The following is a 56,289-nucleotide window of genomic DNA, read 5'->3' as shown; positions in this document are numbered from 1 at the left end:
GCTTAGCATCCGCTTTCGGCGCTGGCTTGATGTCCAGCAGCTCTACGTCGAATACCAGCGTGGAGTTAGCGGGGATACCCGGGACGCCAGTTTTGCCATAAGCCAGATCCGGTGGGATGACCAGCTTGATTTTACCGCCTTTCTTGATGTTCTTCAGGCCTTCAGTCCAGCCAGGAATAACCCCATCCAGACGGAAGGAGAGCGGCTCACCACGGGTGTAAGAGTTATCGAACTCTTTACCGTCGGTCAGCGTACCTTTGTAGTTAACAACAACGGTATCGCTGTCCTTCGGTGCGTCGCCGGTACCTTCTTTCTCTACTTTGTAGACCAGGCCAGTAGGAGAGGTTTTCGCGCCTTTCTCTTTAGCGAAAGCGTCACGGTAGGTTTTGCCTTTCGTTTCGTTCTCAGACGCGTCTTTCTCCATCTTCTCTTGCGCTGCGCCTTTCACGCGCGCTTCGAAAGCCTGCAGAGTCTGCTCGATTTCCTGGTCAGACAGTTTGCTCTTGTCCGCAAACGCATCCTGAACGCCCGCGATCAGCTGAGCCTGGTCCAGTTTGATGCCCAGTTTTTCCTGCTCTTTCAGAGAGTTTTCCATGTAACGGCCCAGAGATGCGCCCAGTGCGTAGGCTGATTTCTGGTCGTCATTTTTGAACGCCGCATTGCTGTCAGCAGTCGCAGCAGGTTTCGCAGCAGTATCAGCAGCGAAAGTCAGCGGCGCATGCAGAGCGACAGCCATCGTGGTCGCCAGCAGCGTTACTTTAAACAGTGATTTCATCCATTTCTCCAGGGCCGGGGACTCTCACCCCGTGTTAAGCGTAAATGAGTAGCGTACTATAAAACGTTGAGGAACAAATCTACAGGTAGACACCCCTGATTAGCACCACATTTCAGACTATTTTTGTTTAAATTAGTTTCGCAGCAATGGGATGTTTACTGCGCGCGGGGATAATCTCGGGTAATATTCGCCGCCGCCAGCCCCGGTCGGGGTTAAAGAGACAAACGAGGTGAATCATGCAGAATACAGAAATGGAAGCGCGTCTGGCTGAGCTTGAAAGCCGTCTGGCTTTTCAGGAGATCACCATCGATGAGCTGAATCAGACCGTCACCGCACACGAACTGGAAATGGCCAAGCTGCGGGATCTGCTGCGTCTGTTAACCGAAAAAGTGAAAGCGTCGCAGGCCTCGCACATCGCGTCGCAGTCAGAAGAGACGCCGCCACCCCACTATTGAGACGTAAAAAAAGCGGGAATATCCCGCTTTTTGCGCTTAAGGCGTAACGATTAGTGGCAACCGCAGCCGCCGTTACCGCCGCAACCGCCTTTACCGTGGTCGTGACCATGGTCGTGATCGTGGCCGTGACCGCCGCAGCAGCCGTCGTGACCGTGATCGTGGTCATGACCGTGCGCGCCGTGAACGTGGCCGTGTGCCAGCTCTTCTTCAGTGGCTTCGCGGATGGCAACCACTTCAACGTTGAACTTCAGGTTCTGGCCAGCCAGCATGTGGTTGCCGTCAACCACAACGTGGTCGTCTTCAACTTCAGTGATTTCTACTGGAACCGGACCCTGGTCAGTTTCAGCCAGGAAACGCATGCCAACCTGCAGCTCGTCAACGCCCATGAAGACGTCTTTAGGAACACGCTGCACCAGGTTTTCATCGTACTGACCGTAAGCATCGTTAGACGCAACTTCTACGTCAAATTTGTCGCCAACTTCATGACCGTTCAACGCGTTTTCCAGACCGGAAATCAGGGAACCGTGACCGTGCAGGTAGTCCAGCGGCGCACTCACCGGAGACTCATCAACCAACACACCGTCTTCTGTACGTACCTGATAGGCCAGGCTGACCACCAGGTCTTTTGCTACTTTCATGATATCTCCTGAGCGTGGGAAAATTGCTGGCGCAGATTGTAGCCGAATTCTGCACCCGTGTACCCTTTAGCTTAAAAAAACTCGGGACATATCGCTAGTCCGGATGAAAAATGCCGATCACTTGTTCTTCTTTGCGAACGTGCTCGCGCGCCTCTTTATCGGCCTCACGCATCTGGTGCCCGCACTTAACACACTCAACAATATCGATATTGTTCTCACGCCACATGGCCAGTGAATCCTGAGCCTGACAGGCCGGGCATTTCGCGCCGGCGATAAAACGTTTACGTACCGCCATTCTCTACCTCGTTATTCAAACTCATCCCAGCCATCCAGCTGCCGACGCTCCTGCTGCATCTCTCGCTGGAAAATCTCTTCCAGCTCACGACGCGCCTCCCGTACGCGAGAGATCTGCACCGTATCGGTATGCACCGGCATCAGCTCGCGCAGCATGCGCATATCCAGACGACGAAAATGTAACTGCGCGCGCTGGGCCTGATGCGGATGCATCCCCAGCGTCACTAATGTTTTACGCCCCAGCTCCAGCGCACTGGAGAAGGTCTCGCGGGTAAAATACTTTACCCCGGCCTGGAGCAGCTCGTGTGCCTCAACACGTCCTCGCGCACGGGCAAGAATATGCAGATGCGGAAAATGCTGCTGGCAGATCTCCACCAGCTTCATGGTGTCTTCAGGATCGTTACAGGTGATGACGATCGACTCTGCCGCCTCTGCCCCTGCGGAGCGCAGCAGTTCGACCTGAGTGGCGTCACCGTAATAGACCTTGTAACCGTATTTGCGCATCAGGTTGACCGCGCTGATGTCGCGCTCCAGCACCGTCACGCGCTTTTTATTCGCCATCAGCAGACGCCCGATGACCTGCCCAAAACGTCCGAAGCCCACTACAATCACCTGGGGTTTATCATCTTCCACCCACGGGGCTTCATGCTCATCTTCCGGGGCATTGATGCGGCGGGATAACTGCTTATCGATAAGCTTCATCAACAGCGGCGTAGTCATCATCGACAGCGTAACGGTCACCAGCAGCAAGGCCATCTGATCATGCTGGAACAATCTCTGGGATGATGCTGTGGAGAAGAGCACAAAAGCAAACTCTCCCCCCTGGCTCAACACCCCGGCAAGCTGTGCCCGCTCCGTCTGACGCAAGCCGTAAACCCGCGCCAGTACGTAGAGCACCAGCATTTTGACCGCCACCAGCACGACAACACTCATCACGACCCACAGGATATGGGTGTAGAGCACGCCAAGATTCAGCGCCATACCGACAGAGATAAAGAACAGCCCTAACAGCAACCCTTTAAAGGGATCGATGGCAATTTCCAGTTCGTGCCGGTACTCACTCTCCGCCAGCAGCACCCCTGCAATGAAGGTGCCCAGCGCCATCGACAGCCCCAGCGCGTCCATAAACAGCGCCGAGCCCAGCACCAGCAGCAGCGTCGCGGCGGTAAACACTTCCCGCACCCCGGACGCCGCAATAAAGCGGAACACCGGACGGAGCAGATAGCGCCCGCCCACCAGCATGCCGGCAAAGGCCAGCACCTTCATGCCGATCTTCATCCAGTCGAAATGTTCATCTCCCGACCCCGCCAGCAGCGGAACCAGGGCCAGCGCCGGGATCACCGCCAGATCCTGGAACAGCAGGATCGAGAAGCCCAGCTGTCCCGCCTCGCTGCGGTTCATGCCCTTATCGCGCATCAGCTGTAACGCCATCGCCGTGGAGGACATCGCCAGACCAATCCCGCCGACCACCGCGGCCTGCCATGAGAACTGGGTCAGCATCAGGAGTCCGCCGAGGATCACCGCGCTGCACAACACCTGCGCGGCGCCGACGCCGAAGATAGAGCGCCGCAGCTGCCAGAGCTTCGCCGGGTTCAGCTCGAGGCCGATGATAAACATCAGAAAGACGACGCCCAGCTCCGAGAAATGCAGGATTTCGTCCACGTCGCTGATAAACCCCAGCCCCCACGGGCCGATGGCAATACCCGCCAGCAGATAACCGAGCACCGCGCCAATCCCCAGACGCGACGCCAGCGGCACCGCCACCACCGCGGCGAGCAGGAACAACACCCCTGCCAGCAAAAGATCCGAGCCTTCCATCAGTGGCCTCCCGTCAGCGTTGGCGCTGCCAGCCAGTCGCCGTACGCTCTGGCATGGCTGGCGAGCTCATCCTGAGGCTGACGACGAGCCCAGTAAACGACGATTGGGCTCAGCCAGTGCATGCGGCACATGGCCGCCGTCAGCTCGAACGGGCGTAAAATATCGTTCATTGAATAGCGGTTAAGCCCATCGTGGCGGTAAGCACTCTCCGGCTCGCCGGTGGTAATGACGTTCCGCCAGTACTTTCCCGCCAGCTGGTTTCCTCCCGGGCCACTGGAAAACCCGCGGCTCAGCACGCGATCCAGCCACTCCTTCAGCAGCGCCGGGCAGCTGTAGGTATAGAGCGGATGCTGGAACACGATAACGTCGTGCTGGCGCAGCAGCTCCTGTTCACGAGGGATATCGATAAAAAATCGGGGTAGTGCGCGTAGAGATCGTGCACCGTCACATTACTGAGCTGTAATGCCGGTTGTAGCAAAACCCGGTTGGCGACCGAGTCCTGAGACTCCGGATGGGCATACAGCAGCAGCACTTTTGCTGTCTGGGACATCATTCCTCTCCCGGGTCGTCATCACTGTTATTTTGGGCTACCATGGCACACCCACGCGGCGCGTGGCGGCACATTTAACCTGATTATAATGACAACTTAACATAGTCGGAACATACGGCGCTCTATGATTGTTTTCTCCTCATTACAAATTCGTCGCGGCGTACGTGTCCTGCTGGACAACGCTACAGCCACCATCAACCCGGGCCAGAAAGTGGGCCTGGTGGGCAAAAACGGCTGTGGTAAATCCACGTTACTGTCATTGCTGAAAAACGAAATCACTGCCGACGGCGGTAACTTCACCTACCCTGGTAACTGGCAACTGGCCTGGGTAAACCAGGAGACGCCAGCCCTGAGCGTCCCGGCGATGGACTATGTTATCGACGGCGACCGGGAGTACCGCAAACTCGAAGCCGAACTGCACGCCGCCAACGAACGTAATGACGGTCATGCGATTGCCACCGTACACGGCAAACTCGACGCCATTGATGCCTGGACCATCCGCTCCCGCGCCGCCAGCCTTCTGCACGGTCTGGGGTTCAGCAACGAGCAGCTGGAGCGTCCGGTAAGTGATTTCTCCGGTGGCTGGCGCATGCGCCTTAACCTGGCCCAGGCGCTGATCTGCCGCTCTGACCTGCTGCTGCTTGATGAACCGACTAACCACCTCGATCTGGATGCGGTCATCTGGCTGGAAAAGTGGCTGAAGAGCTATCAGGGCACGCTGATCCTGATCTCCCACGACCGCGACTTCCTCGATCCGGTGGTGGACAAAATTATTCATATCGAACAGGAAACCATGTTCGAGTACACCGGCAACTACAGCTCGTTTGAGCGTCAGCGTGCGGTCCGTCTCTCCCAGCAGCAGGCGATGTACGAAAGCCAGCAGCAGCGCGTGGCGCACCTGCAGAGCTTTGTCGATCGCTTCAAGGCGAAAGCGTCAAAAGCGAAACAGGCCCAGAGCCGTATCAAGATGCTGGAACGCATGGAGATGATAGCCCCGGCGCACGTCGATAACCCGTTCCACTTTAGCTTCCGGGCCCCGGAAAGCCTGCCCAACCCACTGCTGAAAATGGAAAAGGTCAGCGCCGGCTATGGCGATCGCATTATCCTCGATTCTATCAAGCTCAACCTGGTGCCGGGTTCCCGTATCGGTCTGCTCGGGCGCAATGGCGCCGGTAAATCGACGCTGATTAAGCTGCTGGCGGGCGAGCTTGCGCCTGTGCGTGGCGACATCGGTCTGGCGAAGGGTATTAAGCTCGGCTACTTCGCCCAGCATCAGCTGGAATTTTTACGCGCTGATGAATCACCGCTGCAGCACCTGGCGCGTCTGGCCCCGCAGGAGCTGGAGCAGAAGCTGCGTGATTATCTGGGCGGCTTCGGTTTCCAGGGCGATAAAGTCAGCGAGAATACCGAACGCTTCTCCGGCGGCGAAAAAGCCCGTCTGGTGCTGGCGCTGATCGTCTGGCAGCGCCCTAACCTGCTCCTGCTCGATGAACCGACTAACCACCTCGATCTCGACATGCGTCAGGCGCTGACCGAAGCGTTAATCGAATTCGAAGGCGCGCTGGTGGTCGTTTCGCACGACCGTCACCTGCTGCGCTCCACCACCGACGATCTCTATCTGGTGCATGACGGCAAAGTCGAGCCGTTCGATGGCGATCTGGAAGATTATCAGCAGTGGCTGAGCGACATTCAGAAGCAGGAAATCCAGCCTGTGGAAGGGGCTAAAGAGAACGTCAACAGCGCCCAGGCCCGTAAGGATCAGAAGCGTCGCGAAGCAGAGCTGCGCACCCAAACCCAGCCGCTGCGTAAAGAGATTACCCGTCTGGAAAAAGAGATGGAGAAGCTCAACGCCACGCTTGCCACCGTGGAAGAGAAGCTCGGTGACAGCGGCCTGTACGACCAGAGCCGCAAAGCCGAACTGACAGAGTGTCTGCAGGTTCAGGCAAAAGCCAAATCCAGCCTCGAAGAGTGTGAAATGGCCTGGCTCGACGCGCAGGAGCAGCTTGAGGACATGCTCGCATCCCTATGACACAAACAATCCCATCTGATTTCAATTTTCCCCACGACGAGAGCGCGACATTTGTCACCATGCGCGGCGTGGCGAACCCGCATCTGCAAACCATGCTCCCGCGCCTGCTGCGCCGGAAGTTACAGTTCACGCCCTACTGGCAGCGGCTCGACCTGCCTGATGATGACTTCGTGGATCTCGCCTGGAGTGAAGATCCCTCTCAGGCGCAGCATAAACCGCGACTGGTGGTGTTTCATGGTCTGGAGGGGAGCCTGCACAGCCCTTATGCCCACGGTCTGATCCACGCCGCGAAAGAGCGCGGCTGGCTTGGCGTGGTGATGCATTTTCGCGGCTGCAGCGGCGAACCGAACCGGCAAAAACGGATCTACCACTCCGGCGAGATCGAAGATGGTCGCTGGTTCCTGAACTGGCTGGTGCAGACCCACGGCCCGGCACCCACCGCGGCGGTAGGCTATTCACTGGGCGGCAATATGCTCGCCTGCCTGCTGGCAAAAGAGGGCGATAACGTCCCGCTCGACGCGGCGGTCATTGTCTCTGCGCCGTTCATGCTTGAGCAGTGTAGTTATCATATGGAGAAGGGGTTTTCGCGCGTTTATCAGCGCTATCTGCTGAACTTACTGAAAGCCAACGCCGCCCGTAAGCTAAAGGCCTACCCGGACACGCTGCCTGTCAGCCTTCAGCAGTTGAAACGGGTGCGTCGCCTGCGCGAATTTGACGATCTGATCACCGCGAAAATCCACGGTTTTGCCGATGCTATCGACTACTATCGCCAGTGCAGCGCCATGCCGTTGCTGAATCAAATCACCCGGCCTACGCTGATTATTCATGCGAAAGACGATCCCTTTATGGATCATCACTCGATCCGGCGCCGGACCATTTACCGGCCAACGTGCAGTATCAACTAACCGAACATGGCGGACACGTGGGCTTTATCGGCGGCACGCTGCGTCGACCGCAGATGTGGCTGGAGACACGTATCCCGGACTGGCTGACCACATATCTGGAAAAGTAAACATGATCATTCCCTGGCAGGATCTGGCTCCCGAAACGCTGGATAATCTGATTGAAAGCTTTGTATTGCGTGAGGGCACAGATTATGGTGAACATGAACGCACGCTTGAAATGAAAGTCGCCGATGTTAAACAGCAGCTTAAAAGCGGTGAAGCCGTTCTGGTGTGGTCCGAACTGCACGAGACGGTGAATATCATGCCCCGTGGTCAGTTTCGCGACTGATCGCACACTCTTTCCACTCAGGGAGTTGCTATGTCCGCCAGACATCCGGTTATTGCCGTTACAGGGTCGAGTGGTGCAGGCACCACCACCACCAGCCTCGCCTTCCGTAAGATCTTCTCGCAACTGCATCTGCGTGCTGCAGAGGTAGAGGGCGACAGCTTTCACCGCTACACCCGCCCCGAGATGGATATGGCAATCCGCAAAGCGCGCGATTTAGGCAAACATATCAGCTACTTTGGCCCCGATGCCAATGACTTTGGCCTGCTGGAGCAGACCTTCGCGGAATACGGACGCAGCGGGACCGGCCAGTCGCGCAAATACCTGCATACCTATGACGAAGCGGTGCCGTGGAACCAGGTGCCGGGTACCTTTACTCCCTGGCAGCCGCTGCCGGAACCCACCGACGTGCTGTTTTATGAAGGTCTGCACGGCGGGGTCGTCACGCCGCAACACGACGTGGCGCGCCATGTCGATCTGCTGGTGGGCGTGGTGCCTATCGTTAACCTGGAGTGGATCCAGAAGCTGACGCGGGATACCAGCGAGCGCGGCCACTCCCGTGAAGCGGTGATGGATTCCGTGGTTCGCTCCATGGAGGATTACATTAACTTCCTCACGCCGCAGTTTTCCCGCACCCATATTAACTTCCAGCGCGTCCCGACCGTGGACACCTCGAACCCGTTTGCGGCAAAAGCCATCCCTTCGCTGGACGAGAGCTTTGTGGTGATCCATTTCCGCAATCTGGACGAGATCGATTACCCCTGGCTGCTGGCGATGCTGCAGGGCTCGTTTATTTCGCACATGAATACGCTGGTGGTGCCGGGCGGCAAGATGGGGCTGGCGATGGAGTTAATCATGACGCCGCTGGTGCAGCGGCTGATGGAAGGCAAGAAGATCGCTTAATCTGTTCTCCCTCTCCCTGTGGGAGAGGGTCGGGGTGAGGGCATCAGACCGCACGATGCCCCACAAGCTTACGCCTCGATCACTTCATACGAATGGGTAATTTTGACCGCTTTTTCCAGCATCAGCGCCACGGAGCAGTACTTCTCCGCAGAGAGATCCACCGCGCGGGAGACCGCAGCGTCTTTCAGCTCTTTGCCGGTCACCACGAAGTGAAGATTGATATGGGTAAACAGGCGCGGCGCTTCATCCCGGCGTTCTGAGGTCAGCTTTACTTCGCAGTCAGTCACGTCGTGACGGCCTTTTTGCAGAATCGATACCACGTCGATTGCGCTGCATCCACCCGCCGCCATCAGAACCACTTCCATCGGACTTGGCGCTTTGTCACCGGAGTTGCCATCCATCAGTATCTGGTGGCCCGAGGCAGACTCACCGAGAAAGGTTAACCCTTCAACCCATTTCACACGTGCTTGCATTTTTATTAACTCCAGGATTGCATTTTTCCTGTCAGATTACGCGCCAGTAACAATTCTGGCAACGGAAGTCGACCTGCATCAAGCTGAAGCGAGACACCAGGAGACACGCGGCAAAACCTATGCTAAAACAGTCGAGATGCTACAGTAATACATTGACGTTACACATGTATGCAGAGGACATCACACATTACAGGCTGCTAATTATTGTGACAGCCGCTCCCCAGGCAGGGGGAAGAATTCGATTGCAACCCCCAGAGTACAGGTACACAGCCAGACTCTGGAGACAGCTTATAACAGAGGATAACAGCGCATGGTGCTTGGCAAACCGCAAACAGACCCGACTCTCGAATGGTTCTTGTCTCATTGCCATATTCATAAGTACCCATCGAAGAGCACGCTGATTCACCAGGGTGAAAAAGCGGAAACGTTGTATTACATCGTCAAAGGCTCAGTAGCAGTGCTGATCAAAGATGAAGAAGGCAAAGAGATGATCCTCTCTTACCTGAATCAGGGAGACTTTATCGGTGAACTGGGCCTGTTTGAAGAAGGTCAGGAGCGTAGCGCCTGGGTCCGTGCGAAAACCGCGTGTGAAGTGGCTGAGATCTCTTATAAGAAATTCCGCCAGCTGATCCAGGTTAACCCGGATATCCTGATGCGCCTCTCTTCGCAGATGGCTCGCCGTCTGCAGGTCACTTCCGAGAAAGTGGGCAACCTCGCCTTCCTGGACGTGACGGGCCGTATCGCTCAGACTCTGCTGAACCTGGCGAAACAGCCAGACGCCATGACCCACCCGGACGGTATGCAAATTAAAATCACCCGTCAGGAAATTGGTCAGATCGTCGGATGTTCTCGTGAGACGGTGGGTCGTATTCTGAAAATGCTGGAAGATCAGAACCTGATTTCCGCCCACGGTAAAACCATCGTGGTTTACGGAACACGTTAATTCCACTCAGACGGCGTGGCATCGCACGATGACACGCCGTTTTTGTCTCTCTCACCCATGTGGCGCAGGCTCATCTATCACCCGGAAGTTAACTACGCACTGCGGCAAACCCTGGTGTTGTGTCTCCCTGTGGCTGTGGGTTTAGTTCTCGGTTATCTGCAATACGGTCTGCTGTTCTCCCTCGTCCCCGCCTGCTGCAACATTGCTGGCCTCGACACGCCTCATAAACGCTTTTTTAAACGCCTGATTATTGGCGGCTCGCTGTTTGCCGGCTGTAGCCTGGCCGTGCAGCTGTTGCTGGCGCGCGATATTCCGCTGCCCCTCATTCTGACGGTGCTGGCGATGACGTTAGGGGTCACGGCAGAGATCAGCGCCCTGCATGCACGCCTGCTGCCCGCCTCGCTGATTGCCGCCATCTTTACCCTGAGCCTGGCGGGAAATATGCCGATCTGGGCGCCGCTGCTCATCTACGCGCTGGGCACCCTGTGGTACGGGCTGTTCAACTGGTTCTGGTTCTGGATGTGGCGCGAGCAGCCGCTGCGTGAATCCCTGAGCGTGCTCTACCGCCAGCTGGCCGATTACTGCGAAGCCAAATACACCCTGCTGACCCAGCATACCGACCCTGAAAAATCGTTACCGCCGCTGCTGGCCCGCCAGCAGAAGGTGGTCGACCTGATTAGCCAGTGTTATCAGCAGTTGCACATGCTTGCCGCGAACAAAAATCATGAATACAAGCGGCTGCTGCGTACCTTCCAGGTGGGTCTGGATCTGCAGGAGCACATCTCCGTCAGCCTGCATCATCCGAAGGAGGTGCAAACGCTGGTGGAGCGCAGCCACGCCGAAGCGGTGATCCGCTGGAACGCCCTGACCGTCGCCGCCCGTCTGCGCGTGCTGGCGGATGACATTCTCTATCATCGCTATCCCACCCGCTTCAACATGGACAAGCAGCTTGGCGCGCTGGAAAAAATCGCCCGCCAGCACCCGGATAACCCGGTGGGCCAGTTCTGCGCATGGCACTTCAGCCGTATTGCCCGCGTGCTCCGCACCCAGCGTCCGCTCTATCCGCGCGATCTGATGGCGGACAAGCAGAAGCGCCTGCCGCTGATCCCCGCCCTGAGAAGCTATCTGTCGCTTAAATCTGCCGCTCTGCGTAACGCGGCCCGCATCAGCGTGATGCTGAGTATCGCCAGCCTGATGGGCATGGCGCTGCATCTGCCTAAGCCTTACTGGATCTTAATGACCGTCCTGCTGGTGACGCAAAACGGCTACAGCGCCACGCGGGTACGCATTCTCCACCGGGCGGCCGGTACCCTGGCGGGGCTGGTTATTGCCGGCGTTACCCTGCACTTCCACGTTCCGGAAGGCTACACCCTGGCGGGGATGCTGATGGTCACCCTGGTAAGTTATTTGTTCATTCGTAAGAACTACGGCTGGGCGACGGTGGGCTTCACGGTGACCGCCGTGTACACCCTTCAGCTGATCACGCTGAACGGGGAGCAGTTTATTATCGCCCGACTGGCCGACACCCTGATTGGCTGTTTAATCGCTTTCGGCGGGATGGTATGGCTGTGGCCGCAATGGCAAAGCGGGCTGCTGCGCCAGAACGCCCACGACGCGCTGGAGGCCGATCAGGAGGCCATCCGCCTGATCCTCAGCGACGATCCGCAACCCACACCGCTGGCGTGGCAGCGCATGAAGGTTAACCAGGCGCACAACGCGCTGTTCAACTCCCTGAATCAGGCGATGCAGGAGCCGGGCTTCAATTCAGCCTATCTGGCGGATATGCGGCTGTGGATGACGCACAGCCAGTTTATCGTCGAACATATCAATGCGATGACGACGCTGGCGCGGGAGCATACGATGCTGACGCCCGATCTGGCGCAGCGGTATCTGCAGTCGTGTGAAATTGCGCTTCAGCGCTGTCAGCAGCGTCTGGAGTATGACGCGCCGGGGGAGAGCGGAGACAGTAATATTCTGGAAGCGCCAGAGACCCTGACGCACGGCCCCATGAGCACGCTGGAACAGCATCTGCAGCGCATTCTGGGGCACCTGAACACCATGCACACCATTTCGTCGGTGGCGTGGCGCCAGCGCCCGCATCACGGTATCTGGTTGATCCGGCGGCTGAAACGCACGCCGTATTAATTGCCGGGTGGCGCTGCGCTTACCCGGCCTACAAATCCGTAGGCCCGTGCAAGCGCAGCGCCGCCGGGCAACACAACTACGCCTGAACCACCCGCTTCACCGCGTTCGCAAAGCGGTTCATCCCTTCGTCGATATCCGCGCTTTCCACCAGCAGCGACGGCGCAAAGCGCATCACGTCAGGTCCGGCGTTGAGCACCATCGCCCCTTCGCTGGCGGCGGCATAGAGGAAATCACGCGCCCGCCCTTTGTACTGCGGCTTCAGCTCGGCGCCAATCAGCAGCCCCATGCCACGAATATCGCTGAAGACATCGTACTGGGCGTCGATCTGCTGGAGATGCTTCACGAACTGCTCGCGCTTCGTATTGACGCCGCTCAGCACTTCCGGAGTATTGATGATATCGAACGCCGCCCCTGCGACCGCGCACGCCAGCGGGTTGCCGCCGTAGGTGGAGCCGTGAGAGCCCACGTGGAACGCCGAGGCGATATCCTGGGTGGTGAGCACCGCGCTGACCGGGAAACCGCCGCCGAGCGCCTTGGCGCTGGTCAGGATGTCCGGCGTCACGCCGTAGTGCATATAGGCAAACAGATCTCCGGTGCGCCCCATGCCGCTCTGCACTTCATCAAAGACCAGCAGCGCCTGGTGCTGGTCGCACAGATCGCGCAGTCCCTGCAGGAATTCTGGCGTTGCCGCCATCACGCCGCCTTCGCCCTGGATGGGCTCGACAACTACCGCGCAGGTGTGATCGTCCATCACCGCTTTTACCGCATGCAGATCGTTAAACGGCACGTGGATGATGTCGGCCGGTTTCGGGCCAAAGCCGTCGGAATATTTTGGCTGACCGCCCACGGTCACGGTAAACAGCGAACGACCGTGGAACGCGTTATGGAAAGCGATGATTTTGCTTTTAAACGGGCTGTGGCGGGTGGACGCGTAATACCGGGCCAGCTTAAAGGCGGTTTCGTTGGCTTCGGTGCCGGAGTTCATAAACAGCACGCGTTCGGCAAAGGTGGCGTCGATGATTTTGCGACCCAGACGTAACGCGGGTTCGTTGGTAAAGACGTTGCTGGTGTGCCACAGGGTTTCGCCCTGGCTTTTCAGCGCCTCGACCAGCGCCGGGTGACAGTGACCTAACGCCGTCACTGCAATGCCGCCCGCAAAATCAATGTACTCTTTGCCCTGTTGATCCCAGACGCGGCTGCCTTTCCCTTTCACCGGGATAAACTCAGCCGGTGCATAAATTGGCAGAATCACCTCATCGAATGTCGCGCGCGTAATTGCAGATTGTTCAGTTGCCATGTAACCCCACCCTTTTTTAAGCAAAAAGCAGAAGTGAAAATATAATCACGAAATATGCTTAAAAAATCACTTCATGGCAACTAAAAATCAACGATTGAGGAAATTAGCCAGCAGCTGGTGGCCCTGCTCGCTGAGAATGCTTTCCGGGTGGAACTGCACCCCCTCCAGATCCCATTCCCGGTGGCGGATACCCATGATCTCCTGCGTTTCGCTCCAGGCGGTGACCTCAAAGCAGTCGGGTAAGGTAGGCGGATCGATGACCAGGGAGTGGTAGCGGGTGACGGTAAGCGGGTTATTAAGGCCAAGGAACACCCCCGTGCCGGTGTGCGTTACCGGGGAGGTTTTGCCGTGCATTACTTTAGCGGCCCGCACAATGGTGGCACCAAAGACCTGGGCGATAGCCTGATGTCCGAGGCAGACGCCCAGAATCGGCAATTTACCGGCATAGTGGCGGATCACCGCCAGCGAAATGCCGGACTCATCTGGCGTGCAGGGCCCGGGAGAGATCACGATTTTCTGCGGATTGAGCGCCGCGACATCCTCCAGAGAGAGCACGTCATTGCGCCGGACCTCCACCTCCGCCCCCAGTTCGCAAAAATACTGGTACAGGTTCCAGGTGAAGGAATCGTAGTTATCAATCAGCAGAATCATGGCGGCTCCCGAAAAAATGGCCGCCCTATTCTACTCAGTTTCCCGGGCTTCGCTTACCACTTTACTGAAGATTGCGTTCAACGCGCTCAGATCTCCCATCGCCCCGCTCTGGTTGGCCTGCGCCCACGCCTCAGGATCGATATCGCGCCAGTCGAGCTGATAGCCCGCATGGATCGCCAGCTGCTCAAAGAAGATGCGCTGAACAATGCCGTTGCCGATGCGGAACGGATGCAGGACGTTGATTTCGCAATAGTAGTGGCTGAGACGGTTAATGAAGTCCGCTTTCTCAAGCCCGACGAGATACCCCTCCTCTTCCAGATCCTGCATCAGGGCGTTGCCCTCTTTTTCGATGTAGGCGAAGTGGCAGAAGCGGGTATCGCCCTGGTAGATATCCATTTCACGAATATCACCTGCCCAGTCGAAGATATCCTGATAGATATGCTGATGAATGGCGCACAGATGCGGCAGTCCGCGCAGCAGCGGCCCCAGGCCGAGGGTAGCCGCGCGCAGGGCAGTGAGTTCATACGCCGCCTGCGCAAGACGCTCCGCCTGGCGGATGCCCAGCCGGTTACGCATCACATTCAGTCCGGGATAGAGATAGGGATCGCGATCGTTGCCGTATTTATCGCTCATAGTGCCTCCTGAGTTCCTCAAGACGCAGCTGTGCCTCGTCGGCGCTGAGCGTGACTAGCGGACCGTCGACCCCTTCAAGACGGCGACTGGCCTGAAAATTCGCGTTTCGCTGTTGTTCCCAGAGACGGGATTTTTGTTTCTCAGTGAGTTTTTTCACCTGTTACCTCCCTGCTTGTGCCCGTGTTGCCACAAGTATAAGCAGCAAACTGCGGTTTCGCAGGGAGGTAAAGGCAACGCGGGCAAAGACTGCCCGCGCCATCAGAGATTAAGGCAGGACTTTCGCAGAGAGGATAACTACCGGTTTTGTCGGCACATTCTGGTAAGGGCCCACGTCGTGCGTCTGCACCTGAGAAATTTTATCGGCCACATCCATGCCTTTCACAACTTTACCAAATACCGCATAGCCAAAATCACGCTGGCCGTGGTCGAGGAAGGCGTTGTCCGCCACGTTGAGGAAGAACTGGCTGGTGGCGCTGTCTTTATCGGCGGTACGCGCCATCGAAATGGTGCCGCGGCTGTTGCGCAGGCCGTTATCCGCTTCGTTCTTGATGGGCGGGTTCGGCTGCTTCTGCTGCATCTGCTCGTTGAAGCCGCCGCCCTGCAGCATAAAGCCTGGGATCACACGGTGGAAAGTGGTGCCGTTATAGAAACCGCTGTTCACGTAATCGAGGAAGTTTTTCACAGAAATTGGGGCTTTCTGACTGTTCAGTTCCAGCTCAATGTTGCCGGCAGAGGTGGTCAACAGAACGTGCGGGTCTCCTTTCGCTGCCAGCGCAGCAGGAGAGAGGGCTGAGAGAGCAAGTACAGCCGCGACAGCCGCCAGGGTTGATTTGAGCATGAGAATTCCTTAACAAAGCGCAGTAAAGAAAGCGAATGGCTTGATTCTAAAGAGCAGTATGAACCTAGGCCAGCCATTTACCTAATTTTACCAATTTGAAACAGATGTAACCGCCGGGCAAACTCAGGCCAGCGAAGTTAACGTGATTAATATCACTCTTTTCTATGCAATTGATGAATAATTTATCTTAAAAGATTTAATTAGATCACATTCACGATTAAAATCTGGCCGCCCGCAGCGCAGTCAACGCGCTTTACATCTCTATTCACAGGCCAGTCATGACTAACAGCAATCGTATCAAGCTCACATGGATCAGCTTCTTCTCCTACGCCCTCACCGGTGCGTTGGTAATTGTCACCGGGATGGTGATGGGAAATATCGCAGACTATTTCAACCTGCCCGTTTCCAGCATGAGTAACACCTTTACCTTCCTTAACGCCGGGATCCTGATCTCCATTTTCCTCAATGCCTGGCTGATGGAAATCGTCCCGCTGAAAACCCAGCTGCGTTTTGGCTTTGTGCTGATGGTGCTTGCCGTGGCGGGTCTGATGCTCAGCCACAGCATCGCCCTCTTCTCCGCCGCCATGTTTGTGCTGGGTCTGGTCAGCGGGATCACCATGTCCATCGGGACATTCCTCATCACCCACATGTATGAAGGTCGCCAGCGCGGCGCACGTCTGCTGTTCACCGACTCCTTCTTCAGCATGGCCGGGATGATCTTCCCGATGGTGGCCGCCGCGCTGCTGGCCCGCAGCATCGAGTGGTACTGGGTCTATGCCTGCATCGGTGTGGTCTACGTGGCGATCTTTATTCTGACCTTCGGCTGTGACTTCCCGGTTCTGGGCAAAAAAGCGCAGACCACCAGCGAGCCGGTTGTGAAAGAAAAATGGGGTATTGGCGTCCTGTTCCTCTCCGTTGCCGCCCTGTGCTACATCCTGGGCCAGCTGGGCTTTATCTCCTGGGTGCCGGAGTACGCCAAAGGTCTGGGGATGAGCCTGAACGATGCCGGCAAGCTGGTCAGTGACTTCTGGATGTCGTACATGTTCGGCATGTGGGCGTTCAGCTTTATCCTGCGCTTCTTCGATCTGCAGCGCATCCTCACCGTGCTGGCAGGCGCCGCCACCGTGCTGATGTACCTGTTCATCAACGGTTCCCCGGAGCAGATGCCGTGGTTCATTCTGACGCTCGGCTTCTTCTCCAGCGCCATTTACACCTCGATCATCACCCTGGGCTCCCTGCAGACCAAAGTGGCTTCGCCGAAGCTGGTTAACTTCGTGCTGACCTGCGGCACCATCGGCACCATGCTGACCTTCGTGGTTACCGGCCCGATTGTGGCCCACAGCGGCCCGCTGGCGGCGTTACACACCGCGAACGGCCTCTATGCTGTGGTGTTTGTGATGTGTCTGGTGCTGGGCTTTGTGACCCGCCACCGCCAGCACAACGCGGCAGCAGCGGCACACTAACCCTTAAGCCCCTTTGCGCTCGGTAAAGGGGCTGTTTTTAGTAAAGAACACCTCTTCCCCGCCGCTGTCCGTCTGTACCCAGGTCTGCGCCAGCTGGGTCGTCGCAATCACCCTGCCCTGACGAATCGACCAGCGCACCGGCACCTGACAACGCACCGCTTCAAAGCCGCTTTCCGCTGGCAAGATAATTAAGTTTGCCGGGTTCCCCGTTTCGATACCGTAATCGCTCAGCCCAAACGTGCGCGCACTGTTGTGGGTGATGAGGTTGAGTCCGCTATCAATTTGCTGATAGCCCATCATCTGACAGACGTGCAGCCCCATGTGCAGAACCTGCAGCATATTGCCGGTACCCAGCGGATACCAGGGGTCAAACACGTCGTCATGGCCGAAGCAGACGTTAATCCCCGCCTCCAGCAACTCTTTCACCCGGGTAATGCCGCGCCGCTTCGGATAGTCGTCAAAGCGCCCCTGCAGATGGATATTCACCAGCGGATTGGCGACAAAGTTAATCCCGGAGAGCTTCAGCAGACGAAACAGCCGCGAGGTATAAGCCCCGTTATAGGAGTGCATCGCGGTGGTATGGCTGGCGGTAACGCGCGGGCCGATCCCCGCCTCATACGCCAGCGCGGCAACCGTTTCGACAAACCGCGACTGCTCGTCGTCGATCTCATCGCAGTGAATATCCAGCGGACGGTCGTACTTCTTCGCCAGTTCAAAGGCGATATGCAGCGACTGCACGCCATATTCCCGGGTGAACTCAAAGTGCGGGATAGCGCCTACCACGTCAGCCCCCAGCCGTAACGCCTCCTCCAGCAGTGCGGCGCCGTTGGGATAGGAGAGGATCCCCTCCTGCGGGAACGCGACGATTTGCAGGTCGACCCAGGGGGCGACCTCCTGCTTCACCTTCAGCATCGCCTTCAGGGCGGTGAGGGTCGGATCCGAGACATCCACATGGGTGCGCACAAACTGGATGCCGTTGGCGATCTGCCACTTCAGGGTCTTCCAGGCCCGGGCTTTAACATCCTCGTGGCTGAGCAGCGCCTTGCGCTCCGCCCATCTTTCGATGCCCTCAAACAGCGTCCCGGACTGGTTCCAGTTCGGCTCACCCGCGGTCTGGGTGGTATCCAGGTGGATATGCGGCTCGATAAAGGGCGGAATGGCCAGCCCGCCGCGAGCGTTTAACACCTCATAGCTCTCGCTCTGCTTCTCGCCCGTTGGGGTGATTTCGCCAAAACGACCGTTCTCAATAGCCAGTTGCCATAAGCCATCCCGTCCCGGTAAGCGGACGTTCTGGATAAGCCAAAGCGGTGCTGTAGACATCATGTTCTCCCTAAAATGAGGGCTGAAATTCAGGAGTAGCTGAAATTAAAAATTAGCCTCCTATTTTGTACACAAAATCATCGATTACGAAAAGCCTGAGATTTCCAGTACTTATAAAAAACCTGACAAATCAACAAACTACCCACTAATGAGTAGTTGAAGGCGTATTTGATTTGCATCAATAAGCGGCTTTGCTGAATCGTTAAGGTAGGCAGTAATAGAAAAGAAATCGAGGCAAAAATGAGCAAAGTCAGACTCGCTATCATCGGTAACGGCATGGTCGGCCACCGCTTTATTGAGGATCTCCTTGATAAAGCCGATGCTGCCCAGTTCGACATTACCGTGTTCTGTGAAGAACCCCGTAAGGCGTACGACCGCGTGCACCTCTCCTCCTATTTCTCTCACCACACCGCCGAAGAGCTCTCTTTAGTGCGCGAAGGTTTTTACGAGAAACATGGCGTGAAGGTTCTGGTGGGCGAGCGCGCTATCACCATCAACCGTCAGGAAAAAGTGATTCATTCCAGTGCGGGACGCACGGTTTTTTACGACAAGCTGATCATGGCGACTGGCTCATACCCGTGGATCCCGCCGATCAAAGGGTCTGAAACTCAGGATTGCTTCGTCTATCGCACCATTGAAGATCTGAACGCCATTGAATCCTGCGCCCGTCGCAGCAAACGCGGCGCGGTTGTCGGCGGCGGCCTGCTCGGCCTCGAAGCCGCTGGCGCGCTAAAAAACTTAGGTGTTGAAACCCACGTCATCGAATTTGCCCCGATGCTGATGGCAGAGCAGCTCGACCACATGGGTGGCGAGCAGCTGAAACGCAAAATTGAAAGCATGGGTGTGAAAGTTCACACCAGCAAAAATACCAAAGAGATCGTGCAGGAAGGCACCGAGGCGCGTAAAACCATGCGCTTCGCCGACGGCAGCGAGCTGGAAGTCGACTTTATCGTCTTCTCCACCGGTATTCGCCCGCGCGACAAGCTGGCCACCCAGTGCGGTCTGGCCGTTGCCCAGCGCGGCGGGATCATGATCAACTCCACCTGCCAGACCTCCGATCCGGATATCTACGCCATCGGTGAATGCGCCAGCTGGGAAAATCACGTCTACGGTCTGGTTGCCCCGGGCTACAAGATGGCGCAGGTGACTGCCGACCATATCCTCGGCAATGAAAACGCCTTCACCGGCGCGGACATGAGCGCCAAGCTGAAGCTGCTGGGCGTGGACGTAGGCGGTATCGGCGATGCGCACGGTCGCACGCCGAACTCCCGCAGCTACGTCTACCTCGACGAAAGCAAAGAAGTTTATAAACGTCTTATCGTCAGCCCGGATAACAAAACCCTGCTCGGCGCGGTGCTGGTGGGTGATACCAGCGATTTCGGCAACCTGCTGCAGCTGGTGCTGAACGCCATTGAGCTGCCGGAGAATCCGGACGCGCTGATCCTGCCAGCCCACGCGGCCAGCGGCAAGCCGTCCATCGGGGTTGATAAGCTGCCGGACAGCGCGCAGATTTGCTCCTGCTTCGACGTCACTAAAGGCATGCTGGTTGCCGCCATCAACAAAGGCTGCCACACCGTTGCGGCGCTGAAAGCTGAAACCAAAGCCGGTACCGGCTGCGGCGGCTGTATCCCGCTGGTGACCCAGGTGCTGAACGCCGAGCTGGCGAAACAGGGCATCGAAGTCAACAACAACCTGTGCGAGCACTTCGCTTACTCTCGCCAGGAGCTGTACCACCTGATCCGCGTTGAAGGCATCAAATCTTTCGACGAGCTGCTGCAAAAACACGGCCAGGGCTATGGCTGTGAAGTCTGTAAACCGACCGTCGGTTCTCTGCTGGCCTCGTGCTGGAATGAGTACGTGCTCAAGCCGCAGCACACCCCGCTGCAGGACACCAACGACAACTTCCTGGCGAACATTCAGAAAGACGGTACCTACTCCGTCATTCCACGTTCTGCCGGCGGTGAAATCACCCCGGAAGGGCTGGTGGCTGTCGGTCGCATCGCACGCGAGTTTAACCTCTACACCAAAATCACCGGCTCCCAGCGTATCGGTCTGTTCGGTGCGCAGAAAGACGACCTGCCGGAAATCTGGCGTCAGCTGATTGAAGCGGGCTTCGAAACCGGTCACGCCTATGCCAAAGCGCTGCGCATGGCGAAAACCTGCGTTGGCAGCACCTGGTGCCGCTACGGCGTAGGCGACAGCGTCGGCTTCGGCGTCGAACTGGAAAACCGCTACAAAGGCATCCGCACTCCGCACAAAATGAAGTTCGGCGTCTCTGGCTGTACCCGTGAATGTGCTGAAGCGCAGGGTAAAGACGTGGGGATCATCGCCACTGAGAAAGGCTGGAACCTGTATGTCTGTGGTAACGGCGGGATGAAACCGCGTCACGCGGACCTGCTGGCGGCGGATATCGACCGTGAAACGCTGATTAAGTACCTCGACCGCTTCATGATGTTCTACATCCGTACCGCGGACAAACTGACCCGTACCGCGCCGTGGCTGGATAACCTGGAAGGCGGCATTGACTACCTGAAGTCCGTTATCATCGACGACAAGCTGGGCCTGAACGCGACGCTGGAAGAAGAGATGGCTCGCCTGCGCGATGCCGTGATTTGCGAATGGACCGAAACCGTCAACACCCCGTCGGCGCAGGTTCGCTTCAAACACTTTATCAACAGCAACCAGCGCGACCCGAGCGTGCAGGTCGTGCCTGAGCGCGAACAGCATCGTCCGGCGACGCCGTATGAACGCATTCCGGTGACTCTGGTGGAGGAAAACGCATGAGCCAGTGGGTAAACATCTGCAAAATCGACGAGATTCTGCCAGCCACCGGCGTGTGTGCGCTGTTGGGTCATGAGCAGGTTGCCATTTTCCGTCCACGTCACGACGAACAGGTTTTTGCCATCAGCAATATCGACCCGTTCTTTGAGGCCAGCGTGCTTTCCCGCGGGATCATCGCGGAACATCAGGGCGAGCTATGGGTTGCCAGCCCGCTGAAAAAGCAGCGTTTCCGCCTGAGCGACGGCCACTGCATGGAAGATGAGAGCCACTCCGTGAAGCACTATGACGTCCGCGTCAAAGACGGCAAGGTGCAGCTGAGAGGCTGATTGATACGGGGGCGCAATGCCCCCGCTTTTAAATGTTCTCCCGTTCGGGAGCTTTTCAACTTTTTACACGAAATCATTTGTGCTGCATCGCGGCGGCAACTGAACGAATCCCCAGGAGCATAGTTCACTATGTGACTGGGGTGAGTGAAGGCAGCCAACAAAGAGGCAGCGCGAAGGATAAAGTGTAATGGATAATCAAATGTTTACAGACACTATTAATAAGTGTGCGGTTAACGCTGCGCGTATCGCACGCCTCAGCAAAAATAGTCCTCTCGGATTCTGGATCAGTTCCGCGATGGCCGGTGCCTATGTGGGCCTGGGGATCATTTTAATTTTCACCCTCGGTAATCTCGTCGACCCATCCGTTCGTCCGCTGGTGATGGGCGCTACCTTCGGGATCGCGCTGACCCTGGTCATCATCGCAGGTTCTGAGCTTTTCACCGGTCACACCATGTTCCTGACGCTGGGCGTGAAAGCCGGCACCATCACCCAGGGCCAGATGTGGGGCATTCTGCCGCAGACCTGGCTCGGTAACCTGGTGGGCTCCGTGTTTGTCGCGCTGCTTTACAGCTGGGGTGGCGGTAGCCTGCTGCCGGTGGATACCAGCCTCGTTCACACCGTCGCCCTGGCGAAAACCACCGCCCCGGCGATGGTCCTGTTCTTTAAAGGCGCGCTCTGTAACTGGCTGGTGTGTCTTGCGATCTGGATGGCAATCCGTACTGAAGGTGCCGCGAAGTTCATCGCGATCTGGTGGTGCCTGCTGGCCTTTATCGCCTCCGGTTACGAACACTCCGTTGCCAACATGACGCTGTTTGCCCTCTCCTGGTTTGGTCACCACAGCGAAGCCTATACGCTGTCAGGCATCGGTCATAACCTGTTGTGGGTAACGCTAGGCAATACCCTTTCTGGGGTTGTATTTATGGGTTGGGGTTACTGGTATGCTACCCCTAAAGCGGAGCGTCCGACTCCTGCCACCATCGCAACCGTTCAGGCGAAAGCCAACCAGTAAGAGGTAATGTCGTGGATCACCTGCCAATATTCTGTCAATTACGCAATCGTGACTGCCTGCTCGTGGGCGGTGGCGATGTGGCTGAACGTAAAGCCCGCCTGCTGTTAGACGCAGGTGCCCGACTCACCGTAAACGCCCTCGACTTCGCCCCGCAGTTTACCGTGTGGGCGCAGGAAGGGATGCTCACCCTGGTTGAGGGTGAGTTCAACGAATCTCTGCTCGATACCTGCTGGCTGACCATCGCCGCTACCGACGACGATGTGGTTAACCAGCGCGTCAGCGACGCCTGTGAAACCCGGCGGATCTTCTGCAACGTGGTGGATGCGCCGAAAGAGGCGAGTTTCATCATGCCGTCGATTATCGACCGCTCGCCGCTGATGGTCGCCGTCTCCTCCGGCGGTACCTCGCCGGTGCTGGCGCGCCTGCTGCGCGAAAAACTCGAAGCCATTCTGCCGCAGCACCTGGGCCAGGTTGCCCACTATGCGGGGCAATTGCGCGCCCGGGTGAAAAAGCAGTACGCCACCGTCGGCGAACGCCGCCGCTTCTGGGAAAAATTCTTTGTCAACGACCGGCTGGCGCAGTCGCTGGCTAACCAGGATCGCAAAGCCGTGGATGACACCACCGAGCAGCTGCTGAGTGCACCGCTCGATCACCGTGGCGAGGTGGTGCTGGTGGGCGCAGGTCCGGGCGATGCCGGCCTGTTAACCCTGAAAGGGCTGCAGCAGATCCAGCAGGCGGATATCGTGGTTTATGACCGTCTGGTCTCTGATGACATCATGAACCTGGTGCGCCGGGATGCCGACCGGGTGTTTGTCGGCAAGCGCGCCGGATATCACTGCGTACCGCAGGAAGAGATTAACCAGATCCTGCTGCGTGAAGCGCAAAAGGGGAAACGCGTGGTGCGTCTGAAAGGCGGCGATCCCTTTATCTTCGGGCGCGGCGGCGAAGAGCTGGAGACGCTGTGTGACGCAGGCATTCCGTTCTCGGTGGTGCCGGGCATTACCGCCGCCTCAGGCTGCTCGGCCTATTCCGGTATCCCACTGACCCACCGTGATTACGCCCAAAGCGTGCGTCTGGTTACCGGCCACCTGAAAACCGGCTGCGAACTGGACTGGCATAACCTGGCCGCGGAAAAACAGACCCTGGTGTTCTATATGGGGCTGAACCAGGCGGCGACCATTCAGGCGAAACTGCTTGAACACGGCATGGATGCAGAAATGCCGGTTGCGCTGGTGGAGAACGGCACGTCGATCAAACAGCGTGTGGTCAGCGGCGTGTTAACCCAGTTGGGCGAGCTTGCCCAACTGGTTGAAAGCCCGGCGTTGATCGTGGTAGGCCGCGTGGTGGCGTTGCGTGACAGACTAAACTGGTTCTCCAACCACTGAGCCAGACTGAACATATTCCCCGCTCAATGAGTAGTCCTGTTATGGACTACTCCTCTCTTACCCCTGTCGATAACATACCTTCCGCGAAAGCATATTTTCATATATTCCCTCATGTTACAGACAAGGAAGCGTTATGTTCAAACTGGCAAAGATTGCCCTGGTTGCAGGCATCTTAACGACTCTTACGGCATGTACCGGCCGTGTTGAAAACACCAAAAATAACTGCAGCTACGATTACCTGCTGCACCCGGCGATCTCTATCTCCAAGATCATCGGCGGCTGTGGCCCGGCAGCGAGTCAGTAAGCGTTTTTCAGGCATAAAAAAACCGGGGAGTTCCCGGTTTTTTCGCAGGGTGGCGCTATTACACTACCCCGTAGGCCGGGTAAGGCGAAGCCGCCACCCGGCAAACAAGCTTAAGGTTTCGCCACAAACCCAATCGCTTCGTACACCGCTTTCAGCGTTTCAGAGGCGCGTGCGCTGGCCTTCTCGGCCCCCTCTTTCATCACTTTCTGCAGGAAGGCTTCGTCATTACGGAACTGGTGATAACGCGCCTGCAGTTCGGTCAACATGCCGGAAACCGCGTCAGCCACTTCGCCTTTCAGATGACCATACATTTTGCCTTCGAAGTGCTGCTCCAGCTCAGGAATGCTGCGCCCCGTCACGGCGGAGAGAATATCCAGCAGGTTAGAGACGCCCGCTTTGTTCTGCACGTCGTAACGCACCACAGGCGGCTCGTCCGAGTCGGTAACCGCACGCTTGAGCTTCTTGACCACCGCTTTCGGATCTTCCAGCAGGCCGATAACGTTGTTGCGGTTATCGTCTGACTTGGACATCTTCTTGGTTGGTTCCAGCAGGGACATCACGCGAGCGCCGGACTTCGGAATAAACGGCTCTGGCACCTTGAAGATATCGCCGTAGATCGCATTGAAGCGCTGGGCGACATCGCGGCTCAGCTCCAGGTGCTGCTTCTGGTCTTCACCCACCGGAACCTGGTTGGTCTGGTACAGCAGGATGTCAGCGGCCATCAGCACCGGATAGTCGAACAGACCGGCGTTGATGTTTTCGGCGTAACGGGAAGATTTATCCTTGAACTGGGTCATACGGCTCAGTTCGCCGAAATAGGTGTAGCAGTTCAGGGCCCAACCCAGCTGCGCGTGTTCCGGCACATGGGACTGAACGAAAATGGTGCTTTTCTCAGGATCGATACCGCAGGCCAGATAGAGCGCAAGGGTGTCGAGCGTCGCTTTACGCAACTGCTGCGGATCCTGGCGCACGGTAATGGCGTGCTGGTCAACGATGCAGTAGATACAGTGATACTCGTCCTGCATGTTCACCCACTGACGCAGCGCACCCATATAGTTGCCAATGGTCAGTTCACCTGAGGGCTGTGCGCCACTAAATACGATGGGCTTAGTCATTTTTCAATTCCTGATTTTCACTGTGCGAAAGCCCGAGCACGGGCAGTAAATCTTTGAAGTGGTCGAAGACAAAATCCGGCTCACTCAGCGTAATGGATTCACCGTAGTTATAACCATAGGTGAGGCCAACGGACGGGCAGCCTGCGGCCCTGGCAGCCAGAATATCATTGCGCGAATCACCTACAAAGAGCAGTGCTTCAGGCGATAAAGATAATTTTCCTGCCACCAGCAGTAGCGGTTCGGGATGCGGCTTCTTGTTCTGCACGTCATCGCCACCGACAATCACCGAGAAATAGTGGGCAATATCCAGCGCTTCCAGCAACGGCGCGACGAACGCTGTCGGCTTATTGGTCACCAGCGCCAGCGGCATACCCTTAGCATGCAGCGCGCCCAGCGTACCGGCCACATCCGGGAACAGGAAGCTGCCCTCTTCCACCGTCTCTTCATAAAAACGGTTAAACAGCTTACGCAGGACACGAACCTGCTCTTCCTGCGGGATATCCGCATGATCGACACCCGGCTTGCCCTGCGCCGCACGTTGGATCGCCCGTTCCTGACGCGCCCAGGTCAGCGCGCGTTCCATCAGCACGTCCGCCCCGTTACCGATCCACGTCACCACGCGCTCTTCGCCCGCGACCGGCAGTTCCAGCGCGTACAGCGCCTGATCCACTGCCGCTGTTAAACCCGGCGCGCTGTCCACCAGCGTACCGTCGAGGTCAAATGCAACGCCCCGAATTGCCTGCAAATTATCCATGACTTACCTTCGCCAGTTCACTGCGCATTTCATCAATGACTTTTTTGTAGTCCGGCTGATCGAAAATAGCCGAACCCGCGACAAACATATCCGCGCCCGCCGCAGCGATTTCGCCGATGTTGTTGACCTTCACGCCACCGTCCACTTCGAGGCGGATATCAAAGCCAGATTCGTCGATACGGCGGCGCACTTCACGCAGCTTATCCAGCGTTTGTGGAATGAAGGACTGCCCGCCAAAGCCCGGGTTCACGGACATCAGCAGGATCACGTCCAGCTTGTCCATCACGTAATCAAGGTAGCTCAACGGTGTGGCCGGGTTAAAGACCAGGCCCGCCTTACAACCGTGCTCTTTGATCAGCTGCAGCGTGCGGTCAACGTGTTCGGAGGCTTCAGGATGGAAGGTGATGATGCTGGCGCCCGCGGCGGCAAAATCCGGCACGATGCGATCAACCGGTTTCACCATCAGATGCACGTCAATGGGTGCGGTGACGCCATAGTTGCGCAGCGCCTTCAGGACCATCGGGCCGATGGTCAGGTTAGGCACGTAGTGGTTATCCATAACGTCGAAATGAACGACATCCGCACCGGCAGCCAGGGCTTTCGCGGTGTCTTCGCCCAGCCGGGCAAAATCAGCCGAAAGAATTGAGGGTGCAATCAAATACTGTTTCATCCGCATCTCCTTGAACTTTGTTTAACGGCGGGCGAAACGGCTCAGGGCAGATAGAGAGCCAGCAGTTCGTCCACCTTTTTACGTGTACCGCCGTTGCTGCTGATGCTGCGCCGGACCTTGACCTGAAAATGCTCAGCGGCCTTGTACCATTCGCGCGTATCGGGCGTGTCGTGATTCGAAATTAACACCGGGATACTTTTGCTGACCAGTTTTTCCGCCATCTCCGCCAGACGCGCCTGCTCGGCGGGACTGAAGCTGTTGGTATGATAGGCGGTGAAGTTCGCTGTTGCCGACAGTGGAGCGTATGGCGGATCGCAGTAGACCACCGAGTTGGCGTCAGCTTTATCCATACACTCTTCATACGAGAGGCAATGGAACTCCGCATTCTGCGCTTTTTCAGCAAAGTGATACAGCTCGGCCTGCGGGAAGTACGGGCGCTTGTAGCGACCAAAGGGCACGTTGAATTCACCACGCAGGTTGTACCGGCACAGGCCGTTGTAGCCATGGCGGTTAAGATAGAGGAACAACAGCGCACGGCGGAACTTGTCCTGGCTCTGATTAAACTCAGCGCGATGCTGATAGTAAACGTCCGGGTTGTTGTTCTCTGGCGTAAACAGCTTGCGCGCCTCATCGACGTACTCATCGGTACGCTCTTTTACGATGGTATAGAGGCTGATCAGATCGCTGTTGATATCCGCAAGGATATAGCGGGAGTAGTGGGTATTGAGAAATACCGAGCCCGCGCCAACAAAGGGTTCGACAAGACACTCGCCGTCTGGCAGGTGTTTTTGAATATCATCGAGCAGGGGGTATTTCCCCCCTGCCCATTTCAGAAAAGCGCGATTTTTTTTCATGCTGACTAACTGATTACACCTTCTCCGGCTGTGGAGAAAGCTCCGACAGCATCCTGCGCTTCACAGATTACTTCAAATCGGACTGAACCTGACGGATCGGCTTCGCCCACGGATTTTTCGCCTGAACGTCGGCTGGCAGCGTGGCAACCGCGCGTTTTGCTTCATCTTTAGAAGAGTACACACCGCTCACCAGCACATACCATGGCTGACCGTTACGGGTGGTCTCGTAAACAACGAAGTTTTTCAGGTTTGATTTTTTCGCCCAGCCGTTGAGGTTGTCATAGCTGGAAGAGCTGCTCAGCTGCAACGTGTAGTTGCTGGACGGCGCAGACTTCAGTGAACTCACATTCCCTGTAGATTTACCGGTGCTGGCAGAAGCCGCAGGCGCGGTTGCAGCTGGCGTCGAGGCGGTTGCCGTCGGCGCTGGCGTAGCCGTCGCTTTCGGCGCCGTCGCGGTTGCCGCTGGCGCTTTGGCCGGGGCGCTGGTTGCCGTTTCAGTGTGCTTCGGCTGCGCGGCGGCTTTCGGCGTTTCGGCTTTGGCAACTGGCTGTGGCTTCACTTCACGCTTCGGCTCGATGACCGTCTGCTTACGTTCCTGATGCTGTACAGGTTTAGTCTGACGTGGCGCAGTTTCTGTAGCCGCCGTCTGCTGCTGCCCGGTGGCACCACGAACTGGCGCGACGGTCGCAGGCTCGGTCGGCAGCGTGGAGTTAACCACCACGTTGTTGACCTGCTGCTGGCTCTGCGGCTGCGTCAGGGCATTATTCAGATCGCCCTGCACTTCAACACGCTGCTGGCCTTCCGGGGTCGCCGGAGACTGGCCCTGAGTTGGCGTGGAGGCCACTGGCGGCAGAGAGATCTCCTGCTGGGTATTCCCGGCAGTATTCTCTGCAGAAGTGGTGCCTGGCGCAGGCTGGGTGCCATTCGCCTGATCGGCAGCACTGCCGGAAAGATCGATGCTCTTCTCGCCGGACGCGGTTTGTTCAGCAGGCGTGGTTGACGGGGCTTTGAGTGCCGAGCCGACGCCGATAATCAGCAGCAGCAGGACCAGCACGCCCAGGCCCATCATAATGTACTGGCGGGAAGCGGGCTTCGCCGGAGCGGCTTTACGCTTACGCGGGCGACGCTCTACGGGCTCTTCGTCCATTGAATCTTCTTCGGACTCATAATCCTCTTCTTCACGCTCGTCGCGGGCGGCGCGGCCACGCGAAGGACGAGGATCGTCATTGTCCAGATCGACCTCATCAAAGTTAATTTGCGGATCGTTATCACGTTCTGAAGACTGGCGAGTACGACCAGTACGACGATCGCTGGGATCGGGTTTCAGCTCGTCTTCTGGTTTGAATTCATCCATTTAACACCCCACTAAAAGGCTTATGCCTACAACTTTGCACATCACCTGAAGCAAACTGGCTACGTGTTACCGCAGCCGGACCTTTCTAATAGTTACGCTTGCTGGCAATCAGCAATAGCGCCAAGAACGACATCGTGCGGCACACCGCCACGAACTTCACTCTTTCCGATGGCAAGCGGGAGTACCAGACGCATCTCGCCTGCTAATACTTTTTTATCACGCATCATGTGCGGCAAGTAGGCCTGCGCTGACATTTCTCGCGGCCCCGTCACCGGCAAACCGGCGCGCTCAAGCAGCGTGATAATGCGTTGTGTATCCGCCTTGCTGAACTGACCCAGACGCTCCGAGGTGCGTGCGGCCATTACCATTCCCGCCGCCACGGCCTCGCCATGCAGCCAGTTACCGTAGCCCATTTCGGCTTCGATAGCATGACCGTAGGTGTGCCCCAGATTCAGTAAAGCACGTAAGCCTGTTTCGCGCTCGTCTGCGGCAACCACTTCTGCTTTCAGCTCACAACAACGGCGAATACAGTACGCCATCGCCTGACCATCCAGGCGCAACAGGGCGTCCATATTCTCTTCAAGCCAGCTAAAGAACTCGCCGTCCAGAATAATGCCGTACTTGATCACTTCCGCCAGGCCAGAGGCCAGCTCGCGCTGAGGCAGCGTTTGCAGACAGTCGAGATCCACCACCACCGAAGCGGGCTGATAGAACGCGCCAATCATGTTTTTGCCAAGCGGATGGTTAACGGCGGTTTTGCCACCAACGGAAGAGTCGACCTGCGACAACAGCGTGGTAGGAATTTGAATAAAACGGACACCGCGCTGATAGCTTGCCGCAGCAAACCCCGTCAGATCGCCAACGACACCGCCGCCTAAAGCCAGCAGTGTAGTGTCGCGACCGTGCGGTTTTTGCAGTAATGCGGTGAAGACGGTATCGAGTACCGTCAGGCTTTTATACTGCTCGCCATCAGGCAGAATCACACTGTCGACCTTCACGCCAGCCTGTTCGAGCAGCTGACGTACGCGGTCGAGATAAAGCGGAGCCAGAGTCTCATTGGTGACCAGCATTGCCTGATCACCCGCTTTCAGTGGTAAGAAGGAAGCTGGGTCGTTAAACAAACCAGCCGCGATAGTGATAGGGTAACTCCGTTCACCGAGAGTGACTGTAATCCTCTCCATAACGCGACATCCACCTTAAATGCTTTTACCCGCAGGCGAGTGTATATAAAGCCAGAATCAGTTGCTTTCCAGCATATGAATAATCTGGTTTGCGACCACTTTTGCGCTCTGGTCGTCTGTGCGAATGGTGACGTCAGCAATCTCTTCGTACAGCGGATTGCGTTCACCAGCCAGTGCTTCCAGAACTTCGCGTGGAGGCGTCTCAACCTGTAGCAACGGGCGTTTTTTATCACGCTGCGTACGCGCCAGTTGTTTTTCGATGGTCGTTTCGAGATAGACCACGACACCGCGGGCGGAGAGACGGTTGCGAGTTTCGCGAGATTTTACAGAGCCGCCGCCGGTAGCCAGCACAATGCCCTGCTTTTCCGTAAGTTCATTGATGACTTTTTCTTCACGGTCACGGAAACCCTCTTCGCCTTCTACGTCGAAGACCCAGCCCACATCAGCTCCGGTTCGTTTCTCAATCTCTTGATCAGAATCGTAAAATTCCATATTGAGTTGTTGAGCTAACTGGCGCCCAATAGTGCTTTTGCCGGCACCCATAGGCCCAACCAGAAAGATATTGCGTTTCTCTGCCATTTTTTCGGTACTACTAAGACTATTCGTTAATGGTAAACCCGCTTCGCCGATACCTGGCGTAACAGGACATGAACTGAAACCTCATATGCGATAGAGCGAGAGTCAGACTAAAAATTATCTCAGTACTCCAGCTTGTTTGGCAACAGAATAAATCACCAGGCTTGCCGCTTAAGTTATTAAGGGGTGAGATTGTGTAAGCTGATTCTCAAATCGGTACTCCTTGTATGCTAATTCATGCCCCACGTCAAACATCTGCAACAAACAGAATGCAAAATCACGCCGGGCATTGCTGCCCATTATGGCGTTGCAACCAGACGTGGGGTGATAAAAACCACTAATTCCCGGCGCTCGTTGTCTTTACCCTGATGGCGGAAAAGGTGCCCCAGGAGAGGAATACGGCTCAAGCCTGGCACATTTTCGCTGCCGCTTTTATGCCTCTGAGAAAAAATTCCCCCTAAGGCCAGCGTTTCACCACTTTTAACTTCAACCTGGGTTTCAATCTCCTGCTTATCGATGGTCAGGGTTTCACTGTCGGCCTGCTGCAACACCTGGCCCGGGCTGTTCTCGCTGATACGCAGCTTCAGGCGTACCCGACCGTTGGCCAGCACCACCGGCGTCACCTCCATGCCCAGCACCGCCTCTTTAAACTCCACCGACGTCGCCCCGCTCTCTCCGCTGGAGACCTGATAAGGGATCTCGCTCCCCTGTTTGATGCTGGCGGGCTGCATGTGCGATGCCAGCAGCCGCGGGCTGGCGATGATATCTACCTGCTGCTTTTGTTCGAGGGCGGAGAGCTCAATGTCCAGCAGCCGGCCATTAATCCGCCCGATATTAAAGCCCACCTGCGTGGTCGCGGCGTTAACCGCAAGATCGGCGCTGAGTATCGTCAGCTGACCGGGCTTACCCGCCTGCTGAGCCTGGGCCAGACTCCACTTCACCCCTAACTCGCGCAGGCTTTTTTCACTCATGCTGACGATGTGCGCCGCGAGCTCGACCTGCGCTACCGGCAGATCCATCTGCGTCACCCAGTGCTGTAGTGCGTCCAGCGCTGCCCGGGTGTCGCGCACCAGCAGACGATTGGTGCGTTTGTCCACCGCCAGGCTGCCTTTTGGGCTGAGGAGCTTTTCGGCAGCCTGCTGGAGATCGCTCGCATCCGCATACGAGAGAGGGAAGCTGCGCGCCTCCAGCGGCACGCTGAGCTGGCGCTTTGCGCGCTCCGCCTCTTTTCTGGCCTGCTGCTGCTGTTGCCAGGCGGCGCTGTGAATATAAAAGATGCCCTCGTGCTGGCGCATCACCAGCCCGGCGCTGGTCACTACCGTCTGTAGCGCCTGTAGCCAGGGCACCTTCTGCAGACGCAGCGAGACGTTGCCGCTCACGTCCGGGGCGATAATCATGTTGCGGTTCTCCTGCTCCGCCAGAGCCTGCAGAAGCTGGGCGACCGGTACGTCATCCACCACCAGATTGACGGCCGCCGGTTCCGCTGCCAGCGCCTGGCTGGCGATCAGCAGCAGTGCCACGATCCCTGTTTTCATGTTTCGTTCCTTGTCGTTGCCATCGCCATTGGGACTGTTCACAGGCCTCTGAGGTGTCGATGACCAGCTCCTTTTCATCCAGCGTCATTACCCGCCAGCCCTGAGGCAGCGTCTCGCCGCGGCGCACCCGCAGCCAGCGAGACGTTTCATCCCTGACGATCCCCACAGGCACCGCGCCGGACACCAGCCCGGCATAACGCCACTGGCTCAGGACGGCGTCGGGGCAGCGTGACACCGGGGCCTGAAACGGATCGCGCATGCCGAGAAGCAGCGGCAGTAAAAGCAGCACGCCCCGGTTAACCCGCATTCTGCCGCTCCAGCTGGAGGGTAATCCGTAGCTTTTGCTGCTCTGGCTGGATGGTAAAACGCCCGACCGCCACATCGCGCCGGGCGAGGGTGGCAAACAGCGTGGGGATCTGCGCCCACACCGCATCGACCACCAGCTCCCCGCCTGCGCTGACGGGCTGCCAGCGCACCATCCGCATCTCACCGGTATCGAACTCCAGCGGCGAAAAAGGGCGCGTTGCCATGGACGCTGGGACGTCATCCTCGGGGAAGAGCTTACGCACCGCGGTCCATAAGCGGGCGTTGATCGCAGCGCCTTGTTCATGCTGAGCCTGCTGCGTCGTGAGCTGTTGCTGCTGTATGTGTAGCTGCACACCGGTCACGCCGAACAGCATCAGCCCGGAACTGACGCCCCAGCACAGGCCGCGCCAGCGCGGAGACAGCCTGTACCAGATGTCAGGATGGATCCGCATAAGCCTGCTCCTTGCGGGTCAGCGTCCAGCTAAACTCCCAGCGTCCCTGCGCGTCCTGGCGCATCTCCCCCGGCGTTCCCGGCCCGAATCCGGGCAGCTGGCGTAGTGCCGTCTCCAGCGCCGCAAGCGCCGGTAAGGTAGTGGCGTATCCGTGGAGCGAGAGCGTGGACTGCTTAAAGCGAAGCTGCGCCAGCCATGCCTGCTCCGGCAGGGCGTGGGCCAGGGCGATCAGTTCCGCCTGCCAGGCCTCCGTGCTGGCTTTTTGCCGCGCCCAGCGCTGCCGTTGCTGGCGCTGAACAACACGCGCCGCCCACTGCGTTTGCCGCTGCTCCAGCGCCTGTCGTAGCGCCAGATCGCTGGCCTGCCTATGGGCGTAAACATCCGTCTGCAGAGATGAGCTGGCCCGAAGGGCCGTCCAGAGCACCAGCGTTAAGAGCAGCGAGCCGGTAAACAGCAGGCCCCAGAAGCGCAGGCAGTGGCGTTTTTGTTGCTGACGCCACGGCAGCAGGTTTGCGGTCCTCATACCGGATAGACTCCCGCCGCCAGCGCCAGCGCGACGCTAAAATCCGCGCCATTTTCAGGCAGCGGCGGCTGCCGGTGGGGTACCACGCACCAGGGATCGAAACTGGCCATATCGCAGCAGGCGATCTCCTCAACCCTGAGCGCCAGCAGCGCGGCCAGCCGTTCGACGTCGGGGGCTTCCGCCAGCCCGCGCCTGCCCCACTGGTGGCGCATCGCCCAGAGCCACTGGTCCCGATCGCGCCAGGCGATACACTGGGCGGGCGCCTGCACAAAAGGCAGCAGATGCGTCAGCGCTCCGGCATCGGGCGTGATGGTGGTGAGTTGCAGGCGCAGGACCCGGGCCAGCTCCAGAAGCGCGTCGATCTCCTTATTTTGTGCGGCAGTAATCTGAAATGTCTGGCTGAAGGTATCTTCTGCATAGTCAAAACGCAGGGCTTCGGGCGCCATCTCCAGTTCACGGCTCAACGCGGATGCAATCCAGGCCGTCTGCTCGCTGTCGCGCAGGGTCATCGCCGGGCGCGGCAGCGTGCGCTGCAGGGTGCGGGCAGCCGGAAAGGCGAGAAATATTTGATGCTGATGCGGCAGCGTCTGACGCCATTCGCGCAGGGCCGCAGCCAGTTGTTCGGGCTGAAGAATTTGCCCGTCGTGGATAATGCCCTCCGCCAGGGGGAGCTGCCACCAGCGGCGCAGACCCCACCCCGACTTTTCGCGCACCAGCGCGACGGCCAGAACCTTATCCTGTTGAATATGAACGCCTGTTCGCCATGTTTTAAACGCCATGTTTCACGATCTCCTTATCGTCCCTGGGGATGACGGCTATATCAATGCTACAGGCTTGCCTTTATACTACCGCGCGATTGTTTAGAAACTGCCCAGTTCAAACTAAATGGGAAATCTCCAGTGAAGTTCGTAAAGTATTTATTGATCCTTGCAGTCTGTTGCATTCTGCTTGGAGCAGGCTCGATTTTTGGTTTGTACAAATATATTGAGCCGCAACTGCCTGATGTCGCTACGCTTCGTGACGTACGACTTCAGATCCCGATGCAGGTTTATAGCGCCGATGGCGAGCTGATTGCCCAGTACGGTGAAAAGCGCCGTATCCCGCTGACGCTGAATCAAATTCCGCCCGTCATGGTGAAAGCCTTTATTGCCACAGAAGACAGCCGCTTTTATGAGCACCACGGCGTTGACCCGGTGGGGATTTTCCGTGCTGCAAGCGTAGCGCTGTTCTCCGGCCATGCTTCGCAGGGGGCTAGTACCATCACCCAGCAGCTGGCGCGTAACTTCTTCCTGAGCCCTGAAAAAACGCTGATGCGTAAGGTTAAGGAAGTGTTCCTGGCGATCCGCATTGAGCAGTTGCTGAACAAAGATGAGATCCTTGAGCTTTACCTCAACAAGATCTATCTCGGCTACCGTGCCTATGGCGTGGGCGCGGCGGCGCAGGTCTATTTCGGTAAATCCATCGAGCAGCTCACCCTGAGTGAGATGGCCACCATCGCCGGTCTGCCGAAGGCGCCTTCCACCTTTAACCCGCTCTACTCGCTGGATCGCGCTACGGCGCGTCGCAACGTGGTGCTGTCGCGTATGCTGAGCGAGGGCTATATCAGCCAGACCCAGTACGATCAGGCGCGCAACGATGTGATTGACGCCAACTACCATGCCCCGGAAATTGCCTTCTCCGCGCCGTACCTCAGCGAGATGGTTCGTCAGGAGATGGTTTCCCGCTACGGCGAGCAGGCCTACGAAGATGGTTACCGCGTTTACACCACCATCAGCCGCAACGTCCAGCAGGGCGCGCAGCAGGCGGTGCGTAACAACGTGATTGATTACGATATGCGTCACGGCTACCGCGGTCCTTCAAACGTGCTGTGGAAAGTGGGTGAATCGGCGTGGAACAGCAAAAAAATCACCGATACCCTGAAGCCGCTTCCGGGCTACGGGCCGTTCGTGGCGGCGGTGGTGACCCAGGCCAATCCGCAGGAAGCCACGGCGATGCTCGCGGACGGCACGTCCGTGTCGCTGCGGATGGAAGGGGTACGCTGGGCGCGTCCGTATCGCTCTGATACGCAGCAGGGCGTGACGCCACGTAAAGTGACCGATGCGGTACAGGTGGGTCAGCAAATCTGGGTTCGCCAGGTGAATGACGCCTGGTGGCTGGGGCAGATCCCGGACGTTAACTCGGCGCTGGTATCCATCGATCCGCATAACGGCGCGGTGCTGGCGCTGGTTGGCGGCTTCGACTTTAACCAGAGCAAATTTAACCGTGCCACTCAGGCGCTGCGTCAGGTCGGTTCCAATATCAAACCCTTCCTCTACACCGCGGCAATGGATAAGGGTCTGACCCTCGCCAGTATCCTCAATGACGTGCCGATCTCCCGCTGGGATGCCGGGGCCGGTTCCGACTGGCGTCCGAAAAACTCACCCGCAGAGTACGCCGGTCCGATTCGCCTGCGTCAGGGGCTGGGACAGTCGAAAAACGTGGTGATGGTGCGCGCCATGCGTGCCATGGGCGTCGATTATGCGGCGGAATATCTGCAGCGCTTCGGCTTCCCGGCGCAAAATATCGTGCATACCGAGTCGCTGGCGCTGGGCTCCGCCTCCTTTACCCCGCTGCAGGTCGCGCGCGGCTATGCGGTGATGGCCAACGGCGGCTTCCTGGTCGATCCGTTCTTCATCAGCAAAATCGAGAACGATCAGGGCGGTGTCCTGTTTGACGCCAGACCGAAAATCGCCTGCGCAGAGTGTGATATTCCGGTGATCTACGGTGACACGCCTAAGTCAGAGGCGCTGAACAACCAGGACATGGAAGATGTCGCGATTTCTCAGGAGCAGCAGAATGCGGCGGTGCCGATGCCGCAGCTCCAGCAGGCGAACCAGGCGCTGGTTGCCCAGACCGGTGCTCAGGAGTATGCCCCGCACGTGATTAACACTCCGCTGGCGTTCCTGATCAAGAGCGCGCTGAACACCAACATCTTTGGTGAACCGGGCTGGCAGGGCACGGGCTGGCGTGCGGGTCGTGATTTGCAGCGCAAGGACATCGGCGGCAAAACCGGGACCACCAACAGCTCGAAAGATGCCTGGTTCTCGGGTTATGGTCCGGGTGCGGTAACGTCGGTGTGGATCGGCTTTGACGATCACCGTCGTGATTTAGGCCGTACCACGGCGTCCGGGGCGATTAAAGATCAGATCTCCGGTTACGAAGGCGGAGCCAAAAGTGCTCAGCCGGCGTGGGATGCCTTTATGAAAGTCGTTCTTGATGGCGTACCGGAGCAGCCGCTCACGCCACCGCCGGGTATCGTTACGGTCAATATCGATCGCAGCAGCGGTCAGCTGGCTAACGGCGGTAACAGTCGCGAAGAGTATTTCATCGAAGGCACGCAACCAACGCATCAGGTGGTGCATGAGGTGGGTACAACGTTGATTGATAACGGCGAAACGCAGGAGCTCTTCTGATACATCTTCCCCCTTTCCCTGTGGAGAGGGGGATTTTACGCTACAGCCTTCCCTGCCCTTTCAGCCATTCACGCACCAGGAACAGCGCGCTTACATTCCGGGCTTCGTTAAAATCAGGCTCTTCCAGCAGATCCATCAGATGCGCCAGCGGCCAGCGCACCTGCGGCAGCGGCTCGGGTTCATCCCCTTCCAGCGATTCAGGATAGAGATCTTCCGCCAGCACGATATTCATTTTGCTGGAGAAATAAGAGGGTGCCATGCTGAGTTTTTTCAGGAAAGTGAGCTCTTTCGCACCAAAACCGACCTCTTCTTTCAGCTCACGGTTTGCGGCTTCATAAACCGACTCGCCGGGATCGATAAGCCCCTTTGAAAAGCCCAGCTCGTAGGATTCCGTTCCCACCGCGTATTCGCGGATTAAAATCAGGTGCTCGTCGACAATAGGCACAATCATGACGGCTTCGCGCGTGGAGGGACGCATACGCTCGTAGACGCGGCGGACGCCGTTACTAAACTCCAGGTCCACGCTCTCAACGTTAAACAGGCGCGATTTGGCGACGGTTTCAACATTCAGGATGGTGGGCTTTTGTAAGGGTTTGCTCATTTTGACGGGTCTTTGCTGGGTGAACTGGCGTCATTGTGCGATATGCCGCACGGTTTCGGCAATGTCAATCGCGCTTTATTTACATTATTGCAACGTTATGAGATTCATTCCTCATTTCAAGTCAAAAGTCAATAGGTTGAAATTGTTCCAGGAATTTGCTGATATTCCGCCACGGTTGCCTTTGCTATCATCTGCGATCACTGGGATGCGCTTCAAATTGCTCAAGTTCAACGCCTTACATGCCGATAGCCAACCACAGACACGCATTCACTGTTAAGGTGCTACTGACTACACCTGTAAGAAAAAGTAAGATGGGGAAAGCATGAGCACCATTTTGATTGTCATCGCTGCTATGCTGGCCTGCGCATTCATTGCAGGGTGGTTGTACAGACGTCGGGCGCAGCATCGATATCGCCTGCCTTATCTCAATGCCTTTACCGGGGCGAGCACACGCAAACTCACCGCAGAAGAGCGCAGCGCGATCGAGCAATATCTCGAGTCGTTTAACCGTATCCAGCAGACACCTGCCACAGGTGCCAGCGCCGCGCCGGTATCGTTAAGCCTGAATGCCCAGAGCAATACCGTGCACAGCCTGACGCGCTCCATTACCCGCTACGGTATTACCACCGACGATCCCAATAAATGGCGCTACTACCTCGACTCCGTCGAAGTGCATCTGCCGCCGTTCTGGGAACAGTACATCAACGATGAAAACAGCGTTGAGCTGATCCACACCGACTCTATCCCGCTGGTGATTGCCCTGAACGGCCACTCCATCGCCGAATATGTTCAGGAAGCCCCGCACCTGGCGCTGGAACACGTCAGCTCAACCCAGGCCTCGATTCGTGGCGAAGAGACCGAGCAGATTGAGCTGCTGAACATTCGCCAGGAGACGCACGAAGAGTACGCTCTCAGCCGCCCGGACGGCATTCGTGAAGCGCTGCTGATTGTCGCCGCCTTCCTGCTGTTTTTCTTCTGCCTGATGAGCCCGGACGTCTTTGCCCCCTGGCTTGCCGGTGGCGGCGTGCTGCTGCTGGCGGCGGGATTATGGGGACTCTTCGCCCCACCGGCGAAAAACGCGCTGCGTGAGATCCACTGTCTGCGCGGGACGCCAAAGCGCTGGGGTCTGTTTGGCGAGAACGATCAGGATCACGTCAATAATATCTCGATGGGCATTATTGACCTGATCTACCCGCGCCACTGGCAGCCGTGGCTGGCCCAGGATTTAGGGCAAAAGACCGACGTTGATATCTATCTTGACCGCCACGTGGTGCGCCAGGGGCGCTATTTATCCCTGCATGACGAGGTGAAAAACTTCCCGCTGCAGCACTGGCTGCGCAGCACGGTGATTGCCGGTGGCGCAGGGCTCGTACTGGCGATGCTGGTTCTCCTCGTGCCGCTGGATATGCCGATCAAATTTACCCTCTCATGGATCAAGGGCGCCCAGACCATCGAGGCAACCAGCGTCGATCAGCTTGAAAACGCCGGGGTGCGCATCGGTGATACCCTGCATCTGCAGGGCACCGGGATGTGTAATATCCACGCGGCGGGCAACTGGAACGCGCGCCAGAGCTCGCCTTTTGCACCTTTTGACTGCTCGCAGCTGATCTGGAATGACGCGGCCCCGCTGCCGCTGCCTGAATCGGATACCGTTAACAAAGCCACGGCGCTGACTCAGGCCCTGAGCCGCCAGCTCCATCCTAAACCGGAAGATGAGACGCGCGTCAGCCCGGCATTACGCTCCGCCATTCAGAAATCGGGCATGATCCTGCTGGATGATTTTGGCGATATCGTCCTGAAAACCCAGGATCTGTGCGCAGAGGCGGACGAATGCGTCAGGCTGAAGAACGCCCTGGTGAATCTCGGTAACAGCAAGGACTGGGAAGCGCTGGTCAAGCGCGCTACCGCTGGCCGTCTTGATGGCGTTAACGTCCTGCTGCGTCCGGTGAGCGCCGAGTCGCTGGAAAACCTGGTCGCCACCTCTACCGCGCCGTTCGTGATGCGCGAAACCTCCCGTGCCGCACAGGCCCTTAACAGCCCGGCGCCCGGCGGCTTTGTGATTGTCAGCGATGAGGGCAGCGATCTGGTCGATCAGCCTTATCCGCCGGTAGCGCTGTACGACTACCCGGCCCAGGAGCAGTGGGGTGAGTTTCAGCGGCTGGCGCAGATGCTGATGCGCACGCCGTTCAGCGCGGAAGGGATTGTGACCAACATCTTTACCGATGCCAACGGCACCCGCCATATCGAACTGCACCGCATACCGGATAGCGCCGCTTTATGGCGCTACATCGCCACCTCGCTGCTGATGCTGGCGATGGTGCTGTGCATTATCTGGAACGGCGTGATGGCCCTGCGCCGCTACCAGCGCTCGCGCACCCGCCTGGCCGAGATCCAGCAGTACTACGAAAATTGCCTCAATCCGAAGCTGATCCCCACCCCTGAGAGCCTGATCGGATAACTTCTGTGCGCGACAAGATATGCTACCCTGTCGCGCACGTTTCTTCTGGCTGGAGTATTCCCCATGCATCTTGATATCGCCTGGCAGGACGTTGATACCGTCCTGCTGGATATGGACGGCACGCTGCTCGATCTCGCGTTTGATAACTACTTCTGGCAAAAACTGGTGCCGGAGACCTACGGCGAGCAGCAAGGGATCACCCCGCTGGAGGCGCAGGAATTCATACGCCAGCAATATACCGCCGTACAACATACGCTAAACTGGTACTGCCTGGACTACTGGAGCGAACGCCTCGGACTGGATATTTGTGCGATGACTACCGCTCAGGGCGCGCGCGCCGTACTGCGTGAAGATACTGTTCCCTTTCTGGACGCGCTCAAAGCCAGCGGTAAGCGGCGCATTCTGTTGACCAACGCGCACCCACATAATCTGGCGGTGAAGCTGGAACATACCGGACTGGGTTCACACCTTGATTTATTACTTTCCACCCACACATTTGGTTATCCGAAAGAGGATCAGCGACTGTGGCAGGCGGTGGCAGAAGAGACCGGCCTGCAGCCAGAGAGAACGTTGTTCATTGATGACAGCGAACCCATTCTGGATGCGGCGGCAAAATTTGGCATTCGTTATTGCCTTGGCGTGACCAATCCTGATTCTGGCCTGGCTGAAAAAAGCTATCTTCGCCATCCGGGGATGAACGACTATCGCCGGATGATCCCCTCACTCACCGTGAAGGAGAAGCCATGAAAGAGAAACCCTCCGAAGGGGTAAGACTGGATAAATGGCTGTGGGCTGCCCGCTTTTACAAAACGCGCGCCCTCGCCCGCGAAATGATTGAAGGCGGCAAGGTGCATTACAACGGGCAGCGCAGCAAACCGAGCAAGCTCGTGGAGCTGAACGCCACCCTGACGCTGCGTCAGGGCAATGACGAACGAACGGTGATCGTAAAAAATGTCACCGAACAGCGTCGCCCGGCAGCGGAAGCCAGCACCCTGTACGAAGAGACGGCAGAAAGCGTTGAAAAACGCGAGAAGATGGCCCAGGCGCGCAAGCTCAATGCCCTGACCATGCCGCATCCCGACAGGCGACCGGACAAGAAAGAGCGTCGCGATCTGATTAAATTTAAAAATGGCGAGAATGAGTGATTCTTGCTGAACGAGAGATGACTATGGCCCAACACGACCAATTACACCGCTATCTGTTTGAACAATTTGCCGTTCGCGGCGAGCTGGTGACGGTATCCGAAACCTGGAAACAGATCCTGGAAAACCACAACTATCCGCTGCCGGTTAAGACCGTGCTGGGTGAGCTGCTGGTCGCCACCAGCCTGCTGACTGCGACCCTGAAATTTGCCGGTGACATCACCGTGCAGCTGCAGGGTGATGGCCCGATGAGCCTGGCGGTGATCAACGGCAACAACCAGCAGCAGATGCGCGGCGTGGCGCGCGTTCAGGGCGACGTCCCGGAAAATGCCGATCTGAAAACGCTGGTCGGCAACGGCTATCTGGTGATCACCATCTCCCCGGAAGAGGGCGAGCGCTATCAGGGCGTGGTGGGTCTGGAGGGCGATACCCTGGCGGCCTGCCTGGAAGATTACTTCATGCGTTCCGAACAGCTGCCGACGCGCCTGTTTATCCGTACCGGCGAAGTCGATGGCCAGCCGGCGGCAGGCGGGATGCTGCTGCAGGTTCTGCCTGCACAGGACGCTCAGACCAATGATTTTGAGCACCTGGCGACCCTGACCGAAACCATCAAAGCCGAAGAGCTGCTCACCCTGCCGGCGAACGACGTGCTGTGGCGTCTGTATCATGAAGAAGAGGTGACCCTGTACGATCCGCAGGACGTTGAGTTCAAGTGCACCTGTTCCCGTGAACGCTGTGCGGGTGCCCTGAAAACGCTGCCGGATGAAGAGATCGACAGCATCCTGGCGGAAGATGGCGAGATCGACATGCACTGCGATTACTGTGGCTCTCACTACGTCTTCAATGCAATGGACATTGCCGAGATCCGCAACAACGCCTCTCCGGCAGATCCTCAGCTGCACTAAGCCCTGTCGTTAACTGCCCTCCTGTGGGGGCAGTTGACCTTCTTCCCTTTCCCGCTACTCTTTAATTTCATTAACTATTCCTCCTCCCCCTGCTGAATCGTTACCAGTCATGTAAGGCTTTCGTAATTTTCTTTCATGTATGCGCTTACATTCACATTCTCGTAGTTAAATTTACCGCCCATTAACCTTTTAAGAACATTTTCCCCAACCGAAAAGTGATTCCTGCCATAATCTGCTCCGCGAGTGACAGGAGTCACAGCGTTTTCCGTCATTAAGGGTTTTTGTCCAGATACGCAAATCTATGAGCCCGGTCGCGGTTAACATTCGAAGAAAAACCCTACAATTTCAGGCAGTATAAATTGGCTAAGGAGCAGTGATATGCGTGTTAATGGTTTAACCCCGCAAGATCTCATGGCTTATGGTATCAACGATGCTCAGGATATCGTCTACAACCCCGATTACGATACGCTGTATCAGGAAGAGCTCAATCCAGCGCTGGAAGGCTACGAGCGCGGCATCCTGACGACGACCGGCGCCATTGCTGTCGATACCGGTATCTTTACCGGGCGTTCGCCGAAGGATAAATACATTGTCCGTGACGACACCACCCGCGACACCCTGTGGTGGGCCGATCATGGCAAAGGGAAGAACGACAACAAAGCGATCTCCCCTGAAACCTGGCAGCACCTGAAGACCCTCGTCACCCAACAACTTTCCGGCAAGCGTCTGTTCATTATCGACGCTTACTGCGGCGCCAACGCCGACACCCGTCTTTCCGTTCGCTTTATCACCGAGGTGGCCTGGCAGGCGCATTTCGTGAAGAACATGTTCATTCGCCCCACCGATGAAGAGCTGCAGAGCTTCGAGCCTGACTTTGTGGTGATGAACGGTGCGAAGTGCACCAACCCGAACTGGAAAGAGCAGGGACTGAACTCCGAAAACTTTGTCGCCTTTAACCTGACGGAACGTATCCAGCTGATCGGCGGCACATGGTACGGCGGCGAAATGAAGAAAGGGATGTTCTCGGTGATGAACTACCTGCTGCCGTTGCAGGGCATTGCCTCCATGCACTGCTCGGCGAACGTCGGCGAGAAAGGCGATGTGGCGGTCTTCTTCGGCCTCTCCGGCACCGGTAAAACCACCCTCTCCACCGACCCGAAACGCCGCCTGATTGGCGACGACGAGCACGGCTGGGACGATGACGGGGTGTTTAACTTTGAAGGCGGCTGCTACGCCAAGACCATTCGTCTGTCGGCAGAAGCGGAGCCGGATATCTTCCAGGCGATCCGCCGCGATGCGCTGCTGGAGAACGTGACGGTACGCGCCGACGGCTCGGTGGATTTTGACGATGCGTCAAAAACCGAAAACACCCGCGTCAGCTACCCGATCTACCACATCGACAACATCGTTAAGCCGGTCTCAAAAGCGGGCCACGCGACCAAGGTGATCTTCCTCACCGCCGACGCGTTTGGCGTGCTGCCGCCGGTTTCACGCCTGACCGCCAGCCAGACACAGTACCACTTCCTCTCCGGTTTTACCGCCAAGCTGGCCGGTACCGAGCGGGGTGTCACTGAGCCAACGCCAACCTTCTCCGCCTGCTTCGGCGCAGCCTTCCTGTCGCTGCACCCGACGCAGTACGCCGAAGTGCTGGTGAAACGCATGCAGGTCTCAGGCGCCCAGGCGTACCTGGTCAACACCGGCTGGAACGGCACCGGCAAACGTATCTCGATTAAAGATACCCGCGCCATTATCGACGCCATTCTGAACGGTTCGCTGGATGATGCAGAAACCTTCACCCTGCCGATGTTCGATCTGGCGATCCCGACCGAACTGCCAGGCGTGGACAGCCATATCCTCGACCCGCGTAACACCTACGCGTCGCCGGAACAGTGGCAGGAAAAAGCCACTCAGCTTGCGAAGCTGTTTGTGGAAAACTTTGAGAAGTACACCGATACGCCAGCGGGTGCGGCGTTGGTTGTTGCAGGACCTAAGCTGTAGAGACTGTGCCGGGTGGCGCTGCGCTTACCCGGCCTACAAAAACCCTGAATGTAGCCGGGTAAGGCGAAGCCGCCACCCGGCTTATTTTATTAGCTCTCTTTCACCTGCCTGCGCGGAAACGGAACCGGCAGCCACGCGCGGATACTCAACCCGCCCCGCTCGCTGGTGCCAATCTCCAGCAGACCGTTATGGTTATCCACGATACGCTGCACAATCGCCAGGCCTAAACCGGTGCCGCTGGTGCTGCGCGCGCTGTCGCCACGCACAAACGGCTGGAACAGATGTTTACGCTGTTCCGGTTTGATCCCCGGGCCGTCATCTTCCACCTGGAACCAGGCGCGATTCAGTTCGGAGCCACTGCTGACCTTGATCCAGCCGTTACCGTAGCGGGCGGCGTTCACCACCATATTCGCCACGGCGCGCTTGATGGAGAGCGGATGCATCCGCACGGTGATATCGCCCGGCTGCAGATCGGTTTCGATCTCACGCTCGTAGCCGCTCTCGGCCGCCACCACTTCGCCCAGCACCGCGTTCAGTTCTGCGATCTCCATCGGCATCTCCTGCCCGGTACGCAGGTAGTCGATGAACTGCTCGATAATGGCGTTGCACTCTTCGATGTCCTTGTTGATGGACTCCGCCAGATAGCCGTCCTCCTCGCCCATCATTTCAGTGGCGAGGCGAATACGCGTCAGCGGCGTACGCAGGTCGTGGCTGACCCCGGCCATCAGCAGGGTACGGTCATCCGCCAGCTGCTTCACCCCGGCCGCCATATGGTTGAAGGCGCGGGTCACCGAACGCACTTCCGACGCGCCATACTCGCGCAGCGGAGGCGGAATAATCCCTTTACCGACCTGAAGCGCCGCGTGCTCCAGGTCGACCAGCGGTCGGTTCTGAATACGGATAAACAGCCACGCGCCGCCTATCGCCAGCAGCATGATCGCCAGGGTGTAACGGAACAGCGGCGAGAAGTCGCCCTGATGGATTTCGGTCAGCGGCACGCGCACCCAGATATTGGGTGACAGCCAGGTTTTCAGCCAGACGACCGGCGAGCTTTTGTTGACCTCAACGCGCACTTCCGTTGGGCCGCCCAGCTGCTGCGCCATCTGCTGGCTGAGGAATTCATAATGCTGGGCCCAGCGCAGGCCTGCGTCTTCCGCCGCTTCGTTAGAATAGAGCGATATCCCCAGCTCACGGTAGATTTCACGGCGAAACGCCGGAGGAACCACCAGCTGCGTGCCATCTTCCAGCTGCAGTTTATCGGTCATCAGCATACGGACTTCGTAGGCCAGGACCTTATTAAACTGCTGCAGGCTCGGCAGGATCGCAAAGTTCAGCACGACCAGATAGGTCGTCACCAGGCTGACAAACAGCAGGGTGACGATCAGTAACAGGGTGCGGGCAAACGAGCTACGCGGCGAGAAACGCATTCGCCTCATGCTTTAGAGCCGTCCGGGACAAACACGTAGCCCAGACCCCAGACGGTCTGGATATAGCGCGGGTGCGCCGGATCCTCTTCCACCATGCGGCGCAGGCGGGAGATCTGTACGTCGATGGAACGCTCCATCGCGGAATATTCACGGCCACGCGCCAGGTTCATCAGCTTATCGCGGGAGAGCGGCTCACGCGGATGGCTGACCAGGGCTTTCAGTACCGCGAACTCACCGCTGGTCAGCGGCATTGGCTCATCTTCACGGAACATCTCGCGGGTGCCGAGATTCAGCTTGAACTTACCGAAGGCAATCACCGCCTCTTCCTGGGACGGCGCGCCCGGCAGTTCGTTCGCCTGTCGGCGCAGCACGGCGCGGATACGGGCCAGCAGCTCGCGCGGGTTAAACGGTTTTGGAATGTAGTCGTCGGCGCCGATTTCCAGGCCCACGATACGGTCAACCTCTTCCCCTTTCGCCGTCACCATAATGATCGGCATCGGGTTGCTTTGGCTACGCAGACGACGGCAGATGGAAAGGCCATCCTCGCCCGGCAGCATCAGATCCAGCACCATCAGGTGGAAGGATTCGCGGGTCAGCAGGCGGTCCATCTGTTCGGCGTTGGCGACGCTACGAACCTGGAAGCCCTGCTCGGTCAGATAACGCTCAAGGAGCGCACGCAGGCGCATGTCGTCATCCACCACCAGAATCTTATAATTCTCTTGCATTGTCAGTACTCCCAAAGGTTCGGATAATCTTGAACAGCGTATTCTAAAAAAGTGCGCGTCCACGACCAGCTAATTCTGGTATAAATTCTAGTCGAAATTGTTACAAAGCATATTTAACAGCAGCTTATCTGTACATTCCGTCACATAACTCATTATTAATCCTGTCTGATAAGATAAGTGATACGTAATGTGCGCAAGGTAAGCAACCCTGTTGTAAGGCCAGAGAATGAAAACGCCCCTGATCACCCGCGAAGGGTATGAAAATCTGAAGAAAGAGCTGGACACCCTGTGGCGTGAAGAGCGCCCGGAGGTGACAAAAAAAGTGACCTGGGCAGCGAGCCTCGGCGACCGCAGTGAGAATGCCGACTACCAGTACAATAAGAAGCGGCTGCGCGAGATCGACCGCCGGGTGCGTTATCTGACCAAATGCCTCGAGAACCTGAAAATCGTCGATTATTCCCCGCAGCAGGAGGGCAAGGTCTTCTTCGGCGCGTGGGTCGAGATCGAAAACGACGAGGGCGATCTCAAGCGCTTTCGTATTGTCGGCTACGATGAAATTTTTGGTCGTAAGGATTACATCTCCATCGATTCACCGATGGCCCGGGCGCTGCTGAAAAAAGAGGTGGGCGATCTGGCTGTCGTCCATACCCCGGCGGGTGAAGCCAGCTGGTACGTCAATGAAATCGAGTACGTAAAATAGTCCGAGAGCGCCCTCCACGACTGGCATTTTGCAGTGCCAGTCCGTATAACTATCCCCTGATTTTTCGACCCACAAGATGAAATAGCCATGATGAAAGATTCGCTCTGCCGCATTATTGCGGGTGAACTTCAGGCAAGGGCTGAACAGGTAGAAGCTGCCGTTCGCCTGCTTGATGAAGGGAACACCGTGCCGTTTATTGCACGTTATCGTAAGGAAGTGACTGGCGGTCTGGATGATACGCAGCTGCGTAACCTGGAGACCCGCCTCGGCTATCTCCGTGAACTGGAAGACAGGCGCCAGGCGATTCTGAAATCCATCGGCGAACAGGGCAAGCTGACCAGCGAACTGGAAGCAGCCATCAACGGCACCCTGAATAAAACCGAACTCGAAGATCTCTATCTGCCGTATAAACAAAAACGCCGCACCCGTGGACAGATCGCCATTGAAGCAGGCCTGGAGCCGCTGGCCGATCTGCTGTGGACGACGCCGTCCCACGACCCGGAAACCGAAGCCGCGAAGTTTATCGATGCCGATAAAGGCGTGGCCGACACCAAAGCCGCCCTCGATGGCGCCCGCTACATCCTGATGGAGCGCTTTGCCGAAGACGCTGCCCTGCTGGCAAAAGTGCGTGATTATCTGTGGAAGAACGCCCATATCGTCTCCACCGTGGTCAGTGGCAAAGAGGAAGAAGGGGCGAAATTCCGCGACTACTTCGATCACCATGAACCGATCTCAACCGTGCCGTCCCACCGCGCGCTGGCGATGTTCCGCGGTCGCAACGAGGGCATTCTGCAGCTCTCCCTGAACGCCGACCCGCAGTTTGACGAGCCGCCAAAAGAGAGCCACGGCGAGCAGATCATTATCGACCATCTCGGCCTGCGCCTGAACAACGCCCCGGCGGACAGCTGGCGCAAAGGCGTGGTGAGCTGGACCTGGCGTATTAAGGTGCTGATGCACCTCGAAACCGAACTGATGGGCACCGTGCGCGAACGCGCCGAAGACGAGGCGATTAACGTCTTTGCCCGTAACCTGCACGATCTGCTGATGGCTGCCCCGGCTGGCCTGCGCGCCACCATGGGTCTCGATCCGGGCCTGCGTACCGGCGTGAAGGTGGCCGTGGTGGATGGCACTGGCAAGCTGGTGGCTACCGATACCATCTATCCTCATACCGGTCAGGCAGCGAAAGCCGCGGTTGCCGTGGCGGCGCTGTGCGAGAAGCACAACGTTGAGCTGGTGGCGATCGGCAACGGCACCGCCTCCCGCGAAACCGAACGCTTCTTCCTCGACCTGCAAAAGCAGTTCCCGAAAGTAACGGCGCAAAAAGTGATTGTCAGCGAAGCGGGTGCGTCGGTGTACTCGGCGTCCGAGCTGGCAGCGCAGGAGTTCCCGGATCTGGACGTCTCCCTGCGCGGTGCGGTCTCTATCGCCCGCCGTCTGCAGGATCCGCTGGCGGAGCTGGTGAAGATCGACCCGAAATCCATCGGCGTGGGCCAGTACCAGCACGACGTCAGCCAGACGCAGCTGGCGCGTAAGCTGGATGCGGTGGTGGAAGACTGCGTAAACGCCGTTGGCGTTGACCTGAATACCGCCTCCGTCGCCCTGCTGACCCGCGTGGCGGGTTTAACCCGGATGATGGCGCAGAACATTGTTGCCTGGCGCGATGAGAACGGGCAGTTCCAGAACCGCCAGCAGCTGCTGAAGGTGAGCCGTCTGGGACCTAAAGCGTTCGAGCAGTGCGCGGGCTTCCTGCGTATCAACCACGGCGACAACCCGCTGGACGCCTCCACCGTTCACCCGGAAGCCTATCCGGTGGTGGAGCGCATTCTGGCGGCCACCCAGCAGGCGCTGAACGCGCTGATGGGTAACAGCAGCGAACTGCGTAACCTGAAAGCGGTCGACTTCACCGATGAGAAATTTGGTGTGCCGACGGTGTCCGACATCATCAAAGAGCTGGAGAAACCGGGTCGCGACCCGCGTCCGGAGTTCAAAACCGCGCAGTTTGCGGATGGCGTCGAGACGATGAACGACCTGCTGCCGGGTATGGTGCTGGAAGGCGCCGTCACCAACGTCACCAACTTCGGTGCGTTTGTGGATATCGGCGTTCATCAGGATGGCCTGGTGCACATCTCCTCTCTGGCCGACAAGTTCGTGCAGGATCCGCATACCGTGGTGAAAGCCGGCGACATCGTGAAGGTGAAAGTGCTGGAAGTGGATCTGCAGCGCAAGCGTATCGCCCTGACCATGCGTCTGGACGAGCAGCCTGGCGAGACCAACGCCCGTCGCGGCGGCGGAAACAGCGAGGCGCGCCAGCAGCGTCCGGCAGCGAAACCGCGCGGTCGTGAAGCACAGCCATCCGGTAACAGCGCGATGATGGATGCGCTGGCAGCGGCAATGGGTAAGAAGCGTTAATATTGGCAGTGCCCGGTGGCGCTTCGCTTACCGGGCCTGTAAAACCGTAGGCCGGGCAAGCGCTGTGCCGCCCGGCAAACAGAGCGCAGGAATTAAATAAATATGGAACCGATTGCATATCCATATTTAAACCGATAATTATCACTCTATTAACAATAAGTCTTTTTTTCTCTCACCAGCAGTCTTCGCAAATATTGAGCAAGGTCAATCCGGCTGCAAATTAATAGCGCCATGTACATTCCGTCACATATTTAGCATTGATGATAGAAACTATTCTCATTACCATTGTGCCTGTAGATTATTTAACCTTTCGTTAAGTAGGCACTATGCAATTCACTCCAGACAGCGCGTGGAAAATTACCGGTTTCACCCGCGAAATCAGCCCGGCCTATCGCCAGAAACTGCTCTCTTTAGGAATGCTTCCCGGCTCCTCTTTTAACGTTGTTCGCGTTGCCCCGCTGGGCGATCCGATCCATATCGAAACCCGACGTGTGAATCTGGTTCTGCGTAAGAAAGATCTCGCATTAATAGAAGTTGAAGCTCTGTCTCAATAAAACGCCAGCTTTCGTAGCGAGTCTAAAAGAATGAAAAAATTAACCATTGGCTTAATTGGCAATCCCAATTCCGGCAAGACCACCTTATTTAATCAGCTTACCGGCGCACGTCAGCGCGTCGGTAACTGGGCGGGCGTCACGGTCGAGCGTAAAGAGGGTTTGTTCACCACTACCGACAACCAGGTTACGCTCGTCGATCTGCCCGGCACCTACTCGTTAACCACTATTTCCTCCCAGACCTCGCTGGATGAGCAGATCGCCTGCCACTATATTCTGAGCGGCGACGCCGACCTGCTGATCAACGTGGTGGATGCCTCGAACCTCGAGCGCAACCTCTACCTGACGCTGCAGCTTCTCGAGCTGGGCATCCCCTGCGTGGTGGCGCTGAACATGCTCGATATTGCCGAGAAACAGCAGATCCGTATCGACGTCGACGCCCTCTCTGCCCGCCTGGGTTGCCCGGTGGTGCCGCTGGTCTCTACCCGCGCCCGCGGTATCGACGCCCTGAAGCTCGCCATTGACCGACACAGCCGTAACGCCGACGTGGAGCTGGTGCACTACCCCCAGCCGCTGCTGCGTGAAGCCGGGATCCTCGCTCAGGAAATGGCGCACAGCATGCCGTTAAAACAGCGCAACTGGCTCGGCCTGCAGATGCTGGAAGGCGATATCTACAGCCGCGCCTACGCCGGTGATGCCGCGCAACAGCTTGATGCGTCCCTGGCGCGCCTGAACGACGAACTGGACGATCCTGCCCTGCACATCGCCGATGCCCGCTATCAAAGCATCAATGCCATTTGCGACGTGGTCAGCAACGCCCTCACCGCCGAGCCAAGCCGCTTTACCCGGGCGATGGACAGGGTGATCCTCAACCGTTTCCTCGGCCTGCCGGTGTTTCTGCTGGTGATGTACGTGATGTTCCTGCTGGCCATCAACATTGGCGGCGCGCTGCAGCCGCTGTTTGACGTCGGCTCCGTGGCGATCTTCATTCACGGCATTCAGTGGCTGGGCTATACGCTGCACCTGCCGGAATGGCTGACCATTTTCCTCGCCCAGGGGCTGGGCGGCGGGATCAACACCGTCCTGCCGCTGGTGCCGCAGATCGGCATGATGTATCTGTTCCTCTCCTTTCTGGAGGACTCCGGTTACATGGCCCGCGCGGCCTTCGTGATGGATCGCCTGATGCAGGCTCTCGGCCTGCCGGGTAAATCCTTCGTGCCGCTGATCGTCGGCTTCGGCTGCAACGTGCCGTCGGTGATGGGCGCCCGCACGCTGGATGCGCCGCGCGAACGCCTGATGACCATCATGATGGCGCCGTTTATGTCCTGCGGCGCGCGGCTGGCGATTTTTGCGGTCTTTGCCGCCGCCTTCTTCGGTCAGGAGGGGGCGCTGGCGGTCTTCTCGCTCTACGTGCTGGGCATCGTCATGGCTATCCTCACCGGCCTGATGCTCAAACACACCATCATGCGCGGGGAAGCCACGCCGTTCGTGATGGAGCTGCCGGTCTACCACGTTCCGCACCTGAAAAGCCTGCTGATCCAGACCTGGCAGCGCCTGAAAGGCTTTGTCCTGCGGGCGGGTAAAGTGATTGTGGTGGTGAGTATTTTCCTGAGCGCGCTGAACAGCTTTACCCTCAGCGGCCAGGCGGCGGATAACATTAACGACTCGGCGCTGGCCTCCGTCAGCCGCGTCATCACTCCTCTGTTCAAGCCGATTGGCGTGCACGAAGACAACTGGCAGGCCACCGTCGGGCTGTTCACCGGCGCGATGGCAAAAGAGGTGGTGGTTGGTACCCTGAACACCCTCTACACCGCCGAAAATATTCAGGAAGTGGAGTTTAGCCCGGCCGATTTCCACCTCGGCGACGAACTGTTCAGCGCCGTGGATGAAACCTGGCAGAGCCTGAAAGAGACCTTCAGCCTGAGCGTGCTGGCGAACCCGATTGAAGCCAGCAAAGGCGACGGCGAGATGGCGACCGGCGCCATGGGCGTGATGAGCGAGAAATTCGGCAGCGCTTCGGCGGCCTACAGCTACCTGATCTTCGTTCTGCTCTACATTCCGTGCATCTCGGTGATGGGCGCCATCGCCCGCGAATCCAGCCGCGGCTGGATGGGCTTCTCCGTGCTGTGGGGGCTGAATATCGCCTACTCGCTGGCAACGGTCTACTACCAGACGGTCAATTTCAACCAGCATCCGCAGTACAGCCTGGCGTGTATCCTGGCGGTGGTGCTGTTTAACGTGCTGGTGATCGGACTGTTGCGCCGGGCCCGTAGCCGCGTGGACGTCAATCTGCTGGTGAAAGGCAGGACTGCGGCGGCCTGCTGCGAAGGTCCGGCCAGCGACTGTCATTAGGAGGCGGCATGGCATCGTTAATTGAAGTGCGTGATTTGCTGGCGTTGCAGGGACGAATGGAGGCCACCCAGCTCAGCCAGATCCTGCATACTCCGCAGGCGATGATAGAGGCCATGCTGCAACGACTTGAGGCGATGGGCAAAGCGAAGCGCATTCAGGAGGATGCCGACGGCTGCTTAACCGGCTGCTGTAAAAGCTGCCCTGAAGGAAAAGCCTGCCTCAGGGAGTGGTGGGCGCTGCGTTAATCGTAATAAAGCCGGGCAGGGCTGCCCGGCTTCATCTGTTTATTTGTAGACTTCTGCGGTCGCGCGGATGTCTTTCTGATCTTTGTTGGCGCTGGTGACGACATAGTACTTACCGCCCAGCTCATCTGCTTTCTGTGAAAGCTCTTTTCTGGCATCCATTGGCGCAGTGGTGTCAGACGTAGAGACAGTACCAACCTTCGTCAAATTCATCTCTTTCACTTTATCTTTCTGGATCTCTTCTGCCGCCATCACGCCAAAAGAGAGTGATCCAATAACCAGAGAAGCAACAATACCTGTGACAAGTTTCATAGTTATGACTCCCAAAGAAGGATTGTAATTTTGATTATCGAAAGCGGGACAACCGCAACGATATAGTGAGTATTGTTGCGGTACGTCACTTTTTCCAGGTGGAAAAGAAAATAATCAGTTTAAACGCTGACTTAGGGCCATCAACGCCGCGCAAAATTCAGCGGGGTGAGAGATAAAGGGCGCATGCGCCGCTTTGGCCAGGATCAGGGCTTCGCTCTGCGGCCACTGCGCATCCAGCAGCGGCACGATTTTGCGCGGTACCAGCCCGTCAAGATAACCATAAATACGCAGATGCGGCAGCGACAATGCCGCCAGCGGCTCCCGCAGATCGGCCGTTTTCAGGATCTCCAGCCCGCCGTTGAGTACGTTCACCTCAGGCATCGGCAGGGCGAGGACCGTGCTTTTCAGCAGACGCGCATCCTGCCGCGCGCTTTCGGTCCCCATGGTTTGCAGCGCCAGAAACCGCTCCACCGTGCGCTGAAAATCGTCGCTCAGCTGCTGCTGAAAACCGGCTAATACCTCAGGCTTAATGCCTGGCCACCCGTCGCGGGCGCTAAAACAGGGGGATGACGCTACCGTCACCAGCGCCTGGACGCGTTCCGGGTGGTCAAGGGCGATCTGGCTCGCCACCAGCCCGCCGAGGCTCCAGCCCAACCAGATCGCCTTATCCGGCCCCTGGGCCAATACCCGCTCCGCCATCTCCTCAAGCGACATCGCCCCAAAATCGCGGCTGCGGCCAAAGCCCGGCAGGTCCACCAGGTGCAGCGTAAATTGCGAGGCCAGTTCCTCACTGACGCAACGCCAGACTTCAGCATTCAGTCCCCATCCGTGCAGCAGCACAAGATGACAATTTCCTGTCCCAACGGTCTGCCACCAAAGCGTGTTCATCGATTACTGTTCTCTTTTTTCACAAGGAGGATGTCTATGCTAACAGTGCCCGGCTTGTGCTGGCTATGCCGGATGCCGCTTGCGCTCGGCCACTGGGGAGTCTGTTCCCTGTGCGAAAGAGGGATTGCGGCCCGGACGTGCTGTTGCCCCCAGTGCGGCTTACCGGCCTTCCACCCTCACCTGCCCTGCGGACGCTGCCTGCGCAAGCCGCCGCCGTGGCAGGCCCTGGTGGCGGTGTGCGGCTATACACCGCCGGTGAGCCCGCTGGTGCATCAGCTCAAATTTTCCCGCCGCACCCAGCTGGCACAGCCGCTGGCGAGACTGTTACTGCTGGCGCTGTTGCTTGCCAGACGCAGCCGGGGTTTGCCGCGTGTCGATATGATGGTCTGCGTGCCGCTCTGGTCCCGGCGCCACTGGCGGCGCGGGTTTAACCAGAGCGACCTGCTCTGTCGTCCGCTGGCCCGCTGGCTGAACTGCCGCTATGCTCCCGATGCCATCCGCCGTATTCGCGCCACTCCGGCGCAGCATCAGCTCAGCGCGAGATTGCGTAAACGCAACCTGCAGCACGCTTTTGCGCTTGAATTACCGGTGGCGGGACGCCATATCGCTCTGGTGGATGATGTCGTGACAACAGGCGCTACCGTCGCGGAACTCTCCCGCCTGCTTTTGCGAAGCGGCGCGGCGTCGGTTCAGGTATGGTGTCTGTGTCGAACCTTGTAGCGCCCTCTGGTTGGGCGTATTATACCCAAGTAATTTAGTCAACTATTAGGCCAATGCTATGATCCGTATTTCCGATGCTGCACAAGCGCACTTTGCCAAACTGCTGGCAAATCAGGAAGAAGGGACCCAGATCCGCGTATTCGTGATCAACCCGGGCACCCCGAATGCAGAATGCGGCGTCTCTTATTGCCCACCGGATGCTGTGGAAGCAACTGACACCGCCCTGAAGTTTGAGCAACTCACTGCCTATGTCGATGAGCTGAGCTCACCGTATCTGGAAGATGCGGAAATTGATTTTGTAACCGACCAGTTGGGTTCACAGTTAACGCTGAAAGCGCCAAACGCCAAAATGCGTAAAGTGACCGACGATGCCCCGCTGATGGAGCGCGTTGAGTACCTGCTGCAGTCCCAGATTAACCCGCAGCTGGCTGGCCACGGTGGTCGCGTCTCCCTGATGGAGATCACCGAAGACGGTCTGGCCATTCTGCAGTTTGGCGGCGGCTGTAACGGCTGTTCCATGGTCGACGTCACCCTGAAAGAAGGGATCGAGAAGCAGCTGCTGAACGAGTTCCCGGAGCTGAAAGGCGTACGCGATCTGACAGAACACCAGCGCGGCGAACACTCTTACTATTAAGTTTCCGCTATCTGTTGCCCGGCGCTAAACGCTGCCGGGCAAACTCTTCCGCTTTCCCTGCCTCATAACATGACCTGCGTCTCAGAATTCACATTTTGACCGCCAGGGTCATTCTCAAGCCGCACATGTTACCCGTATCATTCTCGTGGGCACTAAAACAGCTTTACGCCGACCGACTAAACTTAAGATTTAGAAGGCAGCCAGCCTGTGTGCCATCAGTTAGCCGTTCCCAGTTGGGGCAACATTAATATGTCGTTGAAACAATGACGTTACCCATAACAATTTTAAGGCCAGATAATCATGCCATTAGTCATCGTCGCTATCGGTGTAATCCTGTTACTGCTCTTGATGATCCGTTTCAAAATGAACGGTTTTATCGCCCTTGTTCTGGTGGCACTTGCTGTCGGCCTGATGCAGGGTATGCCGCTGGTAAAAGTTATCAGCTCCATTAAAGCTGGGGTGGGCGGTACGCTCGGTAGCCTGGCGCTGATCATGGGCTTCGGCGCCATGCTCGGTAAAATGCTGGCTGACTGCGGTGGCGCACAGCGCATCGCGACCACGCTGATTGCCAAATTCGGCAAAAATAACATTCAGTGGGCGGTGGTTTTAACCGGCTTCACCGTGGGTTTCGCCCTGTTCTACGAAGTGGGCTTCGTGCTGATGCTGCCGCTGGTGTTCACCATCGCCGCGTCTGCCAGCATCCCGTTGCTGTATGTGGGCGTACCGATGGCCGCTGCGCTGTCCGTAACCCACGGCTTCCTGCCGCCGCACCCGGGCCCAACCGCTATCGCCACCATCTTCCATGCGGACATGGGTAAAACCCTGCTGTTCGGTACCATCCTTGCGATCCCGACAGTTATTCTGGCCGGCCCGGTCTTTGCCCGCTGCCTGAAAGGTATCGACAAGCCGATCCCGGAAGGTCTGTACAGCGCGAAAACCTTTACCGAAGCCGAGATGCCAAGCTTTGCGGTCAGCGTCTGGACCTCTCTGGTACCGGTCGTGCTGATGGCTATGCGTGCCGTCTGCGAGATGATCCTGCCGAAAGGCCATCCGGTTCTGGACGTCGCCGAGTTCCTGGGTGACCCGGTGATGGCAACCCTGATTGCCGTTCTGATTGCGCTGTTCACCTTCGGTCTGAACCGTGGCCGTTCCATGGACCAGATCAACGACACCCTGAGCTCTTCGATCAAAAT

At 57.6% G+C, this 56,289-nt stretch carries 54 protein-coding genes and 2 pseudogenes (2 of these 56 cut by a window edge); 27 read left to right on the top strand and 29 right to left on the bottom strand.

Annotated elements, in window-relative coordinates; translation table 11 throughout:
* Positions 1-775, bottom strand: the 5' portion of a protein-coding gene (gene fkpA / locus K5I40_RS19900) for an FKBP-type peptidyl-prolyl cis-trans isomerase (protein WP_039031548.1). The gene continues 44 nt to the left of window position 1, outside the view; only the first 775 of its 819 coding nucleotides appear in the window; it begins with the start codon at positions 773-775; the stop codon falls past the left edge of the window.
* A gap of 236 nt (positions 776-1,011) precedes the next feature.
* Here fkpA and K5I40_RS19895 point away from each other — a divergent pair, with 236 nt between their 5' ends.
* A complete protein-coding gene (locus tag K5I40_RS19895) occupies positions 1,012-1,230 on the top strand; it encodes a protein SlyX (RefSeq protein WP_039031547.1) in 219 nt (72 codons plus the stop codon).
* 50 nt (positions 1,231-1,280) lie between these two features.
* Here K5I40_RS19895 and slyD read toward each other — a convergent pair whose 3' ends face one another.
* From slyD to kefG, 4 genes and pseudogenes are all read right to left on the bottom strand, one after another.
* On the bottom strand, positions 1,281-1,868 hold the full coding sequence (gene slyD, locus K5I40_RS19890; protein WP_039031546.1) for a peptidylprolyl isomerase: 588 nt from the start codon (positions 1,866-1,868) through the stop codon (positions 1,281-1,283).
* A gap of 94 nt (positions 1,869-1,962) precedes the next feature.
* Positions 1,963-2,163, bottom strand: a complete 201-nt coding sequence (locus tag K5I40_RS19885; RefSeq protein ID WP_039031545.1) for a YheV family putative zinc ribbon protein — start codon at positions 2,161-2,163, stop codon at positions 1,963-1,965.
* Positions 2,164-2,174: 11 nt separating this feature from the next.
* Positions 2,175-3,980 carry a glutathione-regulated potassium-efflux system protein KefB gene (gene kefB, locus K5I40_RS19880; protein WP_039031544.1) on the bottom strand — a complete coding sequence of 602 codons (1,806 nt, stop codon included), beginning with the start codon at positions 3,978-3,980 and terminating at the stop codon, positions 2,175-2,177.
* Positions 3,980-4,530 (bottom strand): annotated as a pseudogene (gene kefG / locus K5I40_RS19875) (glutathione-regulated potassium-efflux system ancillary protein KefG). Before kefG ends, kefB begins: the two are co-directional and overlap by 1 nt.
* 124 nt (positions 4,531-4,654) lie before the next feature.
* Here kefG and K5I40_RS19870 point away from each other — a divergent pair.
* The 4 genes and pseudogenes from K5I40_RS19870 (at position 4,655) to K5I40_RS19855 (ending at position 8,692) form a co-directional block, all read left to right on the top strand.
* Entirely contained in the window at positions 4,655-6,559 is a 1,905-nt protein-coding gene (locus tag K5I40_RS19870; protein WP_223075716.1) for an ABC transporter ATP-binding protein, read from the top strand.
* Positions 6,556-7,571: pseudogene (locus tag K5I40_RS19865) on the top strand (hydrolase). The gene K5I40_RS19870 and the pseudogene K5I40_RS19865 overlap by 4 nt, the downstream one beginning before the upstream one ends.
* Positions 7,572-7,573: 2 nt before the next feature.
* Positions 7,574-7,792, top strand: a complete 219-nt coding sequence (locus K5I40_RS19860; RefSeq protein WP_039031541.1) for a YheU family protein — start codon at positions 7,574-7,576, stop codon at positions 7,790-7,792.
* A 30-nt stretch (positions 7,793-7,822) separates the two neighbouring features.
* Positions 7,823-8,692 (top strand): phosphoribulokinase, encoded by an 870-nt coding sequence (locus K5I40_RS19855; protein WP_039031540.1) that lies wholly within the window; start codon positions 7,823-7,825, stop codon positions 8,690-8,692.
* Positions 8,693-8,760: 68 nt separating this feature from the next.
* Here K5I40_RS19855 and K5I40_RS19850 read toward each other — a convergent pair whose 3' ends face one another.
* On the bottom strand, positions 8,761-9,165 hold the full coding sequence (locus K5I40_RS19850) for an OsmC family protein (RefSeq protein WP_039031539.1): 405 nt from the start codon (positions 9,163-9,165) through the stop codon (positions 8,761-8,763).
* Positions 9,166-9,475: 310 nt separating this feature from the next.
* On the opposite strand from K5I40_RS19850, the gene crp reads away from it, so the two are divergent.
* Both crp and K5I40_RS19840 read left to right on the top strand, forming a co-directional pair.
* Positions 9,476-10,108 carry a cAMP-activated global transcriptional regulator CRP gene (gene crp, locus K5I40_RS19845; RefSeq protein ID WP_000242758.1) on the top strand — a complete coding sequence of 211 codons (633 nt, stop codon included), beginning with the start codon at positions 9,476-9,478 and terminating at the stop codon, positions 10,106-10,108.
* Positions 10,109-10,165: 57 nt separating this feature from the next.
* Positions 10,166-12,253 (top strand): YccS/YhfK family putative transporter, encoded by a 2,088-nt coding sequence (locus K5I40_RS19840; RefSeq protein ID WP_223075739.1) that lies wholly within the window; start codon positions 10,166-10,168, stop codon positions 12,251-12,253.
* 76 nt (positions 12,254-12,329) lie between these two features.
* Here the strand turns inward: K5I40_RS19840 and K5I40_RS19835 are convergent, their stop codons facing one another.
* The 5 genes from K5I40_RS19835 to ppiA form a co-directional block, all read right to left on the bottom strand.
* Entirely contained in the window at positions 12,330-13,550 is a 1,221-nt protein-coding gene (locus tag K5I40_RS19835) for an aspartate aminotransferase family protein (protein ID WP_039031537.1), read from the bottom strand.
* Positions 13,551-13,637: 87 nt separating this feature from the next.
* Positions 13,638-14,201, bottom strand: a complete 564-nt coding sequence (gene pabA, locus K5I40_RS19830) for an aminodeoxychorismate synthase component 2 (RefSeq protein WP_139563737.1) — start codon at positions 14,199-14,201, stop codon at positions 13,638-13,640.
* A gap of 30 nt (positions 14,202-14,231) precedes the next feature.
* Positions 14,232-14,834 carry a putative adenosine monophosphate-protein transferase Fic gene (locus K5I40_RS19825; RefSeq protein ID WP_039031535.1) on the bottom strand — a complete coding sequence of 201 codons (603 nt, stop codon included), beginning with the start codon at positions 14,832-14,834 and terminating at the stop codon, positions 14,232-14,234.
* A complete protein-coding gene (locus K5I40_RS19820) occupies positions 14,824-14,991 on the bottom strand; it encodes a YhfG family protein (protein WP_223075717.1) in 168 nt (55 codons plus the stop codon). Before K5I40_RS19820 ends, K5I40_RS19825 begins: the two co-directional genes overlap by 11 nt.
* Before the next feature lie 108 nt (positions 14,992-15,099).
* Positions 15,100-15,672 carry a peptidylprolyl isomerase A gene (ppiA, locus tag K5I40_RS19815; RefSeq protein ID WP_039031534.1) on the bottom strand — a complete coding sequence of 191 codons (573 nt, stop codon included), beginning with the start codon at positions 15,670-15,672 and terminating at the stop codon, positions 15,100-15,102.
* Between the two features lie 278 nt (positions 15,673-15,950).
* Here ppiA and tsgA point away from each other — a divergent pair, with 278 nt between their 5' ends.
* Positions 15,951-17,135, top strand: a complete 1,185-nt coding sequence (gene tsgA, locus K5I40_RS19810; RefSeq protein WP_039031533.1) for an MFS transporter TsgA — start codon at positions 15,951-15,953, stop codon at positions 17,133-17,135.
* Positions 17,136-17,138: 3 nt separating this feature from the next.
* On the opposite strand, the gene K5I40_RS19805 is transcribed toward tsgA, so the two are convergent.
* Positions 17,139-18,455 (bottom strand): cytosine deaminase, encoded by a 1,317-nt coding sequence (locus K5I40_RS19805; protein WP_223075718.1) that lies wholly within the window; start codon positions 18,453-18,455, stop codon positions 17,139-17,141.
* Positions 18,456-18,695: 240 nt separating this feature from the next.
* Between K5I40_RS19805 and nirB the strand changes: the two genes are divergently transcribed.
* From nirB to K5I40_RS19780, 5 genes are all read left to right on the top strand, one after another.
* Positions 18,696-21,239, top strand: a complete 2,544-nt coding sequence (gene nirB, locus K5I40_RS19800) for a nitrite reductase large subunit NirB (RefSeq protein WP_223075719.1) — start codon at positions 18,696-18,698, stop codon at positions 21,237-21,239.
* The gene (gene nirD, locus K5I40_RS19795) at positions 21,236-21,562 is read left to right on the top strand and encodes a nitrite reductase small subunit NirD (protein WP_039031530.1); all 327 of its coding nucleotides are present in this window, start codon (positions 21,236-21,238) and stop codon (positions 21,560-21,562) included. The genes nirB and nirD overlap by 4 nt, the downstream gene beginning before the upstream one ends.
* A gap of 199 nt (positions 21,563-21,761) precedes the next feature.
* Entirely contained in the window at positions 21,762-22,571 is an 810-nt protein-coding gene (nirC, locus tag K5I40_RS19790) for a nitrite transporter NirC (RefSeq protein ID WP_223075720.1), read from the top strand.
* Positions 22,572-22,582: 11 nt separating this feature from the next.
* A complete protein-coding gene (cysG, locus tag K5I40_RS19785; protein ID WP_223075721.1) occupies positions 22,583-23,956 on the top strand; it encodes a siroheme synthase CysG in 1,374 nt (457 codons plus the stop codon).
* Between the two features lie 133 nt (positions 23,957-24,089).
* Positions 24,090-24,260, top strand: coding sequence for a YhfL family protein (locus tag K5I40_RS19780; RefSeq protein ID WP_039031528.1), 171 nt, complete (start codon positions 24,090-24,092; stop codon positions 24,258-24,260).
* A 110-nt stretch (positions 24,261-24,370) separates the two neighbouring features.
* Here K5I40_RS19780 and trpS read toward each other — a convergent pair whose 3' ends face one another.
* The 12 genes from trpS to pilM all read right to left on the bottom strand — a co-directional run bounded on the left by trpS (position 24,371) and on the right by pilM (position 34,359).
* Positions 24,371-25,375, bottom strand: a complete 1,005-nt coding sequence (gene trpS, locus K5I40_RS19775; RefSeq protein WP_039031527.1) for a tryptophan--tRNA ligase — start codon at positions 25,373-25,375, stop codon at positions 24,371-24,373.
* Positions 25,368-26,129, bottom strand: coding sequence for a phosphoglycolate phosphatase (gene gph, locus K5I40_RS19770; RefSeq protein ID WP_039031526.1), 762 nt, complete (start codon positions 26,127-26,129; stop codon positions 25,368-25,370). Before gph ends, trpS begins: the two co-directional genes overlap by 8 nt.
* A complete protein-coding gene (gene rpe, locus K5I40_RS19765) occupies positions 26,122-26,799 on the bottom strand; it encodes a ribulose-phosphate 3-epimerase (protein WP_039031525.1) in 678 nt (225 codons plus the stop codon). Before rpe ends, gph begins: the two co-directional genes overlap by 8 nt.
* Before the next feature lie 41 nt (positions 26,800-26,840).
* Positions 26,841-27,653 carry an adenine-specific DNA-methyltransferase gene (dam, locus tag K5I40_RS19760; protein ID WP_039031524.1) on the bottom strand — a complete coding sequence of 271 codons (813 nt, stop codon included), beginning with the start codon at positions 27,651-27,653 and terminating at the stop codon, positions 26,841-26,843.
* Positions 27,654-27,720: 67 nt separating this feature from the next.
* The gene (gene damX, locus K5I40_RS19755) at positions 27,721-29,007 is read right to left on the bottom strand and encodes a cell division protein DamX (RefSeq protein WP_039031523.1); all 1,287 of its coding nucleotides are present in this window, start codon (positions 29,005-29,007) and stop codon (positions 27,721-27,723) included.
* 92 nt (positions 29,008-29,099) lie between these two features.
* Entirely contained in the window at positions 29,100-30,188 is a 1,089-nt protein-coding gene (gene aroB, locus K5I40_RS19750; RefSeq protein WP_039031522.1) for a 3-dehydroquinate synthase, read from the bottom strand.
* 57 nt (positions 30,189-30,245) lie between these two features.
* A complete protein-coding gene (gene aroK, locus K5I40_RS19745; RefSeq protein ID WP_010436374.1) occupies positions 30,246-30,767 on the bottom strand; it encodes a shikimate kinase AroK in 522 nt (173 codons plus the stop codon).
* Positions 30,768-31,063: 296 nt separating this feature from the next.
* Positions 31,064-32,299, bottom strand: a complete 1,236-nt coding sequence (gene hofQ, locus K5I40_RS19740; protein ID WP_223075722.1) for a DNA uptake porin HofQ — start codon at positions 32,297-32,299, stop codon at positions 31,064-31,066.
* A complete protein-coding gene (locus tag K5I40_RS19735; protein ID WP_223075723.1) occupies positions 32,214-32,606 on the bottom strand; it encodes a HofP DNA utilization family protein in 393 nt (130 codons plus the stop codon). Before K5I40_RS19735 ends, hofQ begins: the two co-directional genes overlap by 86 nt.
* A complete protein-coding gene (locus K5I40_RS19730; RefSeq protein ID WP_223075724.1) occupies positions 32,596-33,057 on the bottom strand; it encodes a hypothetical protein in 462 nt (153 codons plus the stop codon). Before K5I40_RS19730 ends, K5I40_RS19735 begins: the two co-directional genes overlap by 11 nt.
* The gene (locus K5I40_RS19725) at positions 33,041-33,580 is read right to left on the bottom strand and encodes a PilN domain-containing protein (RefSeq protein WP_223075725.1); all 540 of its coding nucleotides are present in this window, start codon (positions 33,578-33,580) and stop codon (positions 33,041-33,043) included. The genes K5I40_RS19730 and K5I40_RS19725 overlap by 17 nt, the downstream gene beginning before the upstream one ends.
* Positions 33,577-34,359, bottom strand: a complete 783-nt coding sequence (pilM, locus tag K5I40_RS19720) for a pilus assembly protein PilM (RefSeq protein ID WP_039031519.1) — start codon at positions 34,357-34,359, stop codon at positions 33,577-33,579. The genes K5I40_RS19725 and pilM overlap by 4 nt, the downstream gene beginning before the upstream one ends.
* A 120-nt stretch (positions 34,360-34,479) precedes the next feature.
* Here pilM and mrcA point away from each other — a divergent pair, with 120 nt between their 5' ends.
* Positions 34,480-37,032, top strand: coding sequence for a peptidoglycan glycosyltransferase/peptidoglycan DD-transpeptidase MrcA (mrcA, locus tag K5I40_RS19715; protein ID WP_223075726.1), 2,553 nt, complete (start codon positions 34,480-34,482; stop codon positions 37,030-37,032).
* A 40-nt stretch (positions 37,033-37,072) separates the two neighbouring features.
* On the opposite strand, the gene nudE is transcribed toward mrcA, so the two are convergent.
* Positions 37,073-37,633 (bottom strand): ADP compounds hydrolase NudE, encoded by a 561-nt coding sequence (gene nudE / locus K5I40_RS19710; protein WP_039031517.1) that lies wholly within the window; start codon positions 37,631-37,633, stop codon positions 37,073-37,075.
* A gap of 322 nt (positions 37,634-37,955) precedes the next feature.
* Here nudE and K5I40_RS19705 point away from each other — a divergent pair, with 322 nt between their 5' ends.
* The 5 genes from K5I40_RS19705 to pckA all read left to right on the top strand — a co-directional run bounded on the left by K5I40_RS19705 (position 37,956) and on the right by pckA (position 44,136).
* Positions 37,956-40,091, top strand: a complete 2,136-nt coding sequence (locus tag K5I40_RS19705) for an intracellular growth attenuator family protein (protein ID WP_039031516.1) — start codon at positions 37,956-37,958, stop codon at positions 40,089-40,091.
* A gap of 63 nt (positions 40,092-40,154) precedes the next feature.
* Positions 40,155-40,838 (top strand): GMP/IMP nucleotidase, encoded by a 684-nt coding sequence (gene yrfG / locus K5I40_RS19700; RefSeq protein WP_039031515.1) that lies wholly within the window; start codon positions 40,155-40,157, stop codon positions 40,836-40,838.
* The gene (hslR, locus tag K5I40_RS19695; protein WP_039031514.1) at positions 40,835-41,236 is read left to right on the top strand and encodes a ribosome-associated heat shock protein Hsp15; all 402 of its coding nucleotides are present in this window, start codon (positions 40,835-40,837) and stop codon (positions 41,234-41,236) included. Before yrfG ends, hslR begins: the two co-directional genes overlap by 4 nt.
* A 23-nt stretch (positions 41,237-41,259) precedes the next feature.
* Positions 41,260-42,138, top strand: a complete 879-nt coding sequence (gene hslO, locus K5I40_RS19690; RefSeq protein ID WP_039031513.1) for an Hsp33 family molecular chaperone HslO — start codon at positions 41,260-41,262, stop codon at positions 42,136-42,138.
* A 378-nt stretch (positions 42,139-42,516) separates the two neighbouring features.
* Entirely contained in the window at positions 42,517-44,136 is a 1,620-nt protein-coding gene (pckA, locus tag K5I40_RS19685; RefSeq protein WP_223075727.1) for a phosphoenolpyruvate carboxykinase (ATP), read from the top strand.
* 89 nt (positions 44,137-44,225) lie between these two features.
* On the opposite strand, the gene envZ is transcribed toward pckA, so the two are convergent.
* Both envZ and ompR read right to left on the bottom strand, forming a co-directional pair.
* Positions 44,226-45,572 (bottom strand): two-component system sensor histidine kinase EnvZ, encoded by a 1,347-nt coding sequence (envZ, locus tag K5I40_RS19680; RefSeq protein ID WP_039031511.1) that lies wholly within the window; start codon positions 45,570-45,572, stop codon positions 44,226-44,228.
* Positions 45,569-46,288 carry a two-component system response regulator OmpR gene (gene ompR / locus K5I40_RS19675; protein ID WP_001157751.1) on the bottom strand — a complete coding sequence of 240 codons (720 nt, stop codon included), beginning with the start codon at positions 46,286-46,288 and terminating at the stop codon, positions 45,569-45,571. Before ompR ends, envZ begins: the two co-directional genes overlap by 4 nt.
* Before the next feature lie 226 nt (positions 46,289-46,514).
* On the opposite strand from ompR, the gene greB reads away from it, so the two are divergent.
* The 5 genes from greB (at position 46,515) to feoC (ending at position 52,545) form a co-directional block, all read left to right on the top strand.
* Complete coding sequence (greB, locus tag K5I40_RS19670; RefSeq protein ID WP_139563749.1) at positions 46,515-46,988, top strand: transcription elongation factor GreB; 474 nt, start codon at positions 46,515-46,517, stop codon at positions 46,986-46,988.
* Positions 46,989-47,075: 87 nt separating this feature from the next.
* Entirely contained in the window at positions 47,076-49,397 is a 2,322-nt protein-coding gene (locus K5I40_RS19665; protein ID WP_039031509.1) for a Tex family protein, read from the top strand.
* 326 nt (positions 49,398-49,723) lie between these two features.
* Positions 49,724-49,951 (top strand): ferrous iron transporter A, encoded by a 228-nt coding sequence (gene feoA, locus K5I40_RS19660; protein ID WP_039031508.1) that lies wholly within the window; start codon positions 49,724-49,726, stop codon positions 49,949-49,951.
* A 30-nt stretch (positions 49,952-49,981) separates the two neighbouring features.
* Entirely contained in the window at positions 49,982-52,300 is a 2,319-nt protein-coding gene (feoB, locus tag K5I40_RS19655; RefSeq protein WP_223075728.1) for a Fe(2+) transporter permease subunit FeoB, read from the top strand.
* 8 nt (positions 52,301-52,308) lie between these two features.
* Positions 52,309-52,545: a [Fe-S]-dependent transcriptional repressor FeoC gene (gene feoC, locus K5I40_RS19650; protein ID WP_039031506.1), complete on the top strand. Its 237-nt coding sequence runs from the start codon at positions 52,309-52,311 to the stop codon at positions 52,543-52,545.
* A 39-nt stretch (positions 52,546-52,584) separates the two neighbouring features.
* On the opposite strand, the gene K5I40_RS19645 is transcribed toward feoC, so the two are convergent.
* Complete coding sequence (locus tag K5I40_RS19645; RefSeq protein WP_039031505.1) at positions 52,585-52,854, bottom strand: YdgH/BhsA/McbA-like domain containing protein; 270 nt, start codon at positions 52,852-52,854, stop codon at positions 52,585-52,587.
* A gap of 114 nt (positions 52,855-52,968) precedes the next feature.
* Positions 52,969-53,742, bottom strand: coding sequence for a pimeloyl-ACP methyl ester esterase BioH (gene bioH / locus K5I40_RS19640; RefSeq protein ID WP_223075729.1), 774 nt, complete (start codon positions 53,740-53,742; stop codon positions 52,969-52,971).
* A gap of 36 nt (positions 53,743-53,778) precedes the next feature.
* Between bioH and gntX the strand changes: the two genes are divergently transcribed.
* The 3 genes from gntX to gntT form a co-directional block, all read left to right on the top strand.
* The gene (gntX, locus tag K5I40_RS19635; protein WP_223075730.1) at positions 53,779-54,462 is read left to right on the top strand and encodes a DNA utilization protein GntX; all 684 of its coding nucleotides are present in this window, start codon (positions 53,779-53,781) and stop codon (positions 54,460-54,462) included.
* 58 nt (positions 54,463-54,520) lie between these two features.
* Positions 54,521-55,096 (top strand): Fe-S biogenesis protein NfuA, encoded by a 576-nt coding sequence (gene nfuA / locus K5I40_RS19630; RefSeq protein ID WP_039031502.1) that lies wholly within the window; start codon positions 54,521-54,523, stop codon positions 55,094-55,096.
* A 300-nt stretch (positions 55,097-55,396) separates the two neighbouring features.
* On the top strand, positions 55,397-56,289 hold the 5' portion of the coding sequence (gene gntT / locus K5I40_RS19625) for a gluconate transporter (protein WP_223075731.1). 424 nt of this gene lie beyond the right edge of the window; the window shows 893 of its 1,317 coding nt (coding positions 1-893); the start codon lies at positions 55,397-55,399; its stop codon lies beyond the right edge, outside the window.

Source organism: Leclercia sp. LTM14, assembly GCF_023736175.1.
GTDB classification, from domain to species: Bacteria; Pseudomonadota; Gammaproteobacteria; order Enterobacterales; family Enterobacteriaceae; genus Enterobacter; species Enterobacter barmai.
Note: the sequence above shows the minus strand (reverse complement) of the source record. Positions and strands in the feature narration are given on the sequence as shown.

Excerpts from the sequence above, each read along its gene's own strand:
- crp (WP_000242758.1), top strand. The coding sequence starts at position 9,476 with ATGGTGCTTGGCAAACCGCAAACAGACCCGACTCTCGAATGGTTCTTG.
- gntX (WP_223075730.1), top strand. The coding sequence starts at position 53,779 with ATGCTAACAGTGCCCGGCTTGTGCTGGCTATGCCGGATGCCGCTTGCG.
- tsgA (WP_039031533.1), top strand. The coding sequence starts at position 15,951 with ATGACTAACAGCAATCGTATCAAGCTCACATGGATCAGCTTCTTCTCC.
- K5I40_RS19825 (WP_039031535.1), bottom strand. The coding sequence starts at position 14,834 with ATGAGCGATAAATACGGCAACGATCGCGATCCCTATCTCTATCCCGGA.
- K5I40_RS19860 (WP_039031541.1), top strand. The coding sequence starts at position 7,574 with ATGATCATTCCCTGGCAGGATCTGGCTCCCGAAACGCTGGATAATCTG.
- aroB (WP_039031522.1), bottom strand. The coding sequence starts at position 30,188 with ATGGAGAGGATTACAGTCACTCTCGGTGAACGGAGTTACCCTATCACT.
- nfuA (WP_039031502.1), top strand. The coding sequence starts at position 54,521 with ATGATCCGTATTTCCGATGCTGCACAAGCGCACTTTGCCAAACTGCTG.
- hslR (WP_039031514.1), top strand. The coding sequence starts at position 40,835 with ATGAAAGAGAAACCCTCCGAAGGGGTAAGACTGGATAAATGGCTGTGG.
- K5I40_RS19840 (WP_223075739.1), top strand. The coding sequence starts at position 10,166 with ATGTGGCGCAGGCTCATCTATCACCCGGAAGTTAACTACGCACTGCGG.
- feoB (WP_223075728.1), top strand. The coding sequence starts at position 49,982 with ATGAAAAAATTAACCATTGGCTTAATTGGCAATCCCAATTCCGGCAAG.
- K5I40_RS19835 (WP_039031537.1), bottom strand. The coding sequence starts at position 13,550 with ATGGCAACTGAACAATCTGCAATTACGCGCGCGACATTCGATGAGGTG.
- pabA (WP_139563737.1), bottom strand. The coding sequence starts at position 14,201 with ATGATTCTGCTGATTGATAACTACGATTCCTTCACCTGGAACCTGTAC.
- hofQ (WP_223075722.1), bottom strand. The coding sequence starts at position 32,299 with ATGAAAACAGGGATCGTGGCACTGCTGCTGATCGCCAGCCAGGCGCTG.
- K5I40_RS19855 (WP_039031540.1), top strand. The coding sequence starts at position 7,823 with ATGTCCGCCAGACATCCGGTTATTGCCGTTACAGGGTCGAGTGGTGCA.
- ppiA (WP_039031534.1), bottom strand. The coding sequence starts at position 15,672 with ATGCTCAAATCAACCCTGGCGGCTGTCGCGGCTGTACTTGCTCTCTCA.
- gph (WP_039031526.1), bottom strand. The coding sequence starts at position 26,129 with ATGGATAATTTGCAGGCAATTCGGGGCGTTGCATTTGACCTCGACGGT.
- pckA (WP_223075727.1), top strand. The coding sequence starts at position 42,517 with ATGCGTGTTAATGGTTTAACCCCGCAAGATCTCATGGCTTATGGTATC.
- bioH (WP_223075729.1), bottom strand. The coding sequence starts at position 53,742 with ATGAACACGCTTTGGTGGCAGACCGTTGGGACAGGAAATTGTCATCTT.
- aroK (WP_010436374.1), bottom strand. The coding sequence starts at position 30,767 with ATGGCAGAGAAACGCAATATCTTTCTGGTTGGGCCTATGGGTGCCGGC.
- K5I40_RS19730 (WP_223075724.1), bottom strand. The coding sequence starts at position 33,057 with ATGCGGATCCATCCTGACATCTGGTACAGGCTGTCTCCGCGCTGGCGC.
- K5I40_RS19735 (WP_223075723.1), bottom strand. The coding sequence starts at position 32,606 with ATGCGGGTTAACCGGGGCGTGCTGCTTTTACTGCCGCTGCTTCTCGGC.
- feoC (WP_039031506.1), top strand. The coding sequence starts at position 52,309 with ATGGCATCGTTAATTGAAGTGCGTGATTTGCTGGCGTTGCAGGGACGA.
- ompR (WP_001157751.1), bottom strand. The coding sequence starts at position 46,288 with ATGCAAGAGAATTATAAGATTCTGGTGGTGGATGACGACATGCGCCTG.
- trpS (WP_039031527.1), bottom strand. The coding sequence starts at position 25,375 with ATGACTAAGCCCATCGTATTTAGTGGCGCACAGCCCTCAGGTGAACTG.
- K5I40_RS19885 (WP_039031545.1), bottom strand. The coding sequence starts at position 2,163 with ATGGCGGTACGTAAACGTTTTATCGCCGGCGCGAAATGCCCGGCCTGT.
- K5I40_RS19850 (WP_039031539.1), bottom strand. The coding sequence starts at position 9,165 with ATGCAAGCACGTGTGAAATGGGTTGAAGGGTTAACCTTTCTCGGTGAG.
- rpe (WP_039031525.1), bottom strand. The coding sequence starts at position 26,799 with ATGAAACAGTATTTGATTGCACCCTCAATTCTTTCGGCTGATTTTGCC.
- yrfG (WP_039031515.1), top strand. The coding sequence starts at position 40,155 with ATGCATCTTGATATCGCCTGGCAGGACGTTGATACCGTCCTGCTGGAT.
- K5I40_RS19705 (WP_039031516.1), top strand. The coding sequence starts at position 37,956 with ATGAGCACCATTTTGATTGTCATCGCTGCTATGCTGGCCTGCGCATTC.
- nirC (WP_223075720.1), top strand. The coding sequence starts at position 21,762 with ATGTTTACAGACACTATTAATAAGTGTGCGGTTAACGCTGCGCGTATC.
- K5I40_RS19805 (WP_223075718.1), bottom strand. The coding sequence starts at position 18,455 with ATGTCTACAGCACCGCTTTGGCTTATCCAGAACGTCCGCTTACCGGGA.
- K5I40_RS19645 (WP_039031505.1), bottom strand. The coding sequence starts at position 52,854 with ATGAAACTTGTCACAGGTATTGTTGCTTCTCTGGTTATTGGATCACTC.
- slyD (WP_039031546.1), bottom strand. The coding sequence starts at position 1,868 with ATGAAAGTAGCAAAAGACCTGGTGGTCAGCCTGGCCTATCAGGTACGT.
- K5I40_RS19870 (WP_223075716.1), top strand. The coding sequence starts at position 4,655 with ATGATTGTTTTCTCCTCATTACAAATTCGTCGCGGCGTACGTGTCCTG.
- pilM (WP_039031519.1), bottom strand. The coding sequence starts at position 34,359 with ATGGCGTTTAAAACATGGCGAACAGGCGTTCATATTCAACAGGATAAG.
- nirD (WP_039031530.1), top strand. The coding sequence starts at position 21,236 with ATGAGCCAGTGGGTAAACATCTGCAAAATCGACGAGATTCTGCCAGCC.
- K5I40_RS19895 (WP_039031547.1), top strand. The coding sequence starts at position 1,012 with ATGCAGAATACAGAAATGGAAGCGCGTCTGGCTGAGCTTGAAAGCCGT.
- hslO (WP_039031513.1), top strand. The coding sequence starts at position 41,260 with ATGGCCCAACACGACCAATTACACCGCTATCTGTTTGAACAATTTGCC.
- feoA (WP_039031508.1), top strand. The coding sequence starts at position 49,724 with ATGCAATTCACTCCAGACAGCGCGTGGAAAATTACCGGTTTCACCCGC.
- envZ (WP_039031511.1), bottom strand. The coding sequence starts at position 45,572 with ATGAGGCGAATGCGTTTCTCGCCGCGTAGCTCGTTTGCCCGCACCCTG.
- K5I40_RS19665 (WP_039031509.1), top strand. The coding sequence starts at position 47,076 with ATGATGAAAGATTCGCTCTGCCGCATTATTGCGGGTGAACTTCAGGCA.
- K5I40_RS19725 (WP_223075725.1), bottom strand. The coding sequence starts at position 33,580 with ATGAGGACCGCAAACCTGCTGCCGTGGCGTCAGCAACAAAAACGCCAC.
- K5I40_RS19780 (WP_039031528.1), top strand. The coding sequence starts at position 24,090 with ATGTTCAAACTGGCAAAGATTGCCCTGGTTGCAGGCATCTTAACGACT.
- kefB (WP_039031544.1), bottom strand. The coding sequence starts at position 3,980 with ATGGAAGGCTCGGATCTTTTGCTGGCAGGGGTGTTGTTCCTGCTCGCC.
- nudE (WP_039031517.1), bottom strand. The coding sequence starts at position 37,633 with ATGAGCAAACCCTTACAAAAGCCCACCATCCTGAATGTTGAAACCGTC.
- dam (WP_039031524.1), bottom strand. The coding sequence starts at position 27,653 with ATGAAAAAAAATCGCGCTTTTCTGAAATGGGCAGGGGGGAAATACCCC.
- greB (WP_139563749.1), top strand. The coding sequence starts at position 46,515 with ATGAAAACGCCCCTGATCACCCGCGAAGGGTATGAAAATCTGAAGAAA.
- nirB (WP_223075719.1), top strand. The coding sequence starts at position 18,696 with ATGAGCAAAGTCAGACTCGCTATCATCGGTAACGGCATGGTCGGCCAC.
- damX (WP_039031523.1), bottom strand. The coding sequence starts at position 29,007 with ATGGATGAATTCAAACCAGAAGACGAGCTGAAACCCGATCCCAGCGAT.